Source organism: Chryseobacterium angstadtii (assembly GCF_001045465.1).
GTDB classification, from domain to species: Bacteria; Bacteroidota; Bacteroidia; order Flavobacteriales; family Weeksellaceae; genus Chryseobacterium; species Chryseobacterium angstadtii.
The window spans coordinates 57672-115342 of sequence record NZ_LFND01000007.1 but is presented as its reverse complement, the minus strand read 5'-3'; the positions used below and the strand labels follow the sequence as shown (position 1 = coordinate 115342).

At 37.4% G+C, this 57671-nt stretch carries 46 protein-coding genes (2 of these 46 cut by a window edge); 25 read left to right on the top strand and 21 right to left on the bottom strand.

Annotation, left to right across the window (positions count from 1 at the left end):
* From ACM46_RS19520 to ACM46_RS19510, 3 genes are all read right to left on the bottom strand, one after another.
* Positions 1-2710 carry the 5' portion of a SusC/RagA family TonB-linked outer membrane protein gene (locus tag ACM46_RS19520; protein ID WP_048508374.1) on the bottom strand. The gene continues 467 nt to the left of window position 1, outside the view, so only the first 2710 of its 3177 coding nucleotides appear in the window; its start codon is at positions 2708-2710; its stop codon lies beyond the left edge, outside the window.
* 200 nt (positions 2711-2910) lie between these two features.
* A complete protein-coding gene (locus ACM46_RS19515) occupies positions 2911-4515 on the bottom strand; it encodes a BamA/TamA family outer membrane protein (protein ID WP_048508373.1) in 1605 nt (534 codons plus the stop codon).
* A 157-nt stretch (positions 4516-4672) separates the two neighbouring features.
* Positions 4673-5461 carry an SDR family oxidoreductase gene (locus tag ACM46_RS19510; protein ID WP_048508372.1) on the bottom strand — a complete coding sequence of 263 codons (789 nt, stop codon included), beginning with the start codon at positions 5459-5461 and terminating at the stop codon, positions 4673-4675.
* Positions 5462-5830: 369 nt separating this feature from the next.
* Between ACM46_RS19510 and ACM46_RS19505 the strand changes: the two genes are divergently transcribed.
* The gene (locus tag ACM46_RS19505; protein WP_048508371.1) at positions 5831-7660 is read left to right on the top strand and encodes an alkaline phosphatase; all 1830 of its coding nucleotides are present in this window, start codon (positions 5831-5833) and stop codon (positions 7658-7660) included.
* 103 nt (positions 7661-7763) lie between these two features.
* Here the strand turns inward: ACM46_RS19505 and ACM46_RS19500 are convergent, their stop codons facing one another.
* From ACM46_RS19500 to ACM46_RS19480, 5 genes are all read right to left on the bottom strand, one after another.
* Positions 7764-8438, bottom strand: a complete 675-nt coding sequence (locus ACM46_RS19500; protein ID WP_048508370.1) for a hypothetical protein — start codon at positions 8436-8438, stop codon at positions 7764-7766.
* A 16-nt stretch (positions 8439-8454) separates the two neighbouring features.
* Positions 8455-8940, bottom strand: a complete 486-nt coding sequence (locus ACM46_RS19495; protein ID WP_048508369.1) for a hypothetical protein — start codon at positions 8938-8940, stop codon at positions 8455-8457.
* A 43-nt stretch (positions 8941-8983) separates the two neighbouring features.
* Positions 8984-10207: a 3-phosphoshikimate 1-carboxyvinyltransferase gene (locus ACM46_RS19490; protein WP_048508368.1), complete on the bottom strand. Its 1224-nt coding sequence runs from the start codon at positions 10205-10207 to the stop codon at positions 8984-8986.
* 88 nt (positions 10208-10295) lie between these two features.
* Positions 10296-10622 carry a nucleotide pyrophosphohydrolase gene (locus ACM46_RS19485; protein ID WP_034731670.1) on the bottom strand — a complete coding sequence of 109 codons (327 nt, stop codon included), beginning with the start codon at positions 10620-10622 and terminating at the stop codon, positions 10296-10298.
* Entirely contained in the window at positions 10622-12031 is a 1410-nt protein-coding gene (locus ACM46_RS19480; RefSeq protein WP_048508367.1) for a hypothetical protein, read from the bottom strand. The genes ACM46_RS19485 and ACM46_RS19480 overlap by 1 nt, the downstream gene beginning before the upstream one ends.
* Before the next feature lie 181 nt (positions 12032-12212).
* On the opposite strand from ACM46_RS19480, the gene ACM46_RS19475 reads away from it, so the two are divergent.
* The 8 genes from ACM46_RS19475 (at position 12213) to guaB (ending at position 19951) form a co-directional block, all read left to right on the top strand.
* Positions 12213-12464, top strand: coding sequence for a type B 50S ribosomal protein L31 (locus tag ACM46_RS19475; protein WP_034707789.1), 252 nt, complete (start codon positions 12213-12215; stop codon positions 12462-12464).
* A gap of 314 nt (positions 12465-12778) precedes the next feature.
* The gene (locus tag ACM46_RS19470) at positions 12779-13939 is read left to right on the top strand and encodes a putative sugar nucleotidyl transferase (protein ID WP_048508366.1); all 1161 of its coding nucleotides are present in this window, start codon (positions 12779-12781) and stop codon (positions 13937-13939) included.
* Positions 13940-14564: 625 nt separating this feature from the next.
* Positions 14565-15074 (top strand): RNA polymerase sigma factor, encoded by a 510-nt coding sequence (locus ACM46_RS19465; RefSeq protein ID WP_048508365.1) that lies wholly within the window; start codon positions 14565-14567, stop codon positions 15072-15074.
* The gene (locus ACM46_RS19460; RefSeq protein ID WP_185116207.1) at positions 15049-15720 is read left to right on the top strand and encodes a hypothetical protein; all 672 of its coding nucleotides are present in this window, start codon (positions 15049-15051) and stop codon (positions 15718-15720) included. The genes ACM46_RS19465 and ACM46_RS19460 overlap by 26 nt, the downstream gene beginning before the upstream one ends.
* A gap of 64 nt (positions 15721-15784) precedes the next feature.
* Positions 15785-17068, top strand: a complete 1284-nt coding sequence (locus ACM46_RS19455) for a DUF4252 domain-containing protein (protein ID WP_048508364.1) — start codon at positions 15785-15787, stop codon at positions 17066-17068.
* A 12-nt stretch (positions 17069-17080) separates the two neighbouring features.
* Complete coding sequence (locus ACM46_RS19450) at positions 17081-17581, top strand: DUF4252 domain-containing protein (RefSeq protein WP_048508363.1); 501 nt, start codon at positions 17081-17083, stop codon at positions 17579-17581.
* Positions 17582-17611: 30 nt separating this feature from the next.
* Positions 17612-18319, top strand: a complete 708-nt coding sequence (locus ACM46_RS19445) for a hypothetical protein (RefSeq protein WP_241486059.1) — start codon at positions 17612-17614, stop codon at positions 18317-18319.
* 171 nt (positions 18320-18490) lie between these two features.
* Positions 18491-19951 (top strand): IMP dehydrogenase, encoded by a 1461-nt coding sequence (guaB, locus tag ACM46_RS19440; protein WP_048508362.1) that lies wholly within the window; start codon positions 18491-18493, stop codon positions 19949-19951.
* 292 nt (positions 19952-20243) lie between these two features.
* On the opposite strand, the gene ACM46_RS19435 is transcribed toward guaB, so the two are convergent.
* The 4 genes from ACM46_RS19435 to ACM46_RS19420 form a co-directional block, all read right to left on the bottom strand.
* Positions 20244-20927: a T9SS type A sorting domain-containing protein gene (locus ACM46_RS19435; protein WP_048508361.1), complete on the bottom strand. Its 684-nt coding sequence runs from the start codon at positions 20925-20927 to the stop codon at positions 20244-20246.
* A gap of 6 nt (positions 20928-20933) precedes the next feature.
* Positions 20934-21521 (bottom strand): phage tail protein, encoded by a 588-nt coding sequence (locus tag ACM46_RS19430; RefSeq protein WP_083997469.1) that lies wholly within the window; start codon positions 21519-21521, stop codon positions 20934-20936.
* A gap of 131 nt (positions 21522-21652) precedes the next feature.
* Positions 21653-23515 (bottom strand): AAA family ATPase, encoded by a 1863-nt coding sequence (locus ACM46_RS19425; RefSeq protein WP_048508360.1) that lies wholly within the window; start codon positions 23513-23515, stop codon positions 21653-21655.
* Positions 23516-23529: 14 nt separating this feature from the next.
* On the bottom strand, positions 23530-24600 hold the full coding sequence (locus ACM46_RS19420) for a DUF4407 domain-containing protein (RefSeq protein WP_048508359.1): 1071 nt from the start codon (positions 24598-24600) through the stop codon (positions 23530-23532).
* A gap of 224 nt (positions 24601-24824) precedes the next feature.
* Here ACM46_RS19420 and ACM46_RS19415 point away from each other — a divergent pair, with 224 nt between their 5' ends.
* The 6 genes from ACM46_RS19415 to ACM46_RS19390 all read left to right on the top strand — a co-directional run bounded on the left by ACM46_RS19415 (position 24825) and on the right by ACM46_RS19390 (position 36862).
* Positions 24825-26717: a zinc-dependent metalloprotease gene (locus tag ACM46_RS19415; RefSeq protein ID WP_048508358.1), complete on the top strand. Its 1893-nt coding sequence runs from the start codon at positions 24825-24827 to the stop codon at positions 26715-26717.
* A 309-nt stretch (positions 26718-27026) separates the two neighbouring features.
* Positions 27027-28694: a T9SS type A sorting domain-containing protein gene (locus ACM46_RS19410; protein ID WP_048508357.1), complete on the top strand. Its 1668-nt coding sequence runs from the start codon at positions 27027-27029 to the stop codon at positions 28692-28694.
* A gap of 6 nt (positions 28695-28700) precedes the next feature.
* Complete coding sequence (locus ACM46_RS19405; protein ID WP_048508356.1) at positions 28701-31940, top strand: hypothetical protein; 3240 nt, start codon at positions 28701-28703, stop codon at positions 31938-31940.
* Between the two features lie 8 nt (positions 31941-31948).
* Entirely contained in the window at positions 31949-35365 is a 3417-nt protein-coding gene (locus ACM46_RS19400) for a DUF6443 domain-containing protein (protein ID WP_053082729.1), read from the top strand.
* Positions 35366-35367: 2 nt separating this feature from the next.
* On the top strand, positions 35368-36252 hold the full coding sequence (locus ACM46_RS19395) for a hypothetical protein (RefSeq protein WP_048508355.1): 885 nt from the start codon (positions 35368-35370) through the stop codon (positions 36250-36252).
* A 283-nt stretch (positions 36253-36535) separates the two neighbouring features.
* Positions 36536-36862, top strand: a complete 327-nt coding sequence (locus ACM46_RS19390) for a hypothetical protein (protein WP_131707630.1) — start codon at positions 36536-36538, stop codon at positions 36860-36862.
* 64 nt (positions 36863-36926) lie between these two features.
* Here ACM46_RS19390 and ruvC read toward each other — a convergent pair whose 3' ends face one another.
* The gene (ruvC, locus tag ACM46_RS19385; protein ID WP_048508353.1) at positions 36927-37481 is read right to left on the bottom strand and encodes a crossover junction endodeoxyribonuclease RuvC; all 555 of its coding nucleotides are present in this window, start codon (positions 37479-37481) and stop codon (positions 36927-36929) included.
* A 314-nt stretch (positions 37482-37795) separates the two neighbouring features.
* On the opposite strand from ruvC, the gene ACM46_RS19380 reads away from it, so the two are divergent.
* The gene (locus ACM46_RS19380; protein WP_048508352.1) at positions 37796-38287 is read left to right on the top strand and encodes a hypothetical protein; all 492 of its coding nucleotides are present in this window, start codon (positions 37796-37798) and stop codon (positions 38285-38287) included.
* A 2-nt stretch (positions 38288-38289) separates the two neighbouring features.
* Positions 38290-39654: a T9SS type A sorting domain-containing protein gene (locus ACM46_RS19375; RefSeq protein WP_048508351.1), complete on the top strand. Its 1365-nt coding sequence runs from the start codon at positions 38290-38292 to the stop codon at positions 39652-39654.
* 50 nt (positions 39655-39704) lie between these two features.
* Here the strand turns inward: ACM46_RS19375 and ACM46_RS19370 are convergent, their stop codons facing one another.
* Positions 39705-40244 carry a 2'-5' RNA ligase family protein gene (locus ACM46_RS19370; RefSeq protein WP_048508350.1) on the bottom strand — a complete coding sequence of 180 codons (540 nt, stop codon included), beginning with the start codon at positions 40242-40244 and terminating at the stop codon, positions 39705-39707.
* 82 nt (positions 40245-40326) lie between these two features.
* Between ACM46_RS19370 and ACM46_RS19365 the strand changes: the two genes are divergently transcribed.
* From ACM46_RS19365 to ACM46_RS19355, 3 genes are read left to right on the top strand one after another with little or no spacing between them, the layout of a single operon-like run.
* The gene (locus ACM46_RS19365; RefSeq protein WP_048508349.1) at positions 40327-40650 is read left to right on the top strand and encodes a PadR family transcriptional regulator; all 324 of its coding nucleotides are present in this window, start codon (positions 40327-40329) and stop codon (positions 40648-40650) included.
* Positions 40647-41372, top strand: a complete 726-nt coding sequence (locus ACM46_RS19360; protein ID WP_131707629.1) for a hypothetical protein — start codon at positions 40647-40649, stop codon at positions 41370-41372. The genes ACM46_RS19365 and ACM46_RS19360 overlap by 4 nt, the downstream gene beginning before the upstream one ends.
* Before the next feature lie 51 nt (positions 41373-41423).
* Positions 41424-42038 (top strand): hypothetical protein, encoded by a 615-nt coding sequence (locus ACM46_RS19355; protein WP_048508347.1) that lies wholly within the window; start codon positions 41424-41426, stop codon positions 42036-42038.
* Here ACM46_RS19355 and ACM46_RS19350 read toward each other — a convergent pair.
* A complete protein-coding gene (locus tag ACM46_RS19350; RefSeq protein WP_048508346.1) occupies positions 41983-43137 on the bottom strand; it encodes a serine hydrolase domain-containing protein in 1155 nt (384 codons plus the stop codon). The two genes, ACM46_RS19355 and ACM46_RS19350, sit on opposite strands and share 56 nt — an antisense overlap.
* A gap of 217 nt (positions 43138-43354) precedes the next feature.
* Positions 43355-44065, bottom strand: a complete 711-nt coding sequence (locus ACM46_RS19345; protein ID WP_048508345.1) for a Dph6-related ATP pyrophosphatase — start codon at positions 44063-44065, stop codon at positions 43355-43357.
* Between the two features lie 132 nt (positions 44066-44197).
* Between ACM46_RS19345 and ACM46_RS19340 the strand changes: the two genes are divergently transcribed.
* Positions 44198-46930, top strand: a complete 2733-nt coding sequence (locus tag ACM46_RS19340) for a M16 family metallopeptidase (RefSeq protein WP_048508344.1) — start codon at positions 44198-44200, stop codon at positions 46928-46930.
* A 77-nt stretch (positions 46931-47007) separates the two neighbouring features.
* Here ACM46_RS19340 and ACM46_RS19335 read toward each other — a convergent pair whose 3' ends face one another.
* Both ACM46_RS19335 and ACM46_RS19330 read right to left on the bottom strand, forming a co-directional pair.
* A complete protein-coding gene (locus ACM46_RS19335; RefSeq protein WP_048508343.1) occupies positions 47008-47787 on the bottom strand; it encodes a hypothetical protein in 780 nt (259 codons plus the stop codon).
* 88 nt (positions 47788-47875) lie between these two features.
* Complete coding sequence (locus ACM46_RS19330) at positions 47876-51223, bottom strand: methylmalonyl-CoA mutase family protein (RefSeq protein WP_048508342.1); 3348 nt, start codon at positions 51221-51223, stop codon at positions 47876-47878.
* 185 nt (positions 51224-51408) lie between these two features.
* Between ACM46_RS19330 and ACM46_RS19325 the strand changes: the two genes are divergently transcribed.
* Entirely contained in the window at positions 51409-51741 is a 333-nt protein-coding gene (locus tag ACM46_RS19325) for a hypothetical protein (RefSeq protein WP_048508341.1), read from the top strand.
* Here ACM46_RS19325 and ACM46_RS19320 read toward each other — a convergent pair.
* Complete coding sequence (locus ACM46_RS19320; RefSeq protein WP_048508340.1) at positions 51738-52853, bottom strand: DUF3667 domain-containing protein; 1116 nt, start codon at positions 52851-52853, stop codon at positions 51738-51740. The genes ACM46_RS19325 and ACM46_RS19320 overlap by 4 nt on opposite strands.
* A 352-nt stretch (positions 52854-53205) precedes the next feature.
* On the opposite strand from ACM46_RS19320, the gene rplM reads away from it, so the two are divergent.
* From rplM to rpsB, 3 genes are all read left to right on the top strand, one after another.
* Positions 53206-53661 carry a 50S ribosomal protein L13 gene (rplM, locus tag ACM46_RS19315; RefSeq protein WP_034706094.1) on the top strand — a complete coding sequence of 152 codons (456 nt, stop codon included), beginning with the start codon at positions 53206-53208 and terminating at the stop codon, positions 53659-53661.
* Positions 53662-53667: 6 nt separating this feature from the next.
* Positions 53668-54054 carry a 30S ribosomal protein S9 gene (rpsI, locus tag ACM46_RS19310; protein ID WP_034678948.1) on the top strand — a complete coding sequence of 129 codons (387 nt, stop codon included), beginning with the start codon at positions 53668-53670 and terminating at the stop codon, positions 54052-54054.
* A 200-nt stretch (positions 54055-54254) separates the two neighbouring features.
* The gene (gene rpsB, locus ACM46_RS19305) at positions 54255-55016 is read left to right on the top strand and encodes a 30S ribosomal protein S2 (protein ID WP_048508339.1); all 762 of its coding nucleotides are present in this window, start codon (positions 54255-54257) and stop codon (positions 55014-55016) included.
* A gap of 70 nt (positions 55017-55086) precedes the next feature.
* Here the strand turns inward: rpsB and ACM46_RS19300 are convergent, their stop codons facing one another.
* On the bottom strand, positions 55087-56703 hold the full coding sequence (locus ACM46_RS19300) for a DUF1501 domain-containing protein (RefSeq protein ID WP_048508338.1): 1617 nt from the start codon (positions 56701-56703) through the stop codon (positions 55087-55089).
* 4 nt (positions 56704-56707) lie between these two features.
* Positions 56708-57671, bottom strand: the 3' portion of a protein-coding gene (locus ACM46_RS19295; RefSeq protein WP_048508337.1) for a DUF1800 family protein. The gene runs 671 nt beyond the window's last position; 964 of the gene's 1635 nt are visible here — the last part of the coding sequence; its start codon lies beyond the right edge, outside the window — the gene reads right to left on this strand; it ends in the stop codon at positions 56708-56710.

Here is a 57671-nt window from a genome sequence, read left to right as displayed (position 1 = left end):
TCGGGTGTTTTCCTCCCCACCACATTTTTTCTACTACCTGAGACCTCATTACACCGCCGATACTTCCGTCGATTCCAATATTTAAGGTGAACTTTTTGTATTTGAAGGTGTTGTTGATACCAAACGTCCAGTCGGGGTTAAAATGCCCCAGATTACTTGGAGCATCAGCTCTTGTAGGCATTCCTGTTTTGGCATCCAGAATCACTTTCCCGTCCGGAGACTTTTTCCATGTGTAATCATAGTAAGTGTCCATTCTTTCGCCAAGCTTGATATTGTTGTAATCCGACATATTGTCATAGATGGAACTCAATTTTTGCTCATAGGTACTCCAGTTGATTAAAGATCTCCAGGTGAAATCTGTGGTTTTTACAGGAACAAATCCTAAAGATATTTCCAGACCTTTCGTGGTATACTCGTTGCCGTTTACATATTGCGATGTAAATCCTGATGATGGAGCAGCCGGGAATTCAAGAATATTATTGTAATCCAGCGTTCTGAAATAAGTAACATCTAAAGTTAGCCTGTTCTTAAACAATCCGGCACTTAATCCTAATTCATAAGACTTGGTCTGTTCCGGTTTCAGGGAGTTTTCCACATTTAATATGGTAGGATAATTGAACATTGGATTTCCGTTGAATGTAGCGCCTTTATTGTTCAGATAATAATTTCTGATGGAATAAGGCTGAAAGTCGTAAGCAACTTTGGCCCATGAAGCGGAAAGTTTTAAGAGATTGACTGCTTCCGGCATTTTAACAAGATTGGAGATCACTGCACTTACCGATGCTGAAGGATAAAAGTAAGATCTGTTGGCTTTCGGAAGGGTAGAAGACCAGTCGTTACGTCCGGAAACGTTGATGAAAAATGCATTGTACAATCCGATATCAATGGTTGAATAGGCACTATAGATTAGCTTTTCCTTCAGATAATCATAGTATTTTACGGCTCCGATAGAATTTTCCAAAGCATATAGCTCAGGGATTTTCAGCCCGTCAGTAGAGGCATTGTCTACATTGTTTTTGTAATAAAAGGTAGAACCTCCGGCATTAATTGTAAAATCGAAGTTATCGGATATCTTCTTCTTATAAGTGGCAAGGATGTCAGAGTTCATATTCCACGTTTTAGTGTCGTTCAGAAGATAGCCACCACTTCTTGGAGCACTGTAATTGAAATAGGAATAAGGACTTAATATTTCCTGCTTGTTATGATTCTCTACGATAGATATTTTCCCTTTTACAGAGAAATCTTCGGTGGCTTTATATTCCAGACCGGTCTGCGCATTGATTACATTGGTGCGGTTTTTATTTTTATAATATTCAGCTCCGAACCAGGGATTGTTGTACCAAGCGTAATTCCAGTTGGCCTGGGCAGTTCCTTCTCTTCCCGGGACCCACATGTGATTTTTAAGATCTCTTCCGTCTACATCTGCTCCCATCCAGATCAGGATGGTGTACATATGCCCGCTGGGGTTATAATCGTAGTTAGGAATATTAGGCGTAAAAGTCTGGTTGAAATTGAATTTAGTATCAAATATTAATTTTTCACCTAAATGATTTTCAGAAGAAAAATTCACACCGTAGCGCTGAAGATAAGAATTGGGAACCCTGTCATCATAATTCATGAAGTTTCCGGAAAGCCTGTAGATATCTTTATTGTTTTTATAGCTTACGGCAAAACTGTTATTGTTGATGACCGCCGGTTTTAAAAATGTATCCAGGTTATCATGATAGGTCCAGTCAATAGGAACTCTTTCATATCTCGATTTATCATTGTACTGGGTTCCGGTTACCGCACCGTACCACGGAATCACCTGTCCCGTCATTTTATCTCTGATCGGGCTGTTCCATTGGGCTATTTTCAGTCCCGGAACAAACTTAGGGCCCCAGATCATGTCACCATCATTGACACCGCCATCTGCACCATCCCAGAATTCATATTTTCCATGGGATCCGTTTCCGTATTCGGTTTGGGTTTTAGGAAGATTGGTAAATCCTGCGGTGACCATAGTGTTTTGAGAAAACTCCACGGAGAAGCCCTTCTTTTTGGCACTTTTAGTTGTTATCAGAACCGCTCCGTATCTTCCTCGGGAACCATATAATGCAGAAGCCGTAGCTCCTTTCAGGACATTGATATTTTCAATATTATTAGGATCCAGATTCTGGAAAACCTCTTTTTCTACAATAACTCCATCAATGACGAAAACAAGGTTGGAATTTCCTCTTAACGTAAACTGAGGGGCTTGCTGCATTCCTGTAGGATTGGAAACATTCAGACCGGCAACCTGTCCTGAAAATAAGTTTCCGATACTCGGAGTTGTAATGGTTTCAAACTGTTTGGTACCCACTTCCTGAGTGGCGTACCCTATTTTTTCTTTCTTTTTGGCGATTCCCAAAGCGGTAATGACAACCCCTTCAATCTGTTTCTCATTGGCTTTTTTCAATACAATGGAATATTGTCTTTTGGACGAAACTTCCACAGTATACATTGAAAAATCCGGAGCATAAAATTCAAGGATATCTTTTGGATTAGCTGAGATGGTAAAATTACCGTTTTCATCAGTCACCGTAGTTATTCCGGTGTTTTTGTCGGTAATATTTACTCCGGAGACGCTGGAGCCGTTTTCGGATTTTACATTTCCGGAAATGTTAATTTCTTGAGCAGTAAGGTAAAGGGGGAGTAAAAAAACAGTAAAAGTAGCTAAAGTCTTCTTCATTTTTTTTGAAGGCAAATTTAGAGCTACAGTGTTACGAGTGTTTTAATGTGGTATTAAAATAAAAATACTTTTTTAATATTCTTTAAGAGAAATATTTAACATTATGATAAAGCAGAAACTACCATTGCATTTCGATATTTTCTTTTATTATAATACATGTAATAAGGATGTTTTTAATCAGCAGATTTATTACTCGATCTCTAAAACCTACTGAGTATTCCCCAATGGATTTTAATATCATTAAATTTAAAAGGGTTTCCAAATTCATTACCATTAGACAGCTGGAAACTCATTAAGCCGATAGGGATGAAAAAATTGAAACCAAGCCCCACACTATAGAGTTTGGGTTTTACATTTAAAGATTTATTGTTCAGCTGGCCATACTGCCCAAAGAAATCAAAGAAAGCCTGGCTTCCAATCAGGTAACGGTATTCCAGCCCAGCATAATAAAAGAAGTCGGCGGCAAGGGATTTCTCATTGAAACCCCGCATGGAATTCCAGCCTCCAAAGCGGTATAATTCATTCGCAGAGAACTCAACTTTAGAATCCATCATACTTCCTTCGGCTTTTATATTGAGGAAATGGTTTCCGGAAATATGATAATTATGTTCCCCAAAAAAGTAAAACTGATTCTGATTGGCCTTAATATTATCTTTAGTATAAACACTTGTCAGGAAATCATATCCTGCCGTAATTCTGGTTTTGTACAGAAAAAGATCAATATCTGTAGGTTCCGTCATTTCAAACCAGACCCCGATTCCTTTTTTATTGTAATCTTTTCCCTGAACATAAAGCGTATCAATGATACTGGATGTTTCCAGGGTTCCTCTGATCCCAATTTTATTCCGGCTGTTGATATGATAGTAGAATGAAGGATGGAATTTTACATTGGCAAAAGTAGAATCCTGTCTGAAAATATTCACTTTTAGTTCCATCCCCACATTAGATTTAAACAGATAAGGGATATCGGTCCGAAGATCAAAAGTTTGTCCTTTATCGGGGTTTCTCTGCCAGTAAAGGTTCACGGTCTCAAATCCGTTGAACATATTTCTGAAATTCACATTCAGGGTTCCGTTCAGTGTAAATTTTTCTGTCTTGTCATTCCCGAAACCAATTACCCCGTCAAAAGTATTGGTCTTTTTCTTTTCCATAAACAGGTAGATGCTGGTGGAGTCTTTGGTAAACAAAGTTTGTGGAGGACGTTCCAGGGTGACAAAAGCATGACTTTGAAAGTTTTTACTGATGGCCAGGAGATTCTTTTCATCATAGGTTTTGCCTTTGAATTCCTTTTCCAGATTTTTCATAAATCTTCTCGGAACCCTTTCGTAACCTTTGACTACAAAACCATCAATGGTCCGTTTATCATTTTTGTTGATATCCAGTTCTATCATGGGATAGCCATTTTTTTGGCCCTTGTATTTAGATTTCAAGCGGCTGAAAGCATAACCGTCTTCAATATATTTTTTATTGATGCTTTTCTTTGTTGAATCTAAATTTTTGGTGAAAAAATCTTTCTGGATCTTTAATTTCTGCGATATGGAGTCAGAAAGTTCTACATAAGTTTCGTTGAAGTTTTTTCCTTTGTCGTAAAATATTTCTGTACTGTCGCCTTTTACTTTTACGTCTTTCAGTTTGGTGAAGAAATAATTGCTTTGGGCCAGAGAATCCAGAAATTTTGCTGCCAATACAGAATCCTTTACTTTTTTTCTGACATTCGTCTCACTATCAATAAGCCAATACTGCTTCTTCTGCGCTTGTATAAAAACGCAGAACAGGATAAAAAATATTTTTAGAAATAACTTCAATGTTCCATTTATTTAAACCATTAATAAGTGTTCTTAGAATTAACCCAATTTCACTTTTATTGTAAACTTAAAAAAGCAAAACTCACTTAATTATTTTTAACACTTAATAGATCTTAATGGTTCAAACTCTATTAAATAATTTTTTAAATAACTGAATTTAGTCTAGTTTATTATATTTCTTCATTAAATTCTCATACGTTCCCTGTGGAAGAACCCATTTCAGAGGAACCCCGATCTTCTGCCCGAATTTACCAAAATAATAATGGGCCTTCCATTTATTCTTATTCAAAAGATTTTCAACGTAGGTCGCTACTTCAAGAGGTTCGGTTCCATCGCCTACGTGAGAGTTCATTAAAGCATATACCTTATCGAATACACTTTTGTACGGCGTGGAAACTTGCGTTCTTACTCTGTTCTCAGCAATATTCGTTTTAATATCGCCAAGATGTAGTGAGCACACGTCAATATTCCATGGATATACTTCATACCTCATTGCTTCTGTCACTTTATCCAGTGCTGACTTTGAAGCAGAATAAAAACCACGGAAAGGAAGTCCCATTTCACTTCCTATACTCGAAACGTTAATGATTTTACCGAATTTATTCTCCCTCATTTTGGGAAGAACAGCGCTCATCATTTGAACAGCTCCTACGAGATTCAAGTTGAATAGTTTTAAAATATCCTCCTTCGTAGAATCTTCCACAGCTCCCACCATTCCCATTCCGGCATTGTTGATCAGAACATCAATCCTTGATTCTGTTTTTAAAACTTCACTGATGGCATTCTGAACAGCAGCGTTATCGGTAACATCCGTCGGGATAGACCTGAAATATTGGCTTTCTGTATGTTTTCGGCTTAAACCGTATACTTTATGGCCTTTTTTTCCGAAATATTCTGCCAATACAAAACCTATTCCTGATGAGGTTCCGGTGATGATAATAGTCATGGGATTATTGATGATTTTTTTAATTTTTATGACAGCGACTGATACTCTGTTATCAGGTTATTCAGCATACACTGTATTTTTAGCAAATGTAAAAAAAGAAAAGTGAACTCTCTTATTTATTTACCGCTTAAAATTGGGGAGAATGAAGATCATGAAATATAATCTCTCTGGCTGAGCGTAATCTTCAATAAAAATGACGGTTTTGTTCAACTAAATCATTAGTTTTAGGTCAATGTGTTTGTCAATCACATGAATACTTTCTTCTTGCTGAATTCATGTATATCCGGATATCATGATTTTTTAATGAAAAGATAAGAAAACCTTAATCAGGCGAAGCAGAGATCTTTTCTAATTTTGCCTGATCGTATTATGAAATTATCAAAAAAAATAGTAGCAGTACTCGCTTTTGGACTATTTACCCAAAACCAGGCACAGAATTATCTGAAGTATACTACGGGCAATGCCCATTCACATAATGATTATCAACAGGAGATTCCTTTCTGGCAGGCCTATTATGCCAATTTCGGATCTATTGAAGCGGATGTGTTTTTGGTTAAAGGAAAACTTTGGGTAGCACACACAGAAAAAGAACTGCTCCCGAACCGAACACTTGAAAGCCTTTATCTTGATCCTCTTTCGAAACAGATTAAACAGAATAAAGGCAATATTTATCCAGATGCAAACAAAAAACTTCAATTGCTGATCGACATCAAGCAGGATTATAGAGCGTCTCTGAGTGCTTTGGTTAGTACTTTGAAGAAATATCCTGAAATTATTGGCTGTACGGATATTAAAATTGTGATTACGGGAGGAAGACCTCAGCCGGAAGATTTTAAAAACTATCCAAATTATCTCTTTTTTGACGGTGATCCTGATACAAACTATACCGATGACCAGCTGAAAAGAGTAGGATTGTTCAGTGCAGACTTTACCGATCTGGTGAAATGGAACGGAAAAGGGATTCCAAGAGATGAAGAAACAGAAAAGATCAGAAAATCTGTAGAAAAGGCTCATGCCCGCCAGAAGCCGGTGCGCTTTTACGGAGCTCCTGATTTTACCAATGCATGGGTGAATCTCATGGATCTTGATGTAGATTATATCAATACGGATCATATTCCTGATCTTAAAAAGTTCATCAATACCATTCCTAAGAACTTTTACAGGAATACAAAAGAGTATGAAGTGTACCAACCAACGTACAAAACAGATAAAACCGATAAAAAGATTAAAAATGTTATTCTTCTGATTCCGGACGGCACTTCTCTTCCTCAATACTATGCTGCTTTTACAGCCAACAAAGGGAAGCTGAATGTTTTTAATATGAAATCCACCGGATTGTCCAAGACCAATTCTTCGAATGCCTACATCACCGATTCAGCGCCGGGATCCACGGCATTTGCTACAGGTGTTAAAACCAAAAATACTTTTGTGGGAGTAGATAATCAGGGGAAAGCTCTGGCTCAGATTCCGGATATTATTGCTGAGAAAGGATTGGTTTCGGGATTAATTTCTACCGGAGATGTTACCGATGCAACACCCGCAGATTTCTATGCTCATTCGGACAACAGAAACAGTTCGGAGCCTATCCTGAAAGATTTTATGAATTCTAAAACTAAAATTTTAATCGGAGGCCCTACCAATGGATTGAGTCAGGAGAATATGCAAAAGATCAAAGATGGTAAGATCGATTTCTATCAGGACCTGAAATCAGTCGGTAAAATAAACAGCCGTACTTTGGTGATTGATCCTTTGGCTTCACAGAGAATAAGCAATGGGAGAGGAAACTGGCTGGCTGATGCTTTTGATCTTACCTTAAATGATTTAAAGGAAAACAAAAAAGGCTTCTTTATGATGGTGGAAGCTTCGCAGACAGATGGCGGCGGGCACAGTAATAATCTGGAGCAACTAGTGACTGAATTGCTGGATTTCGATCATGTCGTAGGAAAAGCAATGAAATTTGCTGATGAAAACAAGGAAACGCTGGTCATTGTTGTTGGAGATCATGAAACAGGAGGATTAACTCTTTTGGACGGAAGCCTTAAAGACGGCTGGGTTTTCGGGCATTTCAGCACAAATGATCATACGTCAATTCCATCGAGTGTATTTGCTTACGGACCCCATTCCCAGGAATTCACCGGGTTGTTTGAGAATACGGAAATCTTCAGCAAGATATTGGAAGCCTACGGAATCCGAAACTAAGAAAGTTATCCACAAATTGTGGATAACTCTGTGGATAAGTACGTGGATAAAAATAAACGAAGATGAGCAGAACGTTGGGTTCTGCTCATTATGTTTCTGACAATCAGTAGTAAATTTCTTTTGGGTAACCGGGGATTTTAAATTTGTTTTCCCCAATCTTGAAATTGTTCATTTTGATCAAAGTCTTAAACGGATGAATCAATTCTTTGTGAATATCTTTGGGGATAACTTTTTCATCCTCATCACAAGAAGAGTGTTCTTCATCAACAATCACTTTTCCTGTGGAGAAATTGATTTCATTCAGATAATTAAAATCGCAGGTATCTTCAAATCTGTCATGGGAGCCGATGAGGTAAAAATCACCGTTCTGAAACCGGAATGTATGTTTATAAGTCTGTGTATGCCTCGAATTCGTATTGAAGATTTGAGTAATAGAAAGACTGTTGTTTTTAATGGATATTTCCGGCGGTGCATTGTCTTCAGAATAAAATCCCATTCCACTGGAAAAAAGAACAGAGTTGTTTTCCTTCCATATTTTCAGTTTTCCGTCTATGTCTTTTAAGATGAAAAATGATCTCAGGAAATCATCACGGTCATTCAGATTGGTTTTTTTATCTGTATTAAAAATAATTACTGTTTCATCTTTTCCGTCTTTATCCAGGTCTCCTTTGGCTTCAGCAACTTTCTGATAACCTTTCGGAACAGAGAAGTCTTTCAGGTTCTGGGCTTGTAAACTGATCATCAACAATGGGACAAAAAGGAAAAAGAGCTTTTTCATTTGAACATGATTGAAACTATAATCCGAAATCTTCTTTCACCACTTCTGAATCCTCCAAATTGCACATGCAGCCTTTGATGGTTTTATAAATCCCGATAATATTGGTTTCTTTGCCTTTGCTGTCTGTTACCGTGATGCCCGTGGAAAGTGATTCATCCTCTGCATGATATGTGTTGAACAATAGGTATTTATATTGATTATTGGTAAAAGCCAGATAGTTGAGATCCATGCCTGCGTTCTGCTTTCCGCCGCCTCTGTGATAAGAGTTATATTTAAACTGCTTCCAGCTTTCCTTCGTTCTTGTGGCTGGAAATTCCATTTCAACACGGTTTTTGCTTCCGAATCTATATTGGATATAACCATTCTTTTTATCCTTCACCAAAGCCATTTTCTTCCCGTTTTTCGTGTCAAATGAATAAATAATTTCCTCATTGGGCAGCAGATATTGCGCCGAAAAAAGCATCGGCAGCAGTAAGGCAAAAAGCAGAAAATAGTTTCTCATAAATCAGCATATTTTCAAATCATCAAATCGTCACATTACCACATCAACGAATCATCACATCACCAAGATCCTTCCAAAACATCGGATAAGATTTCTCAACCACATCCTCCTCTTCAATATTGAGTTCCCCAATCAGGCAGTACGGAGCAAAGCTCATAGCCATTCTGTGATCCTGATACGTTTTGATCGAAATATTTTCTTCCGGTTCTCCAAAACTTAGAGACTTGATGGTAAGATCTGTGATCTCTGTTTCAGTTCCCAGTTTTTTCAGTTCATTATATAAAGCCTGAAGTCTGTCCGTTTCTTTTACCCTTAAAGTTCCCAGTCCGGAAATGTCGAAAGGGATTTTTAATGCGGCAGCGGTTACGCAAAGTGTTTGGGCAATATCCGGACAGTTGTTCATATCCAGAACAATTTTTTCCGGGAATACAAAGTCTGGTTCTGGCTGAAGCGTAAGTTTATGCTCGTCTTCTGTGAATGTCGTTTTAATACCGAAAAAGTTTTCATAGATCTTAGCAATGGCAGAATCTCCTTGTGTAGACTCCTTGTAAAAACTTTTCAGATGAATAGTTTTTCTTCCCAATGCACAGATGGAGTAGAAATACGAAGCCGAGCTCCAGTCGCTTTCCACTTCATAACTTACGGTTGGCTGTTCACCATTCCCGTCGAAATTTTCTACTTTGATCGTATTTCCTTCAAAGCTGTTTTTAATTCCGAATCGGGTCAGAATATCCAGTGTCATTTCAATATAGGATCTGGAAGTTACTTCACCAACCAGATTAATCTCCAGTCCGTTTTCCAGTTTCCCGGCAATCAGAAGGAGAGAGGTGATGAACTGGCTGGAGATATTAGCCGGCACATTCACTTGTTTTTGGGTGATTTTTCTTCCTGTGATCTTTAAAGGCGGATAACCTTCATTTTCTAAATACTCGATTTCTACACCGAGGTCTTTCAGGGCACTTACCAAATTCTTGATCGGTCTTTCTTTCATTCTTTTAGATCCGGTAAGAATAGTCGTCTTTCCTTCAAAGATGGAATAATAGGAAGCCAGAAAACGCATGGCAGTTCCTGCGTGGTGAATATCCACTGTTTCCGTGTTCTCAGAAAGAGCTTTCTTCAGCAGTTGTGTGTCCTGGGAATTGGAAAGATTTCCAATCTGTATATTTTTAAATAAACTTTCCAAAATCAACAAACGATTCGAAATACTTTTCGAACCGCTGATTTGAACTGTTTTATTTTCTGATAATTTTGATTTTTCTAACTTCATTGTTTCTTCGGATTATAGACATCAGATGACCGATTTCAGATAACAGACTAATGACAGGTCTGATATCTGAAATCTTGTATCTGGAATCTTATTTTAATTTTTCATTATTCTGATGCCGCTCTTTATCGCGGTCAGTTTTGATTTTCATTTTTTTGTCAAAAGCTTCCTGCAGATTCACTCCCGTCTGATTGGCTAAACATAAGGTTACAAACAATACATCTGCCAGTTCTTCTCCGAGATCTTTGCTTTTATCACTTTCTTTTTCACTTTGTTCACCATATCTCCTTGCGATGATTCTGGCTACTTCGCCTACTTCTTCGGTAAGCATTGCCATATTGGTGAGTTCATTGAAATAACGGACACCAATGGTTTTGATCCATTCGTCTACCTGTTGCTGAAGCTGTGTAATTTCCATTATTGATATGCTCCAAGAGTTGGGTTAGCCGTTCTAGATACATTCACGATATCAAAAGGTACAGTTCCTGCTGTTACCAGATTTCCTTTTCCTCTGGCAGGAGATGTTGTTTTTACTCTTAAATTCATCTTGGCAGCAAAATAATTAAGGAACTCAGGATCCTGATTTTTGATACTCTGTACCACATTAGGGCTGGTGTCAAAATTAAATCCTGCTTCCGGTACTCCTGAATATTTGATCAGTGAGTTTTGAATAAGGAATTCAAACTGCTGGCCCGGTGTCTGTTCAAGATTAACGGAGTTGTCCCTGTCTGAAAAGACAATGCTGTTCCTGATATCCAGACGCTGAAGAGCTCCCTGTTCTGTAGTACCTGCCGCATTTTTCCATTCATTGGCTGCCGTAATTCCGTTTCTGTTGAACGATCCCATTGTTTTAGAATAATTGGCAATGGTAGCATGAGTATAGCTGTGGTTTCCTCCTCTGAAAATACCGATGCATGACTCGCCGCAGTTGTTCATTACCAGGTTTTCAGCAGTAACGGCAGAACCTACTGCATAAATACCATATTCAAAAAAAGTATGAATGAATGAGTTTCTGATATTGGCAGTATTCTGTTTCATATCCAGACCTCTGGTCCCTCCGAAGAGTCTGGCAAAATTCATATTAAGATTGGAATTGGCCTCCATTCGGATAGAATTCCAGTTTTTAGGAAGAGTGTCGTGGTCCAGATCATTTCGGTCTCCACGGAGAATAACTTCATCGTTCAGTGCCCCGTTGATATTTAATGTAGCCCCCGTTGATACTTTCATACCGCTATTGGTATGGAAATAAACTTTGGTTCCCGGCTGAATATCCAATGTGATATTAGGATTGATGGTAAGATCTCCATAAATAATTTTAGCCTTGTTGTTATTCCAGGTGGTGTGGGTGGTAATCAGGTTAGGATTCGTTGGAGTCTCGATGAAAAATTCGGCATCCTGCACCACTGAAAACAGAGTCACATGCTGTTGTCCCGCACCGCTGCTGAAGGAGATTTTGTCTTCTGCAATGGCTTCAGGGCCTGTTGCCTGTGGGGCAATTTCAACAAAAATATACATACTGTCTTTTTTTCTCAGAGGCACATCTTTGAAATCATAGCCGGGTTTTCCGTCTACATTGATTCTGTATAATGAAGCAGCTCCTTTTTCCAGATTGATTCTGGGGATCATAATATCTTTGTCTTCATTATTATATACCTTTACAAAATACGTTTCGGAACGTACCTGATGATAAACCGTATCACAGAATACCGTGTCCTTTGAAAAACGTAACTGCTGTGAAGGCGCATCAAAGGTAATATCGTCTTTATTACATGATACCGCTACAAGTAGCATCCAGAAAGAAAAAGCCAGTAATAGTTTGAATTTCATCGAAATTAAAGTTTAAATAGATTCCAAATTTAACGAAAATACTTTGAATTTCTTATCTAATAAAAAAAATGGATTCTGTGTTTGGATATTTGAAAAAATGTCGTACTTTTGCAACCTAAAATTAGCAGAGAAATACCATTACTATTTCGAAAGCAAACTTTAATTTTTTAAAAATTGTATTATGAAAAAAGGAATCCACCCAGAAAATTATAGACTTGTTGTTTTCAAAGATATGAGTAACGACGAGGTGTTTCTTTGCAAATCTACTGCAGAAACAAAAGATACTATCGAATTCGAAGGACAAGAGTACCCATTGATCAAAATGGAAATCTCTTCAACTTCTCACCCTTTCTACACTGGTAAAGTGAAACTAGTTGACACTGCAGGTAGAGTTGATAAGTTCATGAACAAATACAAAAAATTCGCTAAGTAATTTTTTGTTGTCCAAACATACTAGGGTCTTCCAATTTATTGGGAGACTTTTTTTATATACAGATGTTAGAGATTAGAAGTTAGAAGTTAGTGGGTTGCAGTCATGCTTTTTACTTTATATCCATAAATAACAATTGTGTTCTTTCCAAACAGAAAGACAGGTATTCTTATTAAGACTTCCATAAACTAATTTCTAACTTCTAATTTCGTATTTTTGTTCAGAATAGAAATCAGAGGCCGCGAATTATCCGGAAATCACAAAACTCCTATGTTCCGGCCTCTAACTTCTAATCTCTAATCTCTAACTTCTATATAATGCAATTAGTATTTTCAGATGCTCAGTACTGGGAAGATTTTCTCCCGCTTACCTTTACCCGCCCTGTTGCCGCCATGCGGTGCGGAATCCTTACTTTTTCCGAGCGGTGGCAAAAGATTCTGGGAAATACTGAAGTCACTTACTTTACCGAAAATTTTCTTCAGAATAAATTTAAAAATCCCGAAGAAAAAGAAAGCCTTTTCCTGGTAACGAATTTTTTGCCCACAGAAACAGTGATTCAGCAGATCAAAGATCTTAAACAGGGAGAAGCTCTGGTTTATGAAGATGAGCTTATCGCGGCAAGAATTAATATGAAAGGATTTTCCCTGAATCAGATTGAAAAGATGACGGATATTAAAGAAGATCTTACCTTTTTTAAAAGACCAGCCGATCTGTTTACCTATAATCACCTCGCCATTGATTTCGATTTTGATTTGCTTACGAGAGGAAGAACTTCTCAGGAATTATCTTCTACCAATGGATTTTTAGGTGAGAAAAAAGATCTTTTTATTGAAGAAGGAGCACAGATAGAATTTTCTACCCTTAATACAAAAACAGGAAAGATTTATATTGGAAAGAATGCTGAAGTGATGGAAGGCTGTCATCTTCGCGGGCCTATATCATTGGGAGATGATTCCAAATTCAATCTGGGATCTAAAATTTATGGAGCGACCACTGTGGGACCTCACTGTAAAGTAGGCGGTGAAGTGAATAATATCATCATATTTGGCTATTCAAGTAAAGGACATGAAGGATTTATCGGAAATTCAGTGATTGGTGAATGGTGTAATTTCGGAGCAGATACGAATTCTTCCAATCTTAAAAATAACTACAGCCATGTAAAACTCTGGAATTACAGAACGAAAGCTTTTGAAGACACAGGGCTTCAGTTCGCCGGGCTTATTATGGGAGATCATTCTAAAACGGCCATCAATACCCAGCTGAATACAGGAACGGTGGTAGGTGTTGCTTCCAATATATTTAAACCCGGTTTTCCTCCCAATCTTGTGGAAAATTTTTCCTGGGGCGGATGCAAAGATGATGAAAGGTTTAAACTCGATAAAGCCTATGAAGTGGCAGAAAGAGCTATGGACAGAAGGAAAGTGCCGTTAACGGACGATGATAAAGCTATTTTAAAATATATTTTTGATACCTATTAATATTGAAAGCCTCCAATTCGGAGGCTTTTATTGTATTGGGGATAACTTGAAACGTTTTTTGTTAACCGCAGATTTTCACAGATGATTATTCAAATATTCTTTAACCATTAAGAAGAATGAAGATGATAAGAAGTATTAATACGAAATTAAATGATTTTTTGTAAAACTTGAGTGTACTTTTCTGAAGCAGGATTTTAAACTAAAAAAACTTTTGTGACTTTTGTGGTTGAAAATATTCTTTTTTAACCGCAGATTTCACAAATTTTCACAGATGATTGTGTTTATGAAACTGTAGAATGTTTATTATAATAGATAAATGCTTTGTAATTTAAAAAGAATATGTGTTCTTCTGAGAAAATCTGCGGTTAATAAAAAGAGAATTCATACTTAATAAACTTCCGTCTTTTATGAAGTTATTAGCATAAAAAATAGCAAAAACCTGAAGATTTTCAATTGATCTTTCAGAAAAGAAAAAAAAAGTATTTTTATAAACATCATTCAAATGCTTTTACAGACAGGCTTTATAAATATGGAGGGGAAGCAAAATGCAAAAAACATCATTTTTTTTATAATGTAGTGTAATAGAATTGAGATTTTAATTGTCTTACTAATAGAAACAAAACTCATGACCCAAGAAACTTTCAAGAATACGGTGTTTATTCTCAAAGACGAGATGTATCGTTTTGCGAAAAGATTCGTTATGAGCAGTGATGAAGCAGAGGATGTGGTGCAGGACCTGATGATGAAATTCTGGCAAAAGAAGGAGGAACTGGAGCAGTTTGGAAATTTGAAATCCTACGCTCTGAAATCCGTCCGGAACGAATGTCTGAACAGGCTGAAACACCATGATGTGAAGTTAGGATTTGCAGATTTGCAGCTTCACCGCTCAGAATTGTACAGCATGGATATCAACAATCTGAAGGAGCATATTATTGGATTCATTAATCAGCTTCCGGAAAAACAGAAAATGGTGATCCATCTGAAAGACGTAGAAGAATATGAAGTCTCGGAAATCTCCGAAATGCTTGAGATGGAAGAAAACGCAGTAAGAGTGAATCTGATGCGGGCGAGACAAAAAGTAAAAGAACAAATATCACAACTGATGAGCTATGAACAAAGATCAATTTCAGAATAAATACGACGAAATCTTCCAAGAAATAAAGGAAGATAAAATGGATTGGAGCTTTGAAGACTTTCTTCAGAAAACAGAGGAAGGAGCTCCCGGTACAGAAACAAATGAAGTGCCTATTATCCCGCTCCAAAAGAATACACCTTCTTTCCCGAAATGGTTTTGGATGGCGGCCGGAATTGTGTTTCTTTTCAGCATAGGTTTCTTTTTTAATCATTACAGAACCGGTGCCATTGAAAAAGAGCAATTGGTGAAAAATGAGGTTTTAAAACAGAAATCGAAATTCATAGAAGAAAATAATGATCACCAGGAGCAGGTAGCAGTCAATCATACGGATTCTATTTCCGGTGCTAAAAAAGATTCTGTGTTTCAGGATAATCCGATAGCGGAAAAAGATGTACTGGATGAGATTCTTCCGAAAAGAGGAAGGCTTAAAAAAGAAACAAGACCGAGATTTGTAAACAATACGTCTTCCAAAAATAAAGCCCTAAAAGACTCTACAGGCTATAAAGACTCTTACGTTATTGTAAATGGTAAAAGGATAGATAATGTAGAAGAAGCTATTAATGTGACTAAATACTCATTCCAGATATTTGCAAATAACGTTAGTGAAAAATTAGTACAGCCAGCCGTCGTAAACGACGATTATTAACCCTAAAAAGATTATGCACCTGATCAGGCAAAAAATAATCATCTTAAAGAATAAAAATTGACTCATGAAAAAAATACTCATACTGTTTGCGCTTGCCTTTTCCCACTTTTTTACGGTGTACGGGCAGCGGGATAAATTCGACATGCTTTTCGACAGATATCAGGAAGTAGAAGGGGTGACCTCTATTAAAATTGCAAAGCCTATGTTCGGCATGCTCAGCAGTCTTAATATTGACGATTCACAACTGGATCAGATCAAACCGTTACTTTCTAAAATAAACGGCCTGAAAATTCTTATCACGGAAGGTTCCGATAAGGATAATTCAACCGAAGGACGCAAAATTCAGGATAACTTATCCAGATTAAGCAAAGATGTTTCGCTGTATCTGAAAAATTTGAACTACAACGAGATCATGTCCGTTAATAATTCCGGAGCGAAAATTAAATTTCTTGCTTCTGATGTAAAAGATGGGATGCTGGATGATCTGTTGCTGAGTATTAACAGCGGAAAAGGAGAGAATATTCTGGTGATGCTGGATGGTAAACTTTCTATGGATGATGTCAACAAGATCATCAACTCCAGCGAGACCAAAACCAGTTCTTCAACCAGTACCAAAACCAATAGTTTTACTTCGGAGAACAATTCCTCTTACCTTAACGGGGAAGCGAGAAATGTGGGTGAGTTTTCAGGAATTCAGGTAAGTACAGGCGTGAATTTGGTTTTCAAACAGGAAAGCCCTACCAACGTTAAAGTAATTGCCGATGCAGACAAACTTCAGTACATCATCACCAAAGTGGAGAACGGAATTCTGAAGGTATATGTAGACAATAAGGGAACGAAGAATTTAAGATTCAAAAACCTAAGTGTAAACGTTTCTTCACCAAGAATGGACAATGTTAAAGTATCTTCCGGAGCCAATTTCAATGTGGTCAATTCTATACGAGAAGAAAATATAAGCATTGATCTATCTTCCGGAGCTAATATAAAAGGAGACTTTAAAATTGCGAATACAGCAGATATTTCCACTTCTTCAGGGGCCAATATCAGGGCTGGAATTACAGCGGGAACCATCATGGTAAAGGCTTCTAGTGGATCTAATGCAGCTATTGAAGGAAAAGCTACTTCGGGAATTATAGACATCAGCAGCGGAGCATTGGTAAAAGCAGACGAACTGAAACTGGTACAGCTTGAAGCTGAAGCCACGTCAGGAGGAAATCTTTCTGTAAATGTATCCGACAGGCTGAAAGTAAAAGCTTCTTCAGGAGGACTGGTAAGATATAAAGGAAGACCGGAAATAGAATCCAATATCAGCAAATCATCCGGAGGAACTCTGAAACCAATTGATTAAAAATTGATCACCATGAAAACTTTAATAAACATTTTTTTAGGAATCTTTGCCGTGCTGCTGCTTCAGTCATGCGTGGTTTCAGGAAGACCCAATATGGACTTCGTTAAGCATTCGGAACATGATTTTAAAGGAGCCCGATTCGCAAGTTTTAATGTACCTGTGTTTTTAGCAAAACCGTTTATCAAACGAGCATTAAGAGAAGACGGAGAAAGTGAAGAGGTGATTGCTCTGATCAAAAAAGTATCAAAAATAAAGATAATGACGGTGGATAACGGGAATAAGGAAATGCTGAACGAATACTCCAGATATTTAAATGATAATGATTTTGAAGATTGGGCTACCATAAAGCATGATGGTGAAAACGTTAACGTAAGAGTGAAACAAAGCGGAGAAACCATCAAAAATATGATGATCACGGTCAATTCCGCTAAAGAATTGGTTTTTGTAGATGTAAGAGGAAGTTTTACGGCTAATGATATATCTAAAATGATCAACGCGGCTACTGACAAATAGTTTTTAACACCAAAACACAATACCCAATTTATGATGGAAAAGCTAATAAAAGAAGTACGTATTCTAAAGATTTACGCAGTTTCCCTTACTGTTTCTTGTGCCCTTTTTTTCTTTTTTGGATTTAAAAACCAGTATTCCAGCCAGCGTTTTGAAGAAATAGATGTAGAGCGGATCAATATTGTAGAGAAAGACGGAACACTTAAAATGGTCATCAGCAATAAAAAGCGTCAGCATCCCGGAATGTTTAATAACAAGAGCCTGAAACCAAGAGAAAGAGAAGCCGGAATGATTTTCTTCAATGAATTGGGAGACGAATGCGGAGGCCTTGTATACGGTGCGGATAAAGACGGTTCAGGAATGGTGTATTCGGTAGATCAGAGAAATACGGATCAGATTATGCAGCTTCAATATATGGAAGGAACCGGTGATAAAAAGAAGAGGACTTATGGCCTTAAACTTTGGGACAGACCGGATGACTTTCCTATAGAAGAGATTATAAAATTTGAAGACTCTTTAAAGAAACTCAATGATCCTGTTGCCTCTAAAAAAGCGTATGCCAAGCTGAGACAGGAAGGAAAACTTACACGGGAAAGGTTCTTTGCCGGAAAAACTGCTGATGGAGATGTAGGGCTTTTTATAAAAGATACCAACGGGAAAATCCGCCTTAAAGTCTATGTGGATAAAAACAATGAGACCCATATTGAAAAGCTGGACGAAAGCGGAAAGGTTATTCAATAGAGAATAAAAAAACAAGTAGTTTTCTACTATACTTATTATTTTGTACTAAAGAACCGTTCCTAATAAGAGCGGTTTTTCGATTTAAGTTATTGATTATTAAATTTTATTTAAACTATTAAAAAGGATTTTCATATCTCGCCAAAATAACCTAATTTTGCAAAGAAAGTAAAGATGTCTATTCATAACAAAATTGTAGAGACAGCCATCACTTTCGATGACGTTCTTCTAGTCCCTTCTTATTCAGAAGTTTTACCTAATCAGGTATCATTAAAATCAAGACTTACCGACAAAATTACGCTGAATGTTCCGATAGTTTCTGCTGCGATGGACACAGTTACTGAAGGAGATCTGGCCATTGCTCTGGCAAGAGTGGGAGGTTTAGGTTTTATCCACAAAAACATGACGATCGCTGAGCAGGCTGCACAGGTAAACCGTGTAAAACGTTCAGAAAACGGAATGATCTCCGATCCGGTTACCCTTTCAAAAGACCATACGCTGGCTCAGGCCAAAGAAACAATGGCTAAGTATAAAATTTCCGGCCTTCCTGTAGTAGATGCAGATAATGTGCTGATTGGAATTATTACCAACAGAGACGTAAAATATCAGGAAAATCTTGATATGAAGGTGGAAGAGATTATGACTAAAGATAATCTGATCACTTCTGATAAAAATACCAACCTTGAGAAAGCCAAAGAAATTCTTCTTAAAAACAGAGTTGAAAAACTTCCGATTGTAGATAAAGACAATAAACTGGTTGGTCTTATCACCATTAAAGATATAGACAATCAGCTGGAATATCCAAACGCTAATAAAGATGGCAACGGCCGCCTTATCGTAGGAGCCGGAGTGGGAGTCGGAGAAGATACTTTAGACAGAATTGCTGCTTTGGTAAAGGCAGGTGTGGATATTATCGGTATAGATTCTGCTCACGGGCATTCAAAAGGAGTTTTAGATAAAATTGCTGAAATCAGAAAAACATATCCGGATCTGGATATCGTAGGAGGAAATATTGTCACTGCAGAAGCGGCAAAGGACCTTATTGAAGCAGGTGCAAACGTTCTTAAAGTAGGAGTAGGACCAGGATCTATCTGTACAACCAGAGTGGTTGCAGGAGTTGGGGTACCTCAGTTATCTGCTATTTATAATGTATACGAATACGCTGCATCCAAAAATGTAACGGTAATTGCTGACGGAGGAATTAAACTTTCCGGAGACATCGTTAAAGCAATTGCAAGTGGAGCAGGGGCCGTAATGCTTGGATCTCTTTTAGCAGGAACCGATGAGGCTCCGGGAGAAGAAATTATTTTCCAGGGAAGAAAATTCAAGTCTTATCAGGGAATGGGAAGCTTGTCTGCAATGAAAAGAGGAGGAAAAGAAAGATATTTCCAGAGTGAAGCTAAGAAATTCGTTCCGGAAGGAATTGAAGGAAGAGTGCCGCACAAAGGAAAATTAGAAGATGTAATTTTCCAGCTTACGGGAGGCTTAAGAGCAGGTATGGGATACTGTGGAGCTAAAGATATTGAAGCTTTACAGAAAGATACCAAAATGGTGATGATTACCGGAAGCGGATTGAAAGAATCTCATCCACATGACGTAATTATTACTCAGGAAGCTCCGAATTATTCTTTTTAGAATTTATTTAAATCAATATAAAAATGCCGTGCAGAAGAGACTGTACGGCATTTTTTTATGCAGATATAAATCAAAGATGTGTAATTACTATTCTCTTTAAAAGCCATGTCAAGGTTTTAAACCTTGACATGGCTACTTATAAAAATCTCCTGTTATTTTGTTTTCGGTATCAACAGCTTCCATTTTCCCACTTCAAACTGTTTGGTCTCTATAATACCGATACAAAAATAGCCTCCGGGCAATACCGGAGGCTACATCAATAATCAATTAATGCTATAAAGACATTATATTTCTATTTTTTCACAAATTTGAATTCATGGGATTCAAAATTCTTCGTACTGATTTTTAAGACATAGACTCCGGCAGGAAGTTGTGAAACATCCACCTTCGAATCAAATGCATCAGATTTTACAAGACGGCCGTCTACATTATAGATCTGAACAGACTGTCCGTTTTCAATTCCTGAAATACGGATCACATCTGAAACCGGATTTGGGAAAATCTGAATTTTAGACTTCGTAACATCCGATGTTGCCAGAGGGCTGCTGTGTACATCTCCTGTCATTGTAGAATTGGTTCCCGTAAGGTTTCCTCCGCACTGCCCGTTGGTGGCTGCCGTATTTTCTACCCATGTCCCGAAGGTATTGCTTGGCGGTCTCTGGCTGCCTGCGTTTCCTGTAGAATTATAATAGATCAGAGAAGGAGTGGTGAAAGTTCCGTTGCCTTCGTCAGCAAGAAATTCCCATCTTGTAAGCGTATTATTCCAACGGATTTTAAACTCACATGTTCCCAATCCTCCACAAGGCTGTCCGTCTACCGGTGTCGTGATGTAAATGTTTTTATTAAATGAATCCACTCCGGTTTTCGTAAATACAAAATTCTGGTTGTCAAACAGATTATGACACCCATTGAAAGTAATGGTCTGTGCAGCCACTGAACTTCCAAGAGCTATAGCTAATAAGTATAGAGCTTTCATAACTTATTAATTAAATGATGGGTAAATACCTTGCAGGGCAATAATACATCTCAGGGTTACGAAAGGAGGTCTGTTCTCATGCGGCTGAGAACCCCCTGCTGTATTGAGCATAGTAGCCTTCATGTTTGTGTTGGCAGTGGCATCAGAATATTCTTTATCTAAAAGTTTGGTATCTGCAGGAAGATTCCCTGTAGGAGTGTTCTGATTTCCTTCAGCCGTTACTGCATTTACCGTATGATTGTGCATAGGCATCTGTTGCTGAGTCAGAGTAACAGTTTCGCTGCCTCCTATTTCTCCCACCACATAATTCTGAAGGCCGGGACCCTGCCCCTGAGAAATAACAACTCTTCCTCTCATATCCGGTAAAGCAAAAGTCGTAGTTCCGTTTCCTCCGTAAGTGGTACCGATCAGTGAAAAAAGTGCAGTGTTTTGTGCGATTGACATTATTTGTCCGCTGCAATCCGCCCATCCGTTAGGGGTTCTGGAATAAGGAACAAAAGCAATTTGGCCAAGAAAAGGCTCAGACTGTGCCATTAAAGTAGAAGTGAATGCACTGCTTATCAGCAGCGTACATGCTAAGATTAAGTTTTTCATGATGATTATTTTAGTGATGTAAAATTATAAAATATTTCGGATAAAATAATTATGTCAAGAAAAAACCTTTCAGAATTAACTGAAAGGTAAAATTTTATTAATGTAAATTTCTGTTATCGTGGATTTTTTCTCTATTCGCCAAGCATCTTATGATACGCTGCAATATGAAGATATCCTTCTTCTTTGATGCTTACTTCAAGTTGGTGTTTTGCTGCTGCCTCGCGGATCTCTTTAGGAGACATACTTCCTTTTTTGCTCAGCTCAATACTGATGTCTTTCAGAAGATCTACATGAAGGATAAGATCTTCTCTGGTTTTTTTAGCCAGATCCTGTATCAGTTTTTCAATTTTCTTATCGGTAATGTCATGTCGCATGCGGTGCTGATAATCTTCAAGACTGTATGAAGCCTGATATTCCTCATCAAACCCATATTTTCGGATATAATCAGCGGCCAGGGCTGTGGCTTGTTCTCTGTCGTGGCTTCTTCCGATGCTTGCATTTTTTTCACCAAAAACAATTTCCTCTGCAATACCTCCGGCCAGATAAATTTTAATCTTATCCACAATGCTCTCCTTGGTATCATGAATCTGGTGGGGGAATGTGAATCCGGCGGCATAGCTGCTGGCTACCTTGCTTTTCAGCTGAAGCGGGGCAAAACCGGTGTAAAGCATATAGCAGACTGCATGTCCGCATTCATGAACGCTGATATTGGCTATTGCGTCCTGCTGATTGGATTGGCGTATGCTGTCAATCCTTCCCGTGTAAGGAATCTCAATCGTGCGCTGGGCTATAGTCCCGATAATTTTCTTTTCCACTTCCGAATAGTCAATCTCAATGGATTGATCATCGTGGATAATGGCTTCGAAAAGAAATTTGCTGAGGTTCGTGTCCAGAATATCAACTACACTGCTGAATACAGGGCGTACCCCCTGAACAGGAAAAACTCCGTTTCTGTAGATCAGCTCATTGATGTTTTTAGTCACCTTTAAACTGACCCCGAATTTTGATTTTGTCTTTGTTTTAAGCGTATTAATCTCCCTTTGGATAAGCTTTTGAAAATTTTCTGTTTTTAATGAAAAATAGATCAGATGGATATTTCCGAAACGGGCTACCTGCTCCGGACGGAACTTTCTCGACAGGGCATTCTTGATATCAACAACAGTGATTTTCTTTGTAAACGCATGATAAATATTGGCATCTATATCTGCTTCACTGGTTTCACGGGACATCTGAAACGCCTCATCCAGATTTCCACTGATGATGATCAGCATTTTGCTGTAGTCTACAGGTTCGTAAATCTTCTTTTCCTTCTGTTTTTTCAGGATAAGTTTGATCATATCTTCCTCCTTCATATCAATAATGCTCATCACATCATCGTCCATGCTGAGGTATTTTTTCAGTTCTTTGGCATCCCACAGATTCAGGTAAGGATTTTCTTCCATTTCTGTTTCGCCGTTCATTTTGCGTCGGTCATTTTCCTTTTTACGCAAAAGATAGGAGAAGAGATAATGTTCAAGATCATCACGTTCCCTTCTGCTTAATCGCCCATCACTTAAAAGCTCCCAGAAATCGGTGAACTTCGTTTGCGGAACGGGAGTGCCATCGGGGTCAATGGTGTTGAAACGCTGTATTTCGTCAAAGAGAACTATGCTGGGTTTCTCATCATTGAGGCGGTTGCTTTGAAAAATATCGGCAACACTTTTGCTCCAGGTCGTTTCATCGCTGTTGCTTAGTTCTATTTCTACGAAGCGGTTCTGAAATTCCAGAAACCGGATGGTTTTTCTGACAAGATCAGTTTTACCTACACCCGTCATTCCCCAAAGATTGATGACTACGGGGCGTGTCAGAATCTCAGGCATCAGATACCAGATCTGGATGTATTCCATTAAATCATCAATAATCTTATCGATCCCGATGAACTCTTTTTTAAGGAATGCTTTACAGTCGTCCAGCTTTTTCTTTTTCTTCTGGATCTCTTCTTTATCAATAATCATGCGTGAAAAGTACGCTATTTTTTTAAATTATCTTTAAAATCATCAATTCTGAAATCAGTGAGGGCATTTCCTTTTTCTATTTTTTCCCTCGCGTACAGCTTGAAGTCATTTTCTGTTTTTTCCAAAAGATGATCGTAAGGACCTACATGTGAAATAAGTTTCACCAAAACCGGAGAAATTTCCAGACAGATAAAAAGTCCCATAATAAAAGCAGCTGCCAGTCCTATAATAGCTGAGTTTTTTCCAAGCTCATCCAAAGCCTGAAGCCTTGCAGCAAACCCGTTGAATTTATCTTCAAAAGTTTCTGTAGACTTTCGTTCAGTTTCCAGATTGGTGTATACTTTGGAAATTTCTTTGTCCAGGTATTCGTTTCTGGATGCTGTTTGTTTCTGGAAGTTTTCAAGATCCAGACGGCGTTGTTCCTTCAGTTCCTGTTTACGCTTTGCGTTGGGACCATAACCTTCTTTTCCACTGGTAAGCCCGGATTGTTTTCCCAGAATTTCCTTTTCAAGTTCCACTGCTGCAGAATCATATGCTTTTTGATATTGTGCTGTTTTTTCCGCGATTTGTTTTTTTTCTGTTTCAAACGGCCCGCTTTGCTGAAGAATTCTGCCACTCATTTCAGCCTGCAACTGTTTTTTATTTCTTTGGATAATAGTATTCAGCTGTTTATTAACCTCTTTCTCAAAAATTTTAAGCTCTAAGGGCTTGGAAATAATAATACCGAGGAAGGTCGCCAGGATAAGACGGGGAATGGCCATCAGAATCTGATTCCACCAGGTTCCCGTTTTTTTGATTGAAGAGACAATGTAACGGTCCAGATTAAAAATCATTAATCCCCATAAAATACCAAATCCAATGGAAGTCCATATGTTGTCAAATACAGTATACATGGCATAGCCTGCAGACAGAGTAGCAAATACCGCTGTGAATAGCACAATTCCTCCGATGCCTGAAAATTTATTCCATTCACTCGGGGTTTTTCTTAAAATATGTATGTTTCCTCCTGAGCATATCATGAGAAACTTTTGGAACCAGTTTATTTTGTGATTCGCTTGATTTATAGTTTGTTGGTTTGTTTTCATAACTGAAAATTTATACAAATGTAATACTAAAAATCATACCAATGTAAAAGATAGTATTATGTTTTGCCAAGTAATTGAATGTTTTATTTTAATTATTTATGAATCAATTATTTATATTTCGTTGTAAGTAAATAGGAATATCTTGCCAATTTTACAGATTGAATTTATTGTTTTCGTAAAAAATTTTTATATTTGCGCCGAACTAATCAATAAATATTTGTAAAATGAAGAAAATAAGTACTGTTTTTGCTTTTTTGTTGTTTTTAAATGCTTTTTCTCAAAATGTTGAACATTTTTGCGGTTTTGACGAAGAAATGCGAAAAATGGACATTAAATTTCCAGAATTAAAGAAAAATAGAGAAGAAGTTGAGACTAAATTAAGAAATATGGACAAGCGTTCTTTTCTTAATAAAGTAGGAGGAACTACTTCCTGGAATGGATTGTATACAGGGCAGATCTATGAAATTCCTATTGTAGTACACGTTATTGAATCGAGTGCTGCAGCTAATGCAAATTTGGCTTTAACGGATCAGAATGTTATCGACTGGATCGACAGAGCGAATAAGATGTATGCTACTACCTACGGAAATGGATTTTATGCTGAAGGAGCAGGCGCAAATGGAGGAAATGTTATTCCTTTTAAACTTGTTTTGGCTAAACGATCTCCGAACTGTGAGCCTACCAGCGGAATTGTAAGATACAACGGAAGTACAATTGCTTCATATGATACCAGAGGGGTAAAGATGAATTCCACAACCGGGGCAAGCGACAACCAGATAAAAACTTTAGCACCACACTGGCCTGAAACTTCTTATTTTAATATTTATGTGGTTATCGGCTTCGATGGACAGCAGCAAAATGCCGGTGGGCTTATGGGGTATGCAAGATTCCCGGACACCTATGATTATTTCTACGAAAGCTTTATGAAAGTAGCCACCCTTAAAAATCAGCATGACACAACTCTTACTCATGAATTGGGGCATGCTTTTGGTCTGTATCATACTTTTCAGGGAATTGGCTATACAAATCAAACAGATTGTCCTGTAAACAATAATTGTGCATCTGATGGAGATATGGTCTGTGACACTTCCCCTTCGAGAAGTATGTACGGAGTTGCCGTTCCAAATAATAACAGTCAAGATCCTTGTACCAATCAGAATTATGATGGCACCCAATATAATATAATGAATTATACCAACTCTAACCGTAAATTTACTGAAGGTCAGAGAGACAGAGGGATTATGCTGATGATGGAATATAGAAAGAACCTGATTACTTCTACCGCAGGACAGGATCCGCTGACTGTTCTACCATCACCTTTTACTATGGTAGCAGCGCAGTGCAGCCCTACAGGTATTGTAAATCCGGCTAATAATAATTTTGGAATTGGAGCTACAAGGGTACAGTTTGGAACCCTGAGCAGTACTACCAACGGGTATGATTCTGATGAGCAAAGTCCAAAATATTACGAGGACTATTCGGTAGCAACTTGTATCAGACCTGCTTATTATACAGATATTCCTTTCAATTCCAGCACCGAGTTGAAAGTGACTTTTGATAATGGCTTTAATCAGGCCAATCAATTTAAAACCAAAGTATGGATTGATTATAACAACAATGGAACATTTGAAGATTCTGAATTGGTAGCCAATGATTTGTCTGCCTCTATGGCGTCAGGAGCGAGAAAGGTTGTAACAGTAGGGGTTACTCCTCCTGCCGGAGCGGTTACTAATACTTATTTAAGAATGAGAGTTTCTGTAGATGCAGCTACTTATAACGGTGCCGCATTAGCTGACGGAACTTCATGCTCGCAACCTCAGTACGGACAAGTAGAAGATTATGCAGTAAGGTTAACAGGAGCTTTAGGTACTTCTGATGTGAGAACCAACGCTGCAGAAGCAAAAATTGTTTACCTGAAATTTGAGAATAAATTGAAATTAACCGGAGGAGGAATTTTTGGAGATTATCAGATTTATGACATTAGCGGAAAGCTAATCCAAAAAGGAAATGCTAAAACTAATGAAATTCAGATTGATCGTCCACTTCCAAAAGGAACATTTATTGTTAATTACTCTGACAAAAACAAAAACGGATCAAAGAAGTTTTTAAATAACTAATTCTGACCACTGTTCATAAAAAAAGGCTCCTATTTTAGGAGCTTTTTTTATGTTTTATTTTTAATGAACAGAATTCTGTTTTAAAAGTTCGTCCGGCTGGGATATTTCTATTAATAAATTATTGATGTAAAATACGTCAGGTTCTGTCGCCCCGCTAAGATATTTTTGTATTCTAAGGATGTGGAGTTCATAGAAAAATACTCAAAATTGACATTATTTGTGTTAAATCTTAATAATACTATTTTTCACGTGTTAAAAAATGTTAAATTTGGTTCGGAATTATAAAAACTAATATTAAATACACAAAAGATGAAGAAATTCTACTTGGGTGCGTTCTCTTTATGCACCGTTCTTGGGTTGTCTGCCCAGGAAGTATTGTGGCAGAAAGATATCCAATCTTCTACGCAGGATTTTTTAAGCCAGGTTACGACTACTATTGATCAGCAGTATCTTATTTCGGGAAGTTCTATTCGTTCCCTTCGAGAGCCTCAGGGAACGGGGAAGCAAAATAACGGTTATGATTTTCACTTAATCAAATTAAACCAGCAAGGTGAGCAGGTATGGGAAAAATACCTCTCCGGGAATAACCATGACTATTTGTCGGCTTCTGTAGCCACTCAGGAAGGAGGATTTCTTCTGGCAGGAACTTCTTATTCCGGAAAAGGATTGGATAAAAAAGAAGACTCTAAAGGCGGATCTGATATCTGGCTCGTAAGACTCAATGAATTTGGAGATGAACTATGGCAGAAAACTTTGGGCAGCTCTTCGGATGAGGAAGCGAGATCTGTTATTCAGACGACGAATTTGGGATTTTTTGTAGCCGGAAATGTCACCCTTCGAGAACCTCAGGGTACGGCTAAAGGTTACGGTTCAAAAGATGTCTTGATTTCAAGATTGGATAAAAACGGAAAAGTACTTTCTGAAACCATTCTCGGTGGAAAAGGCCTGGATGAAGTGGAGAAAATAATTCCTACGAGAGATGGAGGAGCACTGTTAGGGATTTATTCCAGAAGTTCCACAAGCATCAATGATAAAAGATCAATGATAAATGATGTAAAGCAGTCCAATAGAAATGGTGCGTCTTCCAGCATCAATGATCATTTATCAAACATCAATTATTCAAAGAATTCCGAAAACTTCGGTGAAGGCGACTACTGGATTGTTAAGCTCGACAAAACCGGAAAAGTAGAATGGGAGAAGAATTATGGAGGAAAAGGTGATGATCATATCAGAACATTAGCCTTGACATCAACAGGCTATTTAATCGGTGGTGAATCCAGATCCGAAAGATCAGGGAATAAAACAGTTGGAATTGAAGAAGGAACAGATCTTTGGTTGCTTTCTTTGAATGAAAGAGGGGAAGAAATCTGGCAGAAGTATTACAGTTTTGGAAACAGGGATATTCTGATGGGAATGAGTGTGATTCAGAGCCAAGATTCAAGAGCCAAGAACCAGGACTTTACAAAAGGAATTCTATTGGGAGGTTATACTCAGGCAGAAAACCGTATTGAGACGGATGATGAAACTTTCTGGATGCTTTACTTAAATGAAGAAGGTAATGAGCAATGGAGAAAACATGTAAAAGGGGAATCCAGAAAAAGAGAGGAAAGACTCTCTGACATCAAATTAAACAGAGACGGTTCTATTATTCTGGCCGGAACCAGCGCCGAAGAACTTGGAAAAGAAAACTGGAAAATTGTAAAGCTTGGAGATAGCCAGATTAATAAGCTGATTGAAAAGCAGGACATCAGGATCTATCCGAATCCGGTATCTGATTATGCGTATGTGGAAATAGGATATGATTTCAAAGAAGCTGATATTATCCTTTACGATATGAGTGGAAGGCAGCTTCAGTCTATAAAGACGAAGAATAAAGTAACTAAGATCAATACTCAGAATTTAATTCAAGGGGCTTATCTGGTGACAATAAAGACGGATACGGGGAAAACGGGGAATGCTAAATTGATAAAGAAATAAAACACTATGAAAAAAAAATTAATATTAGTAGGAATTATTCTTTCCGAATTGGTGTATAGCCAGAGTGCTGCTCAGGATTATACGACCAATACTAATGATGCGGGTAAACATATTCCTAAAATTTCACCAACCAGCCCCGAATCATTCAAATTCAGTAGGTATGGAAATGTCCCTATCGGAATGTTTACCGGAGCCCCCAACATCAATATCCCCATTACAGAATTCTCAGTAGATGGAACAAGTATTCCTATTTCCTTAAACTATTCTTCCAACGGAATTAATGTTGACGAAATGAATGGTTCTGTAGGGTTGGGCTGGACTTTTATTTCAGGAGGTGTAATTACAAGAACAATAAGGGATACTCCTGATGAACAGAGTAGTTATAATAGTGGAGATGTTCCATTATTAGAAAATGCAGCTTCACAAATGACAGAATATCTGAAATTCTGTGAAATAGATGATTTTGATTCCGAACCGGATTTGTACACTGCAAATTTTGCAGGTCATAATGTGAAATTTATGATCAACAAAGCCGGGGGTATCTTTATGATTGATCAAAAAAACTACAAAATAAAAAGGAATGATAATGGTAATTTATTTTCAATTATTTTAGATAATGGTGTAAGGTATAATTTTAATGCAGTAGAGCATATATTGAATAGAACTCTTAATGCCGGCGGGCATCAACCACCATTGCAATATCCTCAATCCTGGTATTTAACCTCTGTGGTTACCACTACCGGGCAGACGATTACTCTGGAGTATCAGGATGTATCATATACTAATACTATTTCTCAATCTCAGAGTATGACTTACACCAAAGGAATACAACAAAAGTACGGAGATATAGGGTCGGGGCCAAATGGAGGGAATTCCTGCCCATTAGTAAACTATGCATTGCCATCAAATAATATTGGATTAATTGCTGATTCTGAGCAATCTGTGTCAGGTAAACAAATTAAGAAAATATATGATTCAAACAATAATTCAATTGTTTTTACCTATTCTATTCAAAACGAAAACTATTCAAAACTGACAGGCATTAAAAAATATCATAATGATATAGTAATAAATGATTTTACTTTTAATTATGTGACTACAAACTCTTCAAGATTGTTTCTCACGGAGATTCGTAATAATAAAAACGATTCTTCTCATAAATTTACTTACAATAATCCTGAGAATCTTCCTCCAAGATTAAGCTTTTCCAGAGATATGTGGGGGTATTATAATGGAGCAAGCAATACCAATCTTGTACCACAATTATTCGCAAGTACTGATACAACAGCTCCTCAATATAACGGAGCCAATCAGAATGTTAACCCTTTTTATGGACAATACGGACTATTAAAGACCATTATTTATCCAACAGGTGGAAATACTTTATTTAACTATGAAAATCACGTGAGGAAAGAAAATGTTTTGGTTCCTGCACCGGAGGTTTCTTTGGGGACTTCTACTGTAAATAATTCCAATACTTATGATTCAACGCAAGAATTAGTCATTACTCCTGCAAAGTCAGGATATGTTCGTATTGGTTTGGCCAATTATCTATATCCATATGGTAATTGTAGGGACAGCCCGGATTTAGAAACAGATAAACAAAAAGGTGAGGTATGGGTAACAGATCAGGCCGGAAATTATATGCCTTTATATGAAAATATTCCTGGTTTTGGATTTAGCCCTCTTGGCATTTCAGCAGATTCTTCATTGAACAATAATAAAACAGCTTATGTTTATGTTGAGAAAAATCAGACTGTTAAAGTTACTGTAAAAGCTTGGTTTTTTTGTTGTCAGGCCTATATCCAAGTATATTATTATGATCAGGATGATCAATATGTTTTACAGGATGTACTATTAGGTGGATATAGGGTTGCTTCAACGGTTGATACTCCGAATGACGGGTTTGCTGTAACAAGAAAATATAAGTATATAAAAGATAATGGAGATCATTCTATTCATCAGACACGGGAGCCTCTATTTAAAGAAGTTAGGAATGTTGGTTCTACATGTATGGGGTCAGTTACTAGCACACAAACTCTATTTTTGAATTATACTGCAATAACTTCATCGAATATCGGAAAATTATTCTCCTTTAATCCCAATATCTTTTATGACACTGTTGAAGAAGAAATTGAAGGTAATGGAAGAATTATTCATCATTTTAATTCTAATCAGGATTATTGGGGTAATCCGATTAAAGGAAGCCAAATCTTATCGGCTCCGTGGACGAATTCCGGATGGGATAATGGAAAAGAAGTATTAACTATATATAAGAAAAACGATAATACTATTCTAAAAAAGGTTGAGTATAATTTTGTAGAAGATGCTTCGAGAACATCATATCTTGGAGCAATTAGCCGTCGTAAGTTGTTTGAGCCCACTTTAAATGACGGAACATGGAATAATTTTGAAAACTTAGATGCTGTATATTATAAAAATATCAGTCGGTTTACCTATTTAAAATCTCAAAAGACAACAGATTACTTAGGAGGTTTGCCTGTTGTTACACAAACCGATTATTTCTATAACAATTCACAACATTACCAGCTAACTTCTGAGAAAAAGGTCCAAGCAGACCAAGCTATTCATGAAACAACTTATGAGTACGCACCTGAGAAAGGAAACCAAAAATTAATCAATGCTAATATGTTTGGAATTCCATTGGAAAGCAAGGTTGTAAAGAAACAAAATGCCAATGATGTAGGAAAAACAATTTCGAGAATTGAAACTAAATATGATGATCCAGCAACACTGCTTCCCACCTCAATATTGTCCTACAATCTTCAAAACCCAACCGTTGCTACAACCGAAGTCACTTACGATATTTACGATTCCAAAGGAAACCTCCAGCAGTACACCGGAAAAAACGGAGTTTCCACCACCATTATCTGGGGCTACAATCAAACCCAGCCTATTGCTAAAATAGAAGGAGCTAAACTTTCGGACATTTCGCAGTCATTGATTGACGCAATAGTTACCGCGTCTGTTAATGATGCCCAGCAAGGTACTAATACTTCAGAGCAAAGTCTGATTGACGCTTTAAACACCTTCAGAAACAATACAGCATTATCTTCCTATCAGATTAGTACGTATACTTACGATCCGTTAATTGGTGTAAAAAGCATCACTCCACCTTCAGGCATCAGGGAAGTTTATATATATGATACCGCCAACAGACTTGAAAAAGTAGTTGATGTCAATGGTAAAATCCTTAAAGAGTACAAATACAACTACAAAAACTAAACACAGACATGAAAAAAATACTCATTCCCGTTGGGATGCTTCTCACGGCCCATTCCGTGCAGGCCCAGCTTACCCAGGGAGAAAACTATATCCAGTCCAAGACCTATCTTGACTATAACGGCGCTCAGCCTTCAAAAACATCCGAAACCGTTCAGTATTTTGACGGGTTGGGCAGACCTAAGCAGATTGTCAATGTCAAATCTTCCCCTTTAGGAAGAGATGTTGTTACCCATATTGAATACGATGCGTTCGGGAGACAGGTTTTAGACTTCCTTCCCGTTCCCCAGTCCGGAACTTTGAACGGAGCCATTGTCCCTTCTTCGCTCGCCAATGCCACACAGCCCGATATTTACGGTTCAGAAAAAATCTATGCAGAAAAAGTGTTGGAAAACTCACCCCTTGACAGAATTCTTGAACAGAAAAACGTCGGGACCGCATGGAATACCAAACCCGTAAAATTCGCTTATGATGCCGTTACCGTAGCCGATAGAGTAAGAAAATTCACCACGGTGACCACCTGGGAAAACGGAGCCACTAAATCTGAATTGAAAGAAGAATGGCTCTATACCGATGGACAGCTCTACAAAAACTCCGTTAAAGATGAAGACGGCAATGAAACCATCGAATTCAAAAACGGGCAGGGACAGACCGTATTGGTAAGAAAAGTCATCAATGTCGATGAATATGCGGATACCAACTACGTTTACAACGAATACAACCAGCTTGCCTTTGTTATCCCCCCTTTGGCCAGCATCCGCGGAGATATTGCCGCCAATACGGCCAAACATGACGAACTCTGCTACCAGTACCGCTATGACGGAAAAGGCCGGTTGGTAGAAAAGAAACTTCCCGGTAAAGGTTGGGAATTCATGGTGTATGATAAAGCTGACAGGCTGCTTCTTACTCAGGACGCTGTGATGGCCTCTCAAAACAAATGGCAGATGACTAAATACGATATGCTGGGTAGAATTGCCTACACCGGAATCGCCAACAATAACAGCAGCAGAAGTGTTTTACAGAATCAGATTGCAGATTTGGTTATTTATGATGCCCGTCATTCCAGCGGTTTCTTTAGGAATGGAATCACCGTTTATTATACCAGTGTATATTTAAATGTTGATACCCTTTTATCCGTTAACTACTACGACTCCTATCCTCAAGGGTATGATTTCAATCCCCCGTTTCCAACCATTATTCAGGGAGAGCCTGTCCTTACCGAAACTCCCTCTTCAGACGGCAGAAGCACCAAAGGCCTTCCCGTAATGAGCCTGGTAAAAAACATAGAAGACGATAGCTGGACCAAGAATTACACCTACTACGACACCAAAGGCCGTGCAGTGGGAACCTATTCCATCAACCATTTGGGAGGCTATACGAAAACAGAATCCAGACTGGATTTTGCGGGAGTTCCCCAGACTGTCATTACAAAACACAAAAGGCTGGCAACCGATACAGAAAAAGTCATTACCGAAAACTTTACTTATGACCATCAGAACAGAATGTTGGTTCATAAACATCAGGTAGACAATAATCCCGAAGAAATTCTTGCTCAGAATAGCTACAACGAACTTTCCCAGCTGAAATCTAAAAAAGTAGGAGGAATATCCTTAGCCACCCCGTTACAAACCATAGATTACCAGTACAATATCAGAGGCTGGATGACCCAGATCAATGACCCGGCCAACTTAGGAAATGATCTTTTTGGATATAAGATTAATTATAACCATGTAGAAGGACTGGAAAGTCCTAATTCAGATTATCCTGATTTAAAAGTAAAGGCCAAATATAATGGAAACATAGCTGAGGTATTGTGGAAAACACTTGCCGAAGAAAATGAAGTGCTAAAAATCTATGGTTATGTATATGACTCTTTAAACAGGCTTTCTGCAGGCTTTTATCAGAAAACAGGAAATGAAACGGCAAAAGAATATTTTGAAAAACAGGAATATGACCTTAATGGAAATATTACTAGATTGAAAAGATCTGGATTGCTTTTATTGGGTAATACTTCTGCTTTGGCAATTGACAATCTGAAGTATGACTATATTGGCAATAAATTGGTAAAAATTACAGATGAACAACAGAATTCCTCTGGTTATCCGTACGTTGCTAATGCAGGTACTATTGGCTATGATAATGACAATAGTAATGGAAATGGGAATATGACTAGCCATCCCGATAAGGGAATTTCTTCAATCCAGTATAATTATTTAAATTTACCAAAACAGATTGTCCAGAATACTAAAGTAACTCAATACACTTACAGAGCAGACGGGGCAAAAGTAAAAAAGCTCTTTGGAGATTTAGAAACAGATTATTTAGACGGATTCCAGTACAAATCTACATTCCAGATAGAATCATGGGACGGTGAGGGGATTTATCATCCGGATCCTAACGAAGTCCCTGTTGTACAGTTGAGGATTATTCCAACAGCAGAAGGATATTATGATGTATTAAAAGAGTACTATGTTTATAATTTTACAGATCATTTGGGGAATGTAAGGTTAAATTATTCAGATTTAAATAAAGATGGAGTGATCCAGCCAATAGCCTACGTAGTGAATGAATGTAAGCCTAAGCAAGGATGCATGGATGTATGGAAATATGGCGAAATAATTGATGTAAATAATTATTATCCTTTTGGGCTTTTGCATAATTATACTGGACCTAATATAGGTGCTTATCAATACAAGTACAATGGAAAAGAGCTTCAGGAAACAGGGATGTATGATTATGGAGCGAGGTTTTATATGCCGGAGATTGGAAGATGGGGTGTGGTGGATCCGTTGGCGGAGAAGATGAGAAGACATAGTCCGTATAACTATGCGTTTGATAATCCTGTGAGGTTCATCGATCCAGATGGAAGACAAGCAGATGATTGGCGAAACAAAAATGGACAGTTAGTTTATGACCCCAAAGCTAACGATGGAAAAGGAGCATATACAAAGTTTGCTACTGATAAAGACAAAGCATATGGAGATGGTTTGAAAAATTCAGGTAAAAGAGGCGCCGCACAATTTGATCAATTAGTAACTTCAAAGATACCAACTTATGTAGAATATAGTAAAGAAAATCACCCTTTTTCAATGGGAGAAACGCCTTCAATTGAGAAAGATGGCAAACTTGTAGGTTTTAATATGATAATATATGAGGGATCTAGCGAAGAAGCCTTTAAAAATCCAGACAAAGATTTAGATTCTGTCCAAGAAGGTTATGTGAAGGAGGGAAATTTAAGTGCTTTTGATATATCAATTTCAACTTTTGGTCATGAGATTGGCCATGCAAATGAAAAGAACTACCAACTACTTAAGAAACAAAATGAAACTGGTATTGTTGACCCTAAAAATAACAGCGAAACAATACCAACAGCTATAGGAATAGAGATTCTTAAAGAATTGAGAGATAATAAAATTAAAAATAAATAATTATGAATAAGTACTTTATTATTGTCTTACTCGTTTTAGCTACTTGTTGTAAATCTCAAAATATTACCACGTTTTCTCAATTAGAAAACAATATTAGAGAAATACTTTTTCAAAAAGGTTATATATCACAAAATGAATATTCTCAAAAAAAAGGTTTTACTATTTATGGAACTTATCAAAGAAAAGTTGATGAAAAAAAGTTACAAAGTGGTATATATGATCTTTATTTAGGAAATCATAGTCCTAAATTCAACTTTATTTACGAGCAAAATAAAATTATTTTTTTAGATATTTATTCTTTCAAGAATTTTTTAGAATCAATGAGAACACAAATGATTTATTTATTTGGACAAAGATATTGTAGAGAAATTATTGTTGATTATGTAAAGAGATTGATTAGAGCACATTATAGTTTTAATAGAAATTTAAAAGATCTGTTTAATAAAAATTGTGAATTTCCAGAAAAAAGAATACTAAGTACATTTTATTTAAATGAAATTAAGAGTAAAATTATTACCGAAATTGCGCAAAAAGAGGATTTAAAAAAAGAAAAATTGCAACTTGAAAAAATTGAAAACATTGCAGTTAGTGAGTTAAGTATATATTTTGGTATTAATGAGAAAGAAAAATTGGAAGAAGGAGTTTATAGTTATGTTAATATAAATTCTAGTGTTTCTAAGAATAGTTATTTTATCCTAAATGGAAATGATATTAAGTTTTTGAAAATGGATTCAGATGAATCATTCATTAAATCAATTCAAGAAATAATTTTATTTGGAGAAGATAAAAATATATGTTCTGAAAAAACTATTTGGTATATCGAACAATTATTTTCAAATTATATGGAAGACTCTTGTCTTTCTAAAGTTACGAAAGATTTGCCGTAAACCTCCCCCTTTTTTCCCCCCCCCCCCCCCCCCCCTCGCTGCCGCACGAATCCTTTCGTGTGGCATTTTTATTAATAATTGCTTTCGGTAAACTATTTCATTGTATACCTTTACTCAAAACATACATTGATGAATGGAAATTGATACTTGTTGTATGTTTTCAGTTGGGTAAATTTAGCTTTTAGAATGGTCTGGTTTATATTTTTTTATCGTGCGAATCCTTTCGCTTGGTAACATGGGTAAAACGACAAGATAAGGCAGTAATACTAAACGTAATTTAAATATGAGAATCTATACATTTCTTTTTTCACTGTTTAGTATAATCATGCTAGGTTGTACTCCAAAAAATATAAAAGATGCCAATCAAATTATTAATAAAATTGAGAATTACAGAAAGGAAAAACATATAATTCCTGATAATTTAAATGCTATAGGAATTAATGAAACAGAAGATAGCTCTGTTTATTATAAAAAAGTAGATTCGTCAAATTATATGGTTTGGGTTCAGGCAGAATCTTCTATAGGGAATCTAGAATATATTATTCCGATACCCAAAAGTGGGAAAATGATTTTAGAGAAGTGGGTAAGAATAAATCAAAGTAAAGATTAAAGTCACAAAATTCGGTGGCTTTATTTTGTTTAAGAAACACATCCAACGGATCCGTACTATCCTCCTACTTCAACCTATCCGGATTCTGCTTCAAAAAACTATCCCAGCCACTATAAGATTTTGTATCGGCTATAGTTCCGGAATTGAAATGATGGCATACTGCAACAGCCAGACCGTCGGAGGCATCTAGATATTTGGTGGGAAATTCTTTCAGCTTTAAAAGATTTTGAAGCATGCCTGCAACCTGCTCCTTGCTGGCGTTACCATTTCCGGTGATGGCCATTTTGATCTTTTTGGGTGAGTATTCTGTGATGGGAATATTTCTGTAAAGGCTGGCGGCCATAGCTACGCCCTGAGCGCGTCCCAGTTTAAGCATACTTTGTACATTTTTTCCATAAAAAGGAGCTTCCAGAGCAACTTCATCCGGATGGTACTCATCAATCAGGGCTAAGGTTTTGTCGAAAATATATTTCAGCTTCGTTTCGTGATTCGGATACTTTTTCAGGATCAGTTCGTGTATGGAAATCATCTCCATTTTACCTTTCTTCACAGAAATAATGCCGAAGCCCATAATGGCCGTTCCCGGATCTATCCCTAAAATTATCTTCTCTGAAATCATGGATCAAAGATATAACTTTCTAAACTTTTTTATCCCGGAAAAGATAAGGGATGATGATTCAATTTGAGATAAAAAATTAAAAAAGATCCAAAAGCTCAAAATACGATTGGAAGTCGCTTTTTAACCGTTGATTTTTGAGATGCGATATAAAATACCATGAAATAAATTTTAAGATAGATAGAAAAAAAGGCTGTACTTATTCTTTTAAATCCCGTGTTACTTTGTTGTTTTTAAAGTAAAAACGATTCAGTTAAAAATAAAATAAAAATATTCAATATATCGGGAAATATGTATAACTTTAAAATAAAAATGTTATGAAAAATGCAATCAGTTTTTTTATTGTTCCCTTGTTTTTGCTGTTGAGTTTTCAAAAAAACAGCAGATTAGAGAGCTCCGGGGAAGAAATTCCGGGGGCTGAAGCCAGGGCAGAAGGGAAGATTCTTTATCTGTTTTTCAAGGCGGATAAAGGAGAGTCCGGAAAAGAAATAATTGTTCTTCAGGAAAAAAAAATTGCTGAAGGAAGGCTAAAATCCAATCCTGTTTTTGACAGAGGCGATCTTGAAGCCGGAGACTTTATTGTCATCCTTACAGATTCCGGAGGGAAAGAGATCATGAAACAATTGGTGAAAAACCCGCTGCATCCTGAAATGGAGGTGTATGAAAAAGAAGGAATCAGCAGAAAGAAAATACCACTTGAAAACACAGAATTCAGTGTACGTACTGTTTATTCAGAACAGATCAGGATGGTAAAAATCGAAAAAGTGACAGAATCCGGAACGGAACTTTTATTCACCCAAAAACTATAATCATGAAAAAAACTTTACTGGCCCTTCTTATTGGCAGCAGCTGCATGGCGCAGACCTTTCAAACGGTTTCCCTTCTGCAGAACGGAACGAACAATAAACGTATCGTTATAGCGGTACTGGGAGACGGCTTTACTTCGGCACAACAGACTTCATTTGTTTCATCGGCGCAGTCTACCGTTAATTATCTTTTTACGAAAAGTCCTTATACAGAATATAAAAATTATTTTAATGCGTATGCCATCAAAGTCGTTTCTACGGCTTCAGGCGTAAAGCATCCGGGAACGGCTACCGATGTTACGGAGCCTGTAATTCCGGTTTCCAATCCTAATAATTATCTGGGGTCTTCCTTTGATTTCGGAGTTCACCGGTGTATTTACAGCAATACAACTAATAAAGTAGCTCAGGTGCTGTCAGCCAATGTTCCTGACTATGATATTACTTACGTGCTTGGAAATTCTACTGAATATGGAGGATGCGGTGGTGCGTATGCATTTGCCTCCGTCAATAACTCTTCCAATGAGATTGTAGTGCATGAACTGGGACATTCATTCGGTAAGCTGGCAGATGAATACTGGTTTTCAGGTTCCGGAGAATCTCCCAATAAAACGCAGACATCAAGCCCAACCACTGTAAAATGGAAAAATTGGGTAGGATTGAACGGAGTAGGGGTATATTCCCATTCGGAAAGCCCTTCATGGTTCAGGCCACACCAAAGCTGTGAAATGAGATATCTCAACCAACAGTTTTGTTCTGTCTGTAAAGAGGCTATCATAGAAAAGATACATTCCCTGGTTTCTCCGGTAGATTCTTATACCCCTGCCAATACTTCAGCAGTGAACGCCAATTCAAATGTAAACTTTACGGTGAATGAAATTCTTCCAAATCCTAATACTTTGGTTAATTCATGGAAACTGAACGGGACTCTACTGTCATCTACATCCAATGCACTTACGATTTCTCCCTCTCAACTGAATACAGGAAATAATACCCTGATCTTTTCGGTGTACGATAACAGTCCGCTTTTAAAAGTGAACAACCACAGCACACTTCACTTTACCAATGTGACATGGACGCTGAATAAATCCACATCGCGTAAAATGACGGAAGTTAAAGCAGAAGAAAGAAGATACAGCATCTATCCGAATCCTACCGACGGCGAATTTTTCATCCGTGGAAAACAGGATTTTGCAGGAAATGTAAGAGCCGATATCTATGATGCTTCCGGAAAGCTGATCAGAGCAAAATCAGAGCTTAAAGACCGTTCAACACTATTGGTAGATATCAAAAGCTTTCCGGCAGGAACCTATTTGGTGAATGTGTACGAAAATGAAGGAATGATTATCTCCCAGAAAGTGATTAAAGACTAAAAGATTTGAATTTAAAATACTGAACTAATGCCGGGTTATACATCCGGCATTTATTTTTCTGAAATATTTCCGGTGAGTTGTTTCTCTGCAATCGGAACCCAGTTCTGTTCATGGCGGAGAAGAATAATTTTATCAACTATGAATTTAGTTTTATAATTTTTTGTTTCGTAAACTTCCCATGCCTTCAGATAATTATCAAAACTTAGGTTTCTGTAGCCAACAGTCATATGAGGATTGAATGAATACTTCATGAAATTGAAATACTGTTTTACATTCTGATGAAGCAGATTTAAATGCTCATTGGCTTCAGGATGTATGAAAATAACAGGGTTCTTGGGATTGGGAAAACTTCCGAAACCATTCATTACCATTTCAAACGGAGGAATATTCGTATCTATTTTTTGAAATGCTGTATGAATATCACTTTCAAGCTCCCGTTCTCTGGAGAAAGGTGGAAATAAAGTAATATGGGCATCATTTTTTAGTGCCTTTGAATTGTGGTAATTCAGAGCAAAATCCTTTTTAAAAACCTTCACTTCGTCAATGACTTCCTGCGGAGGATAAATAGCAATGAAATACAGATTTTTCATACAACAAAATACAAAATTTTGAAAAAAAGATCCATACATAAGAAAATTATGCATAGATTTGAAAGGTATAAATCTACATCACTTGAAAAAGAACAGCCTTTACAAAGGAACACTCCAGAACATTATTTTGAAGCTGCTTTCGAAAGAAGTAAAAATGTACGGCTATCAGATTACCCAGCGGGCAAAAGAGCTTACCGAGGGCGAACTTGAAATGACGGAAGGTGCTCTATATCCACTGCTGCATAAATTGGAGAATGACGGGATGATTACTTCAGAAATCCAGAAAATCAACGGAAGAGACCGGAAGTACTATCTTTTGACAGAGAAAGGAAAGAAACACCAGGCCGTTCAGGAAAATGAAATGAAAAGTTATTTGTTGAATCTAAGCACCATTTTTAATATATGATGACTGAAATCCAGGAAAATGAGATTACAGATTATCTGATATTTCAAAAACTTCCGCTGGATATCCTGCTGGAAGTAAAAGATCACATGATATCACAAATTGCGGACCTTCAGATGAAAGAAAACGTAGGTTTTGAAGAAGCTTTCCACAAAACTAAAATATTGTGGGAAGATGAATTTAAAATGACGGGTTATTCCTTTTTTTATTCAGAACCCATTCCTGTAATTGCTAAGAAAATCCTTAAAACCAATAATAATGAGATTCTTAAAAAATCAATTTTATTTGGGTTAATCTCTTTAGCAGTTAATTTGTTGCTTATTTACGGTTCAGATACCGATAAAATGTACACCCTCTTTTTTAGACTGGAAAACTTTATGTTCTTTCTGGCCCCTGTTATAGTCTGGGTGTTGAATTATAAAATTTTAAAGTTTATCAGAACAGATTTTAAATACAAAGGAAGGCTTTTTTATACCATATATCAGCAGAATGCAGGACTATTGGTGATATGCCTTATTTCGATGATGCAGCTTGTCATGAAAGACGGAAAGCCTGTCTATGATTCGTTTAGAACCGATAATCATTCCGAAATATTGAATGCGGTATTTGCACTTGCCTTTATGTTTCTACTCCAGACCTTTATGATTTTTGGATTATTTAATTTCTTTAAACATAAAAAGTCCCTTAAAAAAATACAGCATTTTCTTCAGACTTCTGCGGTCTGAAAAACTGAATAATAAAACCAAACCGAAAACATACTTTAATACCAGGACCATATGATAAATACAGCACAGGAAATTGAGATCATCCGGTATCTTGTTTCAAAAAAACTTGATCAGAAGCTGCTTTTGGAAATCAAAGATCACTTTATACTTCAGATATCTAACTTGATGGAAGAACATAATTTAAGCTTCCAGGAAGCTTTTCTCCGGACTAAAGAGAACTGGAAAAACGAGCTTGAAATCGTAAGAGCAGATTTTTTATCCACAAGAAAAATGACCAGAATTGAAAAAGACATTCTTCAGAACCGATTCAAAAAGATGAAGACTTATGCTTTGGTGTTTTCATTAATTTTTTCAGGCTTGCTGTATGTAAATCTTGATCTGTTTAATGACCTTCAGATTCTGTTTTTGATCATCATATTTGGCCTTTCGGTTTATAATTTTACCCTGAAAACCATGAATTTAAATGATTATTTTCGGATCAGCTTTCATCCTTTACTTTTAAAAAATCTATTCATAGGAGTTATTTTGATCGCGGTTTCATGTCTGTTTTTAAAAGATCTGCAAACGGCCATTTCGATGATGATAAAACCATTTTTTCTTTATGCCGCTGCTATTCAGATTCAACTTTTATACTGGAATGCAAAGAAAGTGAATGTCCTGATTTAAGCAGTTGCAGAACATTTTCCAGGTTATCCGTAATCTTCTCAACTTCAACGTGCGGCCGGAAGGTTAAGCTTTTACCCTTCTCTTCGTCAGCGATATTGGAGAGAATAATAACGGATGTTTTGGTCTGCGGATAATAAATGTTCAGAGAAGGAGATCCCTTTACATAACCGCTGTGGAAATAACTTTCAGGTTTCCCGATATTGATCATAATGCCGTAGCCATAACCCATTTTCCCTAAAATAGCGTGATGCCTTTCTGCGCTTTTGGAAACGAAGAGTTTTAAAGTTTCCGGTTTCAGGATTTTACCGCCGTAAAGGGCATTATTCCAGATATGCAGATCATCTATGGTAGAAAGAATACCGCCGGCCGGAGTTCCTATGTCTTTTCCGCCCAGTCGTTGAGGCATATTGGGAACTATCTGAGCGTTTTTTTCATTACCCAAATAAGCGCTGGCGAAATTTTTCCCTTCAAAAACAGTTCCCGTAGAAGAGCTTTTCATTCCCGCCTTTTTAAAAAGTTCCTGAACATCTTCATTAAATGATTTTCCGGTAACAGCTTCCACAATTTTTCCCAGTGCATTAAAACCGTCGTTGGAATAGAAAAAATCAGTACCGCTTTTGAACATCAGCTTTCCGCCAAAGGTATTAAGGCCTGAAGTATGATTTAAAAGCTGATGAATCGTGATGTTTTCGTATTCTTTGGTGCGGAATTCCTTCAGGTATTTAGAGGCTTTGTCCGTTACATTCAGTTTTCCCTGTTCCATCTGAAGGAGGATCAAAACAGCTGTAAACTGCTTGCTTACGGAGCCAATGGCAAAAACCGTACTGTTGTCGATCGCAGTTTTATTCTTGAAATCAGAATAGCCGTTTTCTTTTCTGTACAGCTGGAGCGAATCTTTAAATACAGCCACACTGCCATTGAATTTATATTTTTTAAATACGGAATCTATCTGCTGCTCCAAAAGGGTTTTCTGAAAAGCCGTAACAGTTGAATCAATGATGGCCTTTTTATCAACAGGCGAAACAGAGGCTTTCGGGATTTCTGTTTTGCAGGAAAATAATAAGCTGATAATGAAAAGGAAGGTAATTTTTTTGATCACAGGTGTTTATTTAAATTAAAAGTTACTGATATTAAGCTTGATGCTTATTTAAATGTAAGAAATTTCTTAGAAGTTTCAAAGGGATGCAAAATTTATGCTAAGACAAAGAATTTGCTTACAAGTGGAATCAATTATTTTACAGTCATGAGGGATTTTTTGAAAAATAATTCAGTACACATCGGGCATCAGTAACTTCAGTATTGTAGTAAGCGGTTTATTATTTCGGAATCAGATCGCAGAACCAGAAGACATATTCTCCGTTTTCGTCTTCAGAATCTGATTTTGGTTTGGGATAAGTTTTCTTTACCGTTTCCCCGATTTCAAAAGAAATAGCTTCCTTAAAAATAGGTCCGTCAAAACTAAACGTATGAAACTCACCGTTTTCTCCACAGGGATCAACATTTTCAGGGAGATCGCGGATAAAATCCTTGTCGATTATTCTTCCGGCAAAGCTTTTATCCAGATAGGTTTCGTTCACACAGGTAACAATGGTTTTAAAACCAAGATCCAGAAACTCATGGATGAGGTCGGTTGTATTCAGTTTCCAAAGCGGAAAAACAGCTTCCATTCCTATTGAATTCAGCTGGTCTTCACGGTATTTTCTGAGATCTTCCAGAAAAATATCCCCAAAAACTGACTGAGTAATTCCCATTTCCTGAATTTGTGACATCGTGGTATTCATAATTTCACGGTATTCTTCCATAGACGGTTCTTTCGGAAGCTCCATTTTAATCAGAGGAAGACCCAGACTTTCAGCCTGCTTTTCTAAAAGAGAAATAGGAACGCCATGCATGGAGATCCGCTGGAATTCCTGATTGATGCTGGTGAGTAAAGTACTTACTTCAATACGGTTTTCCTGAAGGATTTTATAGAGCGCAAGAGCAGAATCTTTTCCGCTGCTCCAGTTGAATACGGCTTTGGGTTTCATTGAGGAATGATATTTTTATAGATTAACCTGAATTTCATTATAATAAATGTAACATCCGGTGAATTAAGTTGTCTTATTTAATTATAGAAACATAAAACTTTTTTAAATTTAAATCAAATTAAATAAAAGCCAATGAAAAATTTACTACTCGGAACAGCCGTTCTCTTTTTTACAGGAAGTTTCAATCCTGTTTTTTCACAAAAGACAGAAGCTCCAAAGTTTGTAAGCAACATCGAAGGAGTTAAAGAATATTCTTTAAATAACGGTATGAAAGTACTTTTAATACCGGATGCTTCACAAAGTAATATGGTTGTGAATATTGTTTACAATGTAGGATCCAAAGATGAAGGTTACGGTGAAAAAGGAATGGCGCATTTGCTGGAGCATATGCTGTTCAAGAGTACCAAAAACATGGGGGATATCAAGAAACAGCTTTCGGATAAAGGAGGACAGGCGAATGGTACCACCTGGTATGACAGAACGAATTATTATGAAATTTTCCCTTCCAGTGATGAAAACCTGAAATGGTCTTTACAGATGGAAGCGGACAGAATGCTGAATGCTACTATTCTACAGAGTGATCTGGATAAAGAGTTCTCAGTAGTAAGAAACGAATTTGAAATCGGAGAGAATAATCCTACGCGAGTGATGATGCAGAATGTATTTTCTAACGGATATACGTGGCACAACTATGGAAACAGTACCATTGGAAGTAAGGAAGATATTGAAAGGGTAAAGGCTCCCACATTGAGAAAATTTTACGAAAAATATTATCAGCCGGATAATGCAACACTTATTGTTGCCGGAAAATTTGATGAGAACAGTGCTTTGAAATACATTACAGATTATTTTTCAGGTTTACAGAAGCCTGCCCGCGAATTAGGAGGAACTTATACGGTAGAGCCTGCTCAGAACGGAGAAAAATATTTTGAAATTAAAAGAAACAATGATCAGCAGATTATTGCTGCAGGATACCATACCTCGGCTTTTGCAGATAAAGACTACGCTGCATTGTCTGCACTTTATGAGATCTTGACTTCAGACCCTTCGGGATATCTGTATAAAAATTTAGTGGAAACCCAGAAAGTTTCTTCCATCTGGACGTTCAGCCCGATTGTAAGGGATCCGGGAATGGTTTATTTTAATTTTGATGTTCCGAAGGATAAGAATTTAGATGAGACCACAAAGCTGGTAAGAACAGAGCTGGATAAAGTTTCAACCATAAAGTTCACGGCAGATGATCTTAAAAGAGCCAAAGCAAAATTGGTGAAAGATATTGAAAATGAGAAAAACAACACCATTAATTTTGCGGTTAATCTTACCGAAATCGTAGGCGCAGGGAATTATAAACTGAGCTTTATATACCGGGACAATGTTGAAAACCTAAAGCTTGAAGACATCAATAGGGTTGCACAGAAATATTTCAGAAATAATAACCGTACAATTGGTGTTTTCCGCCCTTCTCCAAATGAAGAAAGAGTTGCTCCTGCAGAATTCAGAGATAACCAGATTGCTGATCTCGTAAAAGGATACAAAGGAAAAGCGCTGGAGAAAGAAGTTGCCCCTTTTGAAGCTTCTATAGCGAATGTCAAGAAAAATCTTACTGAAGGAAAACTTTCCAACGGAATGAAATACGGGCTTATTAACAAAGAGCTTAAAGGAGATAAGATTCAGGGAACTTTCCGTTTAAGAATCGGGAACGAAAAAGATCTTCAGGGTAAAGATGCCATTGGAAGTATAACCGCTTCTCTATTGAAATCCGGAACCAAAACCAGAACAAAGGAACAGATTCAGGATGAACTGGACCAAATGAAATCTTCTGTAAGCGCCAATGTTTACGGACAAAATTTAATGATTTCCATTAGTACATATAAGCAGTATTATCCGAAAGTAATGGCTATTGTGAAGGATATCCTGACCAATGCTACTTTCCCGCAGAATGAGCTGGCCAAAACGGTAACTGAAACAAACACCTGGTTGGAAGGACAGTTAAAAGATCCGGAGGCTATTGCCGGGAATGATCTGCAGAGACTGGCATCACCTTATCCTAAAACAAGCATTTTTTATGTGCCTTCTTTACAGGAACAGATTGATGAAAATAAAAAAGTAACCCAGGCTCAGGTTATAGATTTCTATCAGAATATTATGGGGGCATCAGACGGTGCAGGAACTTTAATAGGAAGCATTGATCCTAAACAGGCTTCTTCCGAGCTGGAAAATACATTCGGGAAGTTTACGGCAAAATCTAAATTCGTTGAAGTAAAGCCTACATTCTTCGAAACAAAAAAACAGGATAAAAATATCATCACGCCTGATAAAGAAAATGCAGTGGCTTTAGGAACTTCAAGCTTTAAAATGACTCAGGATCATCCTGATTATCCTGCTTTGGTAATGGCGAATGAAATTCTGGGAAGCGGAGGATTCCTTTCTGCTAGACTGCCGATGAGATTGCGTGAAAAAGACGGTATTTCCTATGGAGTAGGTTCTTACCTGAGTGTTCCTATTACCAATGATGTCGCTTCATGGAACTATTATGCCTATCTGAATCCTACAAAAAGAGATGCGGTGGAAAAAGCAGTGAAAGAAGAGATCAACAAAGCACTGACTTCCGGATTTACACAGGAAGAGCTGGATTCTAACAAGAAGAGCTATGCTAATGAAAGGAAGACCAGCTTAGGTTCAGACAATATGCTGATTAATTTGGTAAATACGAAACTTATTTTGGGCGTTCCGTTGGAGAAATTCGACGATCAGAATGCTAAAATCCAGAATCTGAAATTAGCCGAAGTGAATGCTGCATTGAAGAAATACCTTTCTGAAAATAATGTGATCTCTGTTTTTGCGGGAGATTTTAACAAGAAGTAAATTTTAATATAATTGATCATAAAATCGGCACAGATTACCTGTGCCGATTTTTTATTTACTGATTGTCAATTTCTTCACTATTTATCCGAGTAAAGTAAATATAAATTGTTGATGTACCCTTTTTTCGAAAGTTTCTGGACAATTACGTCATCGTAAAATGCCATGTATTGATATTCGGGATTTTCTTTTCGTATGGTTTCAAACTTTCTCCTGCCTATTTTTTTTCCATCCAGGAAATAGAAATCCGGTGGTTTTGACTCTATAACCATAACAGCTCCTATGGTGACATATTTTTCTTCAATTTCAAAATTTTGTTTTCCCAGCAGTTCACTGGTTTTCAGAATTGAAGTTTTAGAATCTGAAAATTCTTTATTATCCACCTTTACAGTATAATCAATTCTGATAATATTATGCTCTGTTAATACCTTTTCCGGGAATGATAAGATGAAATTTCCGTTTTCATCTGCTTTTGCCTGATACAGTTTTCCTAGAGTAACCAAAGAGATTTCCCCAGCAATTAATTTTTCATTTTCAGAGGAAACCAGTTTACCATTTATAGTAATGTCTTTCTGATAAACGTTTTCTACGGGAGAGTTGCTTCCTGTCTGAGCATGGGAATACGTCGCTGAGGTTAAGGTGAGTGCTAAAAATACACTTGAAAGACTGGGTTTTAAAAGCGATGTTTTTCCACAGACAGAATCGTTACTTTTAAAAATCGTATTAATTTCTGTCCCGGATAGTTGATCCAAATCCCAAACCTTTTTTTCGCATACATCACAAAACTTTCCATCATTTACATCCTGCATGTCATCCCAAAGCTGCCGACAAGGTTCTTTAATTTGAAATTCTTTTTTCATTACAAATACATTATTATTTAAAAATACAAAAAAACCTCAAAGAAATTTCCTTGAGGTTTGATTTATAAATTGCCAGTCCGGCTATGGACTACATATTTCTTCTGTACTTACCACCCACTTCAAACAAAGCATTGGTGATTTGTCCCAGAGAACAGTATTTCACGGCATCCATCATCACGGCAAATAAGTTCTGCTGGTTGATCGCTGCGTATTGTAACTTTCTTAGGGCTTCTTCAGATTGGTTTTCATTGGATTTCTGGAAATTCTGAAGCATTTCGATCTGAAACTGCTTTTCCTCTTCGGTAGAACGGATAACTTCTCCCGGACGAACCGTTGGCGAACCATCTTTTCCGAGGAAAGTATTCACTCCGATAATAGGGTATTCTCCGGTATGCTTCAGCCATTCGTAATGCATAGATTCTTCCTGGATCTTAGAACGCTGATACATGGTTTCCATAGCCCCAAGAACACCGCCTCTTTCTGTAATTCTGTCGAATTCAGCATAAACCGCTTCTTCCACAAGATCTGTTAATTCTTCAATGATAAACGATCCCTGCAGCGGGTTTTCATTTTTAGCTAAACCTAGTTCTTTATTGATAATCAACTGGATAGCCATGGCTCTTCTTACGGATTGCTCAGTAGGCGTGGTAATCGCCTCGTCATAAGCATTGGTATGAAGAGAGTTACAGTTGTCATAAATAGCATATAACGCCTGAAGAGTGGTTCTGATATCGTTGAAATCAATTTCCTGAGCGTGAAGAGAACGTCCCGAAGTCTGAATATGATATTTCAGCATCTGGCTTCTTTCGTCAGCTCCGTATTTAAGTTTCATGGCTTTTGCCCAGATCCTTCTTGCTACACGCCCGATCACGGAATATTCCGGGTCAATACCGTTAGAGAAGAAGAAAGATAAGTTCGGAGCAAAATCATTGATATCCATTCCACGGCTCAGATAATATTCCACATAAGTGAAACCGTTGGCCAGGGTAAAGGCAAGCTGGGAAACAGGATTGGCCCCTGCTTCAGCAATATGATATCCGGAAATAGACACCGAGTAAAAATTTCTTACTTTTTCTGTGATGAAAAACTCCTGAACATCACCCATGAGTCTCAAAGCAAATTCAGTAGAGAAAATACAGGTATTCTGTGCCTGATCTTCTTTTAAAATATCAGCCTGAACCGTACCACGAACCGTAGCAATTGTTTTGGCTTTAATTTCTGCATATACATCTGCAGGAATTACTTCATCTCCTGTAATTCCCAGAAGTTTTAGTCCTAAACCATTATTGGAAGGAGGAAGTTCCCCATTGTATTTAGGTCTTTCCAGACCTTTATCATCAAATTTTTCTTTAAGCTTGGCCTCAACCTTAGCTTCAAGTTTATTTTCTGCAATATATTTTTCAACATTCTGATCGATAGCAGCATTCATAAAGAAAGCCAAAAGCATAGGAGCCGGTCCGTTGATCGTCATTGATACCGAAGTCAGAGCATTGATCAGATCAAATCCTGAATACAGCTTTTTAGCATCATCCAACGTGGCAATGGAAACTCCCGCATTCCCGATTTTTCCGTAGATATCCGGTGGAAGGGCAGGATCCTGTCCATATAAAGTTACAGAGTCAAAAGCGGTAGACAAACGTTTTGCAGGCATTTCTGCAGAAACATAGTGGAATCTTCTGTTGGTTCTTTCCGGACCTCCTTCTCCTGCGAACATCCTTGTAGGATCTTCACCGGTTCTTTTGAAAGGATAAATTCCGGCTGTGTAAGGAAAACCTCCCGGAAGATTTTCCTGGCTTTTCCACTTGATAAGGTCACCCCAATCGGTATATTTTGGTAATGCAATCTTTGGAATTCTCAGGTGGGATAAAGATTCTGTTGAGGTTTCAACCTTAATTTCTTTTCCACGTACAAAATAAGAATAGAACTCTTCGTGGAAAGCTTTTTTCGTATCATCCCATGTTTTCAGGAAGTCGATGTTTTCCTGCTGAAGCTCTTTTTCCGCTTTTTGATATTCGGAGTCCAGTATTTCGTTGCTTAGGATTTTTTTAACCCCATCTATATGATACATTTTTCGGGCAAGCTCAGCCTGTTTTTCCACATTCGCATCATACTGCTTGTTGTTTTCCACAATTTCGGAAAGATAACGAACCCTTTTCGGAGGAATGATCGTTACTTCATCCGTAATTTCCTGCTCAGCAAATGTTTTTAACTGTAAATCTGAAAATTTTTCGTTGACTTTAGAGATCAGTCTGTTGTAAAGTTCAGTAGTACCGTGATCGTTGAACTGTGATGCTTTTGTAGCGTACACAGGCATTTCTTCCAATGGACTTTCCCATAGAAGGTGGTTTCTCTGGAACTGTTTTCTTACCGCCTGAAGAGCATCCAAAGCGCCTCGCTTATCAGATTTATTCAAAGCAACCAGGTCTGCGTAATCAAGCATGTCAATCTTTTCAAGCTGTGTGGAAGCTCCGTATTCAGGAGTCATCACATACATGGAAACATCCGCAAAATCCGAAACTTCTGAACCGGACTGTCCGATACCTGATGTCTCTAAAATAATTACATCCGGAGCCGCCAGTTTCAAAACATTCAGTGCAGAATGAATGAAAGGGGAAACGGAAACGTTGTTCTCTCTTGTAGCCATAGAACGCATATAAACTCTCGGATCATTGATCGCGTTCATGCGGATTCTGTCTCCCAGAAGAGCTCCTCCCGTTTTCTTTTTAGAAGGGTCTATAGAGATGATGGCAATTTTTTTATCAGGATTTGAACGGATGAAACGTCTTACCAGCTCATCTGTCAGGGATGATTTCCCGGCTCCTCCCGTACCTGTAATCCCGATAATAGGAATCGTTAAGTCTTTTGATTTCTCGTCAATAGCCTTTACCAGTTCAGGCTTTTCTTCTGAAAAGTTTTCTACGGCTGAAATTACTTTAGCAATGCTTGTAGAATTTTCAAAACTGATGGCATCCAAATCAGCTGCCGTGATATCTTTTCCTGTAGCGAAATCGGATCTTTTCACCAGATCGTCAATCATTCCCTGTAAACCGAGTTCACGGCCGTCATCCGGAGAATAAATCCTGTCGATCCCGTAAGACATGATATCTTCAATTTCTTCAGGCAGGATTACACCGCCGCCGCCACCGAAAATTTTGATCTGTGGAGAATTTTTCTCTCTTAAAAGATCATAGATATATTTAAAATATTCGTTGTGTCCGCCCTGGTATGATGTTAAAGCAATGGCATTGGCATCTTCCTGGATTGCGGTATTCACAACTTCCTCTGCAGATTTGTCGTGGCCAAGGTGGATCACTTCACATCCTGTTCCCTGGATCACGCGACGCATGATATTGATCGCAGCATCGTGTCCGTCAAATAATGACGCCGCGGTTACGATTCTTACTTTGTTGGTTGGAGTATATTTTTGGGTTTCCATAAAAAACTAGAAAATTTCTGAATTTTCAAATATAATAATAAAAAAAGAACCTTTTGGTTTTGAGTAAATTATTGATTGTTAGTTTCTTATTCCTGCGATGAAGACTGTGTTTTCTCCATCTTAACAATCATTCGTTTAAAAATGATCAGTAAATTCTTTATTTTTGCACAATTATAATATAGCGTATGAAAAAGGCTTTGATGTTTTTTGCTTTAGGAACGGTACTTAGTTTCCTGATCAATTATTTTTTTTACAGTTCTGAAAATATCGGCCTTGATGTATATTATGCGCTAGCTTTTGGAATAGCGTGGGGAGTTGCTTATTATCTGGATACACCCAATTTCACGCTGCCACAGAAGCTGGGTATTTCTTTTGCGATCATGGGAGTTCTGGTTTTAATAGGCACCCTGATTTTCAGTCTGGAGCTGGCAATCCCTTCCATACTTAAATTTTCAACGGTTTTTGTGGCGTATTATTTATTGGCCAGCTTTAGAGCAAGCAAGTCTTTACGCAGTTAATGCATCATCATGAAGCTGATGTACATTAATATCATGAGCATGAACATAATTCCCAGATAATTAATGATAAACAGGATCATTCCTTTGAGGATACTTGTTCTTTTTCTGCTTTCGTACACTCTGTGATGGGCCACAAAAAAATAAATGGAGGTGTAGAAGAACAGGGCTGTAAATAAAAGGAAAAAAAGCAAACTTAAAATACTGTAATCAGGCAGTAGATCGGAAAGCTTCACCAATAGAATAAAGATCAGGGTAGACAGTAGAAGAAAAGAAAAATAATGCAGAGTAAATATACCATGATCGAAGTACCACCATTTCTTTTTATTATGGAACATCCATAGGAAAAATGCAAAAACGGGAAGATAGAAAAACAATGCTTTGGGGATGGTATGGATGAAGGTTTCCTTGTATTTTGCAAAAATCTGTTCTTTTGTATAGCCTTCTTCTCTGAATTTAAATATTTTCTCGGCAAATGGCCTGCCCAGAATATAAAGTCCCTTTTTATCCGTTTCCTGAAGAGAATCATACTCTTTCATGTTATGAGCGCCTAAGATGGCAGAATGATTAGGATCCAGTGTACTTTCCATAAGGTCACTGCTTTTATCGCTATCTGTAGCCGCCTGAAGAGAATCTTTTATATGTAAAGTATCGATGGCTTTTTTCATTTTTTCGGCCGTTTTATTCGATAAAAAACCTTCTTTGTTAAGCCCTTTTAAAACTTCCGATACTTTTTCCTTATTGTCTTTGGGTTTTTCTGCTTTTTCCACTTTCTCTTCTTTTGGAGATGAATCTTCTGTGTGAGGAAGAATAGCAGGAACAAAGAAGGTGAGGAAACTGATGAATATATATAGTTTTACAGGAACTACATAAAGCTGTCTTTTTCCGGCAAGATACTCTTTGGTCAATTTTCCGGGACGGATCAGGAGGTACTGTATGGTTTTCCAGAACTGTCCGTCATAATGCGTGAAGTCTTCAATGAAATGAGTGAAAAGATAATGGAATGGCTGACGGCTTTCAACGTTTTCCTGCCCGCAATGGGGGCAGAATCTTTCTTCAACCTGATGTCCGCAGTTCAGACAGGTTTTATCTTCTCTTATTTTTCCGTGACTCATGGATATAGGAATATGGTTTCGCCGCAAATATAAATATTTCGCAAAATAAAATAATTATATCAATAGGTTTTTACAGAAATCTTTAAAGAAAAGTTAATAAAGAAAGAGTTGAGGGAGTAAACTCTTTACTTTATCAGGCGTGTTTTTAGAATCTTCGAAACGATTTTTTCATCGGTCATCTATTTTGCAAGTTCTGTGCCAAATCTTAATAATAAGTTAAAATCTATTAAAACATGGTGAAAATGGGGAGGTTACATAGATTAAATGAAATATGTTTTTGGGTTACAAAAATTATTTGTACCTTTGCACACCCTTTTAGGGGGAAATTATGTTTAATCTTTAACTAAAACGTGTGAATACATTAAGTTACAAAACTGTTTCAGCGAACAAAGCTACTGCTAATAAAGAATGGGTTGTGGTAGACGCTGAAGGACAGCCGTTAGGAAGACTAGCTTCTACGGTTGCAAAGATTTTGAGAGGTAAGCACAAAACGAACTTTACACCTCACGTAGATTGTGGTGATAACGTAATCGTTTTGAATGCTGGGAAAATTACGCTTTCCGGAAATAAGTGGGCTGATAAGACTTACATCTGGCATACAGGTTACCCTGGTGGACAGAAGTCTATGACTGCGGCTGAACTTCAGAAGAAAGATTCTTTAAAAGTATTAGAGAAGTCTGTAAAAGGTATGTTGCCTAAAAACAGATTAGGATCTGCTTTATTGAAGAACCTTTATCTATATGAAGGAACTGAGCACAAACATGAAGCTCAGCAGCCTAAAACAATTAATGTTAACGAATTTAAATAATTAATTATGTCTATAGTTCACAAAATCGGAAGAAGAAAAACTTCTGTAGCTAGAGTTTATGTAAAGCCAGGAACTGGTAACATTACAGTAAACGGTAAAGATGCTGCAACTTATTTCTCTACAGACGTGATGGTTTATAAATTGAACCAACCGTTCATCCTTTCTGAAACTGTTGGTCAGTATGACGTTACCGTAAATGTTTTCGGTGGTGGTAATACAGGTCAGGCAGAAGCTATCAGATTAGGTATTTCAAGAGCTTTATGCGAAATCAATGCTGAATTCAGATTAGCTTTGAAACCAGCTGGTTTACTTACAAGAGACGCAAGAATGGTGGAAAGAAAGAAGCCAGGTCAGAAAAAAGCAAGAAAGAGATTCCAATTCTCAAAACGTTAAGAATTGCGGTAAGCTTAAAGCAATATGCAATAAGCTATTTGAACTTATTAAAATTTTTAATCCGCTTGAAAGCTTACAGCTTAATGCCTAAAGCCTAAAGCAAAAATTGCCCGTTACGTTTAGCATCCAAACGCTTCTCCCATCTAAAGAAGTTGTTGATTGTTTAAAAGACGGAAAGTAAACTAACAAAAACAGAAAACATGGCAAAAGCAAATGTAAAAGACCTCTTAGAGGCTGGCGTACACTTCGGTCACATGACTAGAAAGTGGAATCCAAATATGGCTCCATACATTTTTATGGAGAAAAACGGTATTCACATTGTAGACTTACATAAAACAGCAGTTAAATTGGATGAAGCTTGTAGCGCTTTAGAAAAATTAACTTCTGCAGGTAAAAAAGTTCTTTTCGTTGCAACTAAAAAGCAAGCGAAAGAAGTAGTAGCAAAACACGCTGCTGAACTTAATATGCCTTATATTACAGAAAGATGGCCAGGTGGTATGCTAACGAACTTCGTTACTATCAGAAAGGCGGTAAAGAAAATGAACCATATCGACAAAATGAAAAAAGACGGTACGTTCGAAACTTTATCTAAAAAAGAAAGATTACAGGTAGACAGACAAAGAGCTAACTTAGAGAAAAACTTAGGTTCTATCTCTGACATGGTTCGTCTTCCTTCTGCAATCTTCGTTGTAGATATCATGAGAGAACACATTGCTGTAACTGAAGCTAAGAAATTAGGTATTCCAGTTTTCGGTATTGTTGATACAAACTCTGATCCAAGAAAAGTAGATTTCGTTATCCCAGGAAACGATGATGCTTCTAAGTCTATTGATATGATCTTAAACATCGTTTCTGATTCTATCAAAGAAGGTCAGTCTCAAAGAAAAGCTGATAAAGAAAAATCTAAAGAAGAAGGAGAAAAAGTATCTGCTGATACAGATGCTGATTTCGATGCTGAATAATTAAAGATTTTCTTTAATATAGGAAAAACGCTGGATTTAGGTCCAGCGTTTTTTGTTTTTATAAATGATTTCAATGGGTAACGATTATCTTTTTTGTAACTTCTTTACCATTAGCTTTCACTTTTAAAATATAGTTTCCCTGAAGAATATCTGAAACATTAATCTCCAGACGATTGGAAACTATATGTTCCGAACGTTGCAGAATACTTCTTCCGGTCATATCCAAAAGCTGATACGTAATTTCGGATGATTTTCTACTGTCCAGTTCCACATAAACATATTGATTTGCCGGAACAGGATAGATTTTAATGCCATTTTCAGCGATTAGATTTGAGGTTCCCAAAGTTGTGCAAACTGCATTTGCTTTTTGAGAATCTTTTATTACATCAACTTTTTGTGCCCCTGTTACGTAATAATCCAGCTCGGAAGTTACCATCAGGCTTGTACTTGCTCCCAGCCAATCTTGGAGAAGTGATGCGAAAATCTGACGGTAATCATATCTTCTTTGATTTTGATTGTAATAATAACTGGTGTAATTCGTAAAGACGGGATGATCACCCAGAATTCCTGCAGCAGCTGCATTTCCTATTACAAAAAATGGTGCAAGATCACCATGATCGGTCCCTGTGCTTGCATTTTCTCTTACCTGTCTTCCAAATTCACTGAAAGTAACCGTCATGATCTTGTCTGCAATTCCCAGCTGTTGAATGTCTGTTTGAAATGCTTTCAAAGAGTTGCTGATATCGGCAAGAAGATTGGCATGTGTTCCGAGGTGAGTGCTTCCTGCCTGCACCTGGCTCACGTGGGTGTCGAATCCGCTGATGTTAACCTGGAAAATTTTAGTTTTACTTCCACCCTGAATCATTCTGGCAACAGTTTTTAGCTGTTTTCCTAAAGAAGAGTTGGGGTAGGTTGCTGAAGAATTCACGCCGGTATTGAAAACCTGCATTACTCTGTTGTAATAGCTGTCCATGCTTGCCGCAACCCCTTTGATATAGGTTAAAAGATCCTGATACTCGGAATTTAATAAGTTTTTTAAAGTGTTGAACATTGAATTTTGAAACCCCGTCAGGTTATATTCAATATTTTTTTCCGTAGTATGCTCATAAAATAAACAGGGATTGAGATTTCCCATCTGAATGGCCAGAGGATCCGGACTTAAAGTCGTGGGATTTCCTGCAAGACCAGGATATAATGCACCCAGATATCTTCCAAACATTCCATCGAGAAGATCTGCACTTGTAGATCCGTCTTTCCCCGCAAACATAAGATTTTCTGATCTGAAATGGGAATAATTTGGATTTGGATATCCTACCCCATTCATCAACAATAATTTCCCGGAATCATACAAATCTTTAAATCCTGTCATGGAAGGGTTTAAACCAACCAATTTAGCTGAGGAAACTGTACTGTCCAAAGGGATGTAGCTTCCGGTTCCTGTATTGTTAATTTTAATACTCGGCCTCAATGCAGAATAGGTACTGTACTGACTGATAGGAATTACGGTATTTAAACCATCATTCGCTCCTGCAAGTCGTAAGATCACCAAAACACGGTCGTTTACTGTATCACAATTCAATTGTAAATCCAAAAATTGATTCATAAACCTTGAAGGCATTCCGTTGAGATAAAACGGAGTTCCTACCCCTGCAAGAGAAACTAATTTTAAAAAGTCTTTTCTGTTCATGATTTTAGATGATTTGGAATTCCGGAGATTTAATAATAGCTTTTAAGAGTCTGTCAATTGGGATTTTCACATTGGTTATGACACCGGTATTGATATAATTATTCCATTCATTAAGCCAGTTGGTTGGACTTAAATTGTTCAAAAAAATAGTTTTAAAATAGTTATAACGATCACCATCCGGTACTTCTACAAACATCATTTGTAAAAATTCTGTTACCAGTATATCTGCATTTCCGGGATTTGAAAAATAACCACTGTCTTTTACAAAAGCGGCATTATTTAATTTAAAATTAAAACCGTTATAGGTCAATCCATTAATTAAATAATCAATTGTATTGGTGTACCTTATCCTGAGTGAAGAAGTTGTGATCCAGTTTTTATCATAATTAGGACTGCTGGAATACCCTGAATATCCATTCACCGATTGTGGTCTGAAAATAGGCATTCCCGCATTGCTGGAATAGGTATTTACAACATTCATTAGGCTGTGTATTGCTGAAGGATTTGCTGAGTAAAGCGGCATCTGCAGATTCAGTAAAGAAAACATGTGGAGATAAAGCTCAACGGGATTTCTTACTAAGCTTCCGATAATTTGATCTCCAACGATTGCGTCTTCTTCATCATAAAAATGCTTACTCTTCAACAATGTTGCAAGCGTGGGCAAAATATTATAATTGTCGGCCTTCAAGGCGGTTGCAAGCGGAACTATGATGTCCGTTTCTATCTCTGTTGTAATCTCTCTTCCGACAAAATAGCGGTATATTCTCCGACAATAAGCTTTTGCCGTTTCATCTTGATTAAAAATCATATTAACAAAGTTCTGAAGCTCGTCTTTTATGGTGGCTTCAGTGGTTCCTCCAGTAATAATTTGACCTCCAAAAGCACCTGTAAAGGTTTTGTTCCCCGTGTCATGCCTATTTATTTTTACTTCACCTCTTGGTAAACTGGTAACAGGATCCAGAGAGGTA

Coding starts and splice junctions, on each gene's coding strand:
- ACM46_RS19510 (WP_048508372.1), bottom strand. CDS start 5,461: ATGACTATTATCATCACCGGAACCTCATCAGGAATAGGTTTTGTATTG.
- ACM46_RS19505 (WP_048508371.1), top strand. CDS start 5,831: ATGAAATTATCAAAAAAAATAGTAGCAGTACTCGCTTTTGGACTATTT.
- ACM46_RS19500 (WP_048508370.1), bottom strand. CDS start 8,438: ATGAAAAAGCTCTTTTTCCTTTTTGTCCCATTGTTGATGATCAGTTTA.
- ACM46_RS19495 (WP_048508369.1), bottom strand. CDS start 8,940: ATGAGAAACTATTTTCTGCTTTTTGCCTTACTGCTGCCGATGCTTTTT.
- ACM46_RS19490 (WP_048508368.1), bottom strand. CDS start 10,207: ATGAAGTTAGAAAAATCAAAATTATCAGAAAATAAAACAGTTCAAATC.
- ACM46_RS19485 (WP_034731670.1), bottom strand. CDS start 10,622: ATGGAAATTACACAGCTTCAGCAACAGGTAGACGAATGGATCAAAACC.
- ACM46_RS19480 (WP_048508367.1), bottom strand. CDS start 12,031: ATGAAATTCAAACTATTACTGGCTTTTTCTTTCTGGATGCTACTTGTA.
- ACM46_RS19475 (WP_034707789.1), top strand. CDS start 12,213: ATGAAAAAAGGAATCCACCCAGAAAATTATAGACTTGTTGTTTTCAAA.
- ACM46_RS19470 (WP_048508366.1), top strand. CDS start 12,779: ATGCAATTAGTATTTTCAGATGCTCAGTACTGGGAAGATTTTCTCCCG.
- ACM46_RS19465 (WP_048508365.1), top strand. CDS start 14,565: ATGACCCAAGAAACTTTCAAGAATACGGTGTTTATTCTCAAAGACGAG.
- ACM46_RS19460 (WP_185116207.1), top strand. CDS start 15,049: ATGAACAAAGATCAATTTCAGAATAAATACGACGAAATCTTCCAAGAA.
- ACM46_RS19455 (WP_048508364.1), top strand. CDS start 15,785: ATGAAAAAAATACTCATACTGTTTGCGCTTGCCTTTTCCCACTTTTTT.
- ACM46_RS19450 (WP_048508363.1), top strand. CDS start 17,081: ATGAAAACTTTAATAAACATTTTTTTAGGAATCTTTGCCGTGCTGCTG.
- ACM46_RS19445 (WP_241486059.1), top strand. CDS start 17,612: ATGATGGAAAAGCTAATAAAAGAAGTACGTATTCTAAAGATTTACGCA.
- guaB (WP_048508362.1), top strand. CDS start 18,491: ATGTCTATTCATAACAAAATTGTAGAGACAGCCATCACTTTCGATGAC.
- ACM46_RS19435 (WP_048508361.1), bottom strand. CDS start 20,927: ATGAAAGCTCTATACTTATTAGCTATAGCTCTTGGAAGTTCAGTGGCT.
- ACM46_RS19430 (WP_083997469.1), bottom strand. CDS start 21,521: ATGAAAAACTTAATCTTAGCATGTACGCTGCTGATAAGCAGTGCATTC.
- ACM46_RS19425 (WP_048508360.1), bottom strand. CDS start 23,515: ATGATTATTGATAAAGAAGAGATCCAGAAGAAAAAGAAAAAGCTGGAC.
- ACM46_RS19420 (WP_048508359.1), bottom strand. CDS start 24,600: ATGAAAACAAACCAACAAACTATAAATCAAGCGAATCACAAAATAAAC.
- ACM46_RS19415 (WP_048508358.1), top strand. CDS start 24,825: ATGAAGAAAATAAGTACTGTTTTTGCTTTTTTGTTGTTTTTAAATGCT.
- ACM46_RS19410 (WP_048508357.1), top strand. CDS start 27,027: ATGAAGAAATTCTACTTGGGTGCGTTCTCTTTATGCACCGTTCTTGGG.
- ACM46_RS19405 (WP_048508356.1), top strand. CDS start 28,701: ATGAAAAAAAAATTAATATTAGTAGGAATTATTCTTTCCGAATTGGTG.
- ACM46_RS19400 (WP_053082729.1), top strand. CDS start 31,949: ATGAAAAAAATACTCATTCCCGTTGGGATGCTTCTCACGGCCCATTCC.
- ACM46_RS19395 (WP_048508355.1), top strand. CDS start 35,368: ATGAATAAGTACTTTATTATTGTCTTACTCGTTTTAGCTACTTGTTGT.
- ACM46_RS19390 (WP_131707630.1), top strand. CDS start 36,536: ATGAGAATCTATACATTTCTTTTTTCACTGTTTAGTATAATCATGCTA.
- ruvC (WP_048508353.1), bottom strand. CDS start 37,481: ATGATTTCAGAGAAGATAATTTTAGGGATAGATCCGGGAACGGCCATT.
- ACM46_RS19380 (WP_048508352.1), top strand. CDS start 37,796: ATGAAAAATGCAATCAGTTTTTTTATTGTTCCCTTGTTTTTGCTGTTG.
- ACM46_RS19375 (WP_048508351.1), top strand. CDS start 38,290: ATGAAAAAAACTTTACTGGCCCTTCTTATTGGCAGCAGCTGCATGGCG.
- ACM46_RS19370 (WP_048508350.1), bottom strand. CDS start 40,244: ATGAAAAATCTGTATTTCATTGCTATTTATCCTCCGCAGGAAGTCATT.
- ACM46_RS19360 (WP_131707629.1), top strand. CDS start 40,647: ATGATGACTGAAATCCAGGAAAATGAGATTACAGATTATCTGATATTT.
- ACM46_RS19355 (WP_048508347.1), top strand. CDS start 41,424: ATGATAAATACAGCACAGGAAATTGAGATCATCCGGTATCTTGTTTCA.
- ACM46_RS19345 (WP_048508345.1), bottom strand. CDS start 44,065: ATGAAACCCAAAGCCGTATTCAACTGGAGCAGCGGAAAAGATTCTGCT.
- ACM46_RS19340 (WP_048508344.1), top strand. CDS start 44,198: ATGAAAAATTTACTACTCGGAACAGCCGTTCTCTTTTTTACAGGAAGT.
- ACM46_RS19335 (WP_048508343.1), bottom strand. CDS start 47,787: ATGAAAAAAGAATTTCAAATTAAAGAACCTTGTCGGCAGCTTTGGGAT.
- ACM46_RS19330 (WP_048508342.1), bottom strand. CDS start 51,223: ATGGAAACCCAAAAATATACTCCAACCAACAAAGTAAGAATCGTAACC.
- ACM46_RS19325 (WP_048508341.1), top strand. CDS start 51,409: ATGAAAAAGGCTTTGATGTTTTTTGCTTTAGGAACGGTACTTAGTTTC.
- ACM46_RS19320 (WP_048508340.1), bottom strand. CDS start 52,853: ATGAGTCACGGAAAAATAAGAGAAGATAAAACCTGTCTGAACTGCGGA.
- rpsI (WP_034678948.1), top strand. CDS start 53,668: ATGTCTATAGTTCACAAAATCGGAAGAAGAAAAACTTCTGTAGCTAGA.
- rpsB (WP_048508339.1), top strand. CDS start 54,255: ATGGCAAAAGCAAATGTAAAAGACCTCTTAGAGGCTGGCGTACACTTC.
- ACM46_RS19300 (WP_048508338.1), bottom strand. CDS start 56,703: ATGAACAGAAAAGACTTTTTAAAATTAGTTTCTCTTGCAGGGGTAGGA.